The 57420-nt window shown below is 60.8% G+C and carries 51 protein-coding genes, 1 tRNA gene and 1 pseudogene (2 of these 53 only partly in view); 15 read left to right on the plus strand and 38 right to left on the minus strand.

From position 1 onward, the window contains the following. From AC4PS7_RS06815 to AC4PS7_RS06825, 3 genes are all read right to left on the minus strand, one after another. Positions 1–949, minus strand: the 5' portion of a protein-coding gene (locus tag AC4PS7_RS06815) for a methyl-accepting chemotaxis protein (RefSeq protein ID WP_042572287.1). 545 nt of this gene lie to the left of the window's left edge; the window shows 949 of its 1494 coding nt (coding positions 1–949); its start codon is at positions 947–949; its stop codon lies beyond the left edge, outside the window. Positions 950–1118: 169 nt separating this feature from the next. Continuing rightward, entirely contained in the window at positions 1119–3272 is a 2154-nt protein-coding gene (locus AC4PS7_RS06820; protein ID WP_045792058.1) for a TonB-dependent siderophore receptor, read from the minus strand. Positions 3273–3456: 184 nt separating this feature from the next. Beyond that, positions 3457–3948 (minus strand): Lrp/AsnC family transcriptional regulator, encoded by a 492-nt coding sequence (locus tag AC4PS7_RS06825; RefSeq protein ID WP_010210191.1) that lies wholly within the window; start codon positions 3946–3948, stop codon positions 3457–3459. A 121-nt stretch (positions 3949–4069) separates the two neighbouring features. Here AC4PS7_RS06825 and AC4PS7_RS06830 point away from each other — a divergent pair, with 121 nt between their 5' ends. Together AC4PS7_RS06830 and AC4PS7_RS06835 are read left to right on the plus strand one after the other, a co-directional pair. Beyond that, positions 4070–5104: a histone deacetylase family protein gene (locus AC4PS7_RS06830; protein ID WP_010210195.1), complete on the plus strand. Its 1035-nt coding sequence runs from the start codon at positions 4070–4072 to the stop codon at positions 5102–5104. A gap of 57 nt (positions 5105–5161) precedes the next feature. Then, positions 5162–6559, plus strand: coding sequence for an amino acid permease (locus AC4PS7_RS06835; RefSeq protein WP_021493036.1), 1398 nt, complete (start codon positions 5162–5164; stop codon positions 6557–6559). On the opposite strand, the gene AC4PS7_RS06840 is transcribed toward AC4PS7_RS06835, so the two are convergent. From AC4PS7_RS06840 to AC4PS7_RS06940, 21 genes and pseudogenes are all read right to left on the minus strand, one after another. Next, entirely contained in the window at positions 6532–7011 is a 480-nt protein-coding gene (locus AC4PS7_RS06840) for a cytochrome P460 family protein (protein ID WP_010210198.1), read from the minus strand. The two genes, AC4PS7_RS06835 and AC4PS7_RS06840, sit on opposite strands and share 28 nt — an antisense overlap. After that, a complete protein-coding gene (locus tag AC4PS7_RS06845; RefSeq protein ID WP_198729567.1) occupies positions 7011–8045 on the minus strand; it encodes an alpha/beta fold hydrolase in 1035 nt (344 codons plus the stop codon). The genes AC4PS7_RS06840 and AC4PS7_RS06845 overlap by 1 nt, the downstream gene beginning before the upstream one ends. Before the next feature lie 138 nt (positions 8046–8183). Continuing rightward, positions 8184–8945 (minus strand): PIG-L deacetylase family protein, encoded by a 762-nt coding sequence (locus AC4PS7_RS06850; protein WP_010210200.1) that lies wholly within the window; start codon positions 8943–8945, stop codon positions 8184–8186. Between the two features lie 178 nt (positions 8946–9123). Continuing rightward, the gene (locus tag AC4PS7_RS06855; RefSeq protein ID WP_042572290.1) at positions 9124–9783 is read right to left on the minus strand and encodes a glycosyltransferase family 2 protein; all 660 of its coding nucleotides are present in this window, start codon (positions 9781–9783) and stop codon (positions 9124–9126) included. Continuing rightward, entirely contained in the window at positions 9780–10379 is a 600-nt protein-coding gene (locus tag AC4PS7_RS06860) for an SAM-dependent methyltransferase (RefSeq protein WP_198832323.1), read from the minus strand. Before AC4PS7_RS06860 ends, AC4PS7_RS06855 begins: the two co-directional genes overlap by 4 nt. Then, positions 10376–11134 carry a PIG-L deacetylase family protein gene (locus tag AC4PS7_RS06865; protein WP_198832324.1) on the minus strand — a complete coding sequence of 253 codons (759 nt, stop codon included), beginning with the start codon at positions 11132–11134 and terminating at the stop codon, positions 10376–10378. The genes AC4PS7_RS06860 and AC4PS7_RS06865 overlap by 4 nt, the downstream gene beginning before the upstream one ends. Further along, on the minus strand, positions 11131–12129 hold the full coding sequence (locus tag AC4PS7_RS06870; protein ID WP_492179248.1) for an acyl-CoA dehydrogenase family protein: 999 nt from the start codon (positions 12127–12129) through the stop codon (positions 11131–11133). The genes AC4PS7_RS06865 and AC4PS7_RS06870 overlap by 4 nt, the downstream gene beginning before the upstream one ends. Position 12130: 1 nt before the next feature. After that, complete coding sequence (gene glgX / locus AC4PS7_RS06875; protein ID WP_010210210.1) at positions 12131–14290, minus strand: glycogen debranching protein GlgX; 2160 nt, start codon at positions 14288–14290, stop codon at positions 12131–12133. A gap of 119 nt (positions 14291–14409) precedes the next feature. Next, complete coding sequence (locus tag AC4PS7_RS06880) at positions 14410–14682, minus strand: DUF2934 domain-containing protein (protein WP_010210212.1); 273 nt, start codon at positions 14680–14682, stop codon at positions 14410–14412. Between the two features lie 24 nt (positions 14683–14706). Beyond that, complete coding sequence (locus tag AC4PS7_RS06885; protein WP_492179249.1) at positions 14707–17445, minus strand: malto-oligosyltrehalose synthase; 2739 nt, start codon at positions 17443–17445, stop codon at positions 14707–14709. Then, a complete protein-coding gene (gene malQ, locus AC4PS7_RS06890) occupies positions 17442–19526 on the minus strand; it encodes a 4-alpha-glucanotransferase (RefSeq protein WP_047541785.1) in 2085 nt (694 codons plus the stop codon). Before malQ ends, AC4PS7_RS06885 begins: the two co-directional genes overlap by 4 nt. After that, complete coding sequence (gene treZ / locus AC4PS7_RS06895) at positions 19523–21268, minus strand: malto-oligosyltrehalose trehalohydrolase (protein WP_305436076.1); 1746 nt, start codon at positions 21266–21268, stop codon at positions 19523–19525. The genes malQ and treZ overlap by 4 nt, the downstream gene beginning before the upstream one ends. Before the next feature lie 20 nt (positions 21269–21288). Continuing rightward, a complete protein-coding gene (glgA, locus tag AC4PS7_RS06900; RefSeq protein WP_010210217.1) occupies positions 21289–22842 on the minus strand; it encodes a glycogen synthase GlgA in 1554 nt (517 codons plus the stop codon). A 503-nt stretch (positions 22843–23345) separates the two neighbouring features. Further along, entirely contained in the window at positions 23346–24299 is a 954-nt protein-coding gene (locus AC4PS7_RS06905) for a D-2-hydroxyacid dehydrogenase family protein (protein ID WP_021493041.1), read from the minus strand. A gap of 26 nt (positions 24300–24325) precedes the next feature. Then, positions 24326–25327 carry an alpha/beta fold hydrolase gene (locus AC4PS7_RS06910; protein WP_021493042.1) on the minus strand — a complete coding sequence of 334 codons (1002 nt, stop codon included), beginning with the start codon at positions 25325–25327 and terminating at the stop codon, positions 24326–24328. 44 nt (positions 25328–25371) lie between these two features. Continuing rightward, positions 25372–25815 (minus strand): YqaA family protein, encoded by a 444-nt coding sequence (locus tag AC4PS7_RS06915; protein ID WP_183703657.1) that lies wholly within the window; start codon positions 25813–25815, stop codon positions 25372–25374. Continuing rightward, positions 25812–26258, minus strand: coding sequence for a DUF411 domain-containing protein (locus AC4PS7_RS06920; RefSeq protein ID WP_183703660.1), 447 nt, complete (start codon positions 26256–26258; stop codon positions 25812–25814). The genes AC4PS7_RS06915 and AC4PS7_RS06920 overlap by 4 nt, the downstream gene beginning before the upstream one ends. 97 nt (positions 26259–26355) lie before the next feature. Further along, a complete protein-coding gene (locus tag AC4PS7_RS06925) occupies positions 26356–26814 on the minus strand; it encodes an SRPBCC family protein (RefSeq protein WP_010210227.1) in 459 nt (152 codons plus the stop codon). An 81-nt stretch (positions 26815–26895) separates the two neighbouring features. Next, complete coding sequence (locus AC4PS7_RS06930; RefSeq protein WP_370737448.1) at positions 26896–27741, minus strand: methyl-accepting chemotaxis protein; 846 nt, start codon at positions 27739–27741, stop codon at positions 26896–26898. Positions 27742–27756: 15 nt separating this feature from the next. Beyond that, positions 27757–28890 (minus strand): annotated as a pseudogene (locus tag AC4PS7_RS06935) (cache domain-containing protein); the annotation flags it as partial. Between the two features lie 133 nt (positions 28891–29023). Continuing rightward, a complete protein-coding gene (locus tag AC4PS7_RS06940; protein ID WP_021493044.1) occupies positions 29024–30019 on the minus strand; it encodes an aldo/keto reductase in 996 nt (331 codons plus the stop codon). Between the two features lie 117 nt (positions 30020–30136). On the opposite strand from AC4PS7_RS06940, the gene AC4PS7_RS06945 reads away from it, so the two are divergent. Beyond that, positions 30137–31048, plus strand: a complete 912-nt coding sequence (locus AC4PS7_RS06945; RefSeq protein WP_010210239.1) for a LysR family transcriptional regulator — start codon at positions 30137–30139, stop codon at positions 31046–31048. Here AC4PS7_RS06945 and AC4PS7_RS06950 read toward each other — a convergent pair. Next, positions 31045–31950, minus strand: coding sequence for an AraC family transcriptional regulator (locus AC4PS7_RS06950; RefSeq protein ID WP_021493047.1), 906 nt, complete (start codon positions 31948–31950; stop codon positions 31045–31047). The two genes, AC4PS7_RS06945 and AC4PS7_RS06950, sit on opposite strands and share 4 nt — an antisense overlap. Positions 31951–32052: 102 nt before the next feature. Between AC4PS7_RS06950 and AC4PS7_RS06955 the strand changes: the two genes are divergently transcribed. From AC4PS7_RS06955 to AC4PS7_RS06980, 6 genes are all read left to right on the plus strand, one after another. Then, complete coding sequence (locus AC4PS7_RS06955; protein WP_042572298.1) at positions 32053–32613, plus strand: carboxymuconolactone decarboxylase family protein; 561 nt, start codon at positions 32053–32055, stop codon at positions 32611–32613. A gap of 34 nt (positions 32614–32647) precedes the next feature. Next, positions 32648–33709, plus strand: a complete 1062-nt coding sequence (locus tag AC4PS7_RS06960; RefSeq protein ID WP_198832328.1) for an acyl-CoA dehydrogenase family protein — start codon at positions 32648–32650, stop codon at positions 33707–33709. Next, the gene (locus tag AC4PS7_RS06965; RefSeq protein ID WP_465821525.1) at positions 33706–34509 is read left to right on the plus strand and encodes an ABC transporter ATP-binding protein; all 804 of its coding nucleotides are present in this window, start codon (positions 33706–33708) and stop codon (positions 34507–34509) included. The genes AC4PS7_RS06960 and AC4PS7_RS06965 overlap by 4 nt, the downstream gene beginning before the upstream one ends. After that, positions 34496–35695 (plus strand): ABC transporter substrate-binding protein, encoded by a 1200-nt coding sequence (locus AC4PS7_RS06970; RefSeq protein WP_010210248.1) that lies wholly within the window; start codon positions 34496–34498, stop codon positions 35693–35695. The genes AC4PS7_RS06965 and AC4PS7_RS06970 overlap by 14 nt, the downstream gene beginning before the upstream one ends. After that, on the plus strand, positions 35692–36453 hold the full coding sequence (locus tag AC4PS7_RS06975) for an ABC transporter permease (protein ID WP_010210249.1): 762 nt from the start codon (positions 35692–35694) through the stop codon (positions 36451–36453). Before AC4PS7_RS06970 ends, AC4PS7_RS06975 begins: the two co-directional genes overlap by 4 nt. A gap of 111 nt (positions 36454–36564) precedes the next feature. After that, positions 36565–36753: a hypothetical protein gene (locus AC4PS7_RS06980; protein ID WP_010210250.1), complete on the plus strand. Its 189-nt coding sequence runs from the start codon at positions 36565–36567 to the stop codon at positions 36751–36753. 6 nt (positions 36754–36759) lie between these two features. Here AC4PS7_RS06980 and AC4PS7_RS06985 read toward each other — a convergent pair whose 3' ends face one another. Then, complete coding sequence (locus AC4PS7_RS06985; protein ID WP_010210251.1) at positions 36760–37140, minus strand: hypothetical protein; 381 nt, start codon at positions 37138–37140, stop codon at positions 36760–36762. Positions 37141–37377: 237 nt separating this feature from the next. Here AC4PS7_RS06985 and pvdQ point away from each other — a divergent pair, with 237 nt between their 5' ends. Continuing rightward, positions 37378–39663 carry a bifunctional acylase PvdQ gene (pvdQ, locus tag AC4PS7_RS06990; RefSeq protein WP_044287243.1) on the plus strand — a complete coding sequence of 762 codons (2286 nt, stop codon included), beginning with the start codon at positions 37378–37380 and terminating at the stop codon, positions 39661–39663. 212 nt (positions 39664–39875) lie between these two features. Then, positions 39876–39949 (plus strand) — tRNA-Cys (locus AC4PS7_RS06995). A gap of 348 nt (positions 39950–40297) precedes the next feature. Here AC4PS7_RS06995 and AC4PS7_RS07000 read toward each other — a convergent pair. From AC4PS7_RS07000 to gcvA, 7 genes are all read right to left on the minus strand, one after another. Then, entirely contained in the window at positions 40298–42736 is a 2439-nt protein-coding gene (locus AC4PS7_RS07000) for an AAA family ATPase (RefSeq protein WP_010210254.1), read from the minus strand. Positions 42737–43259: 523 nt separating this feature from the next. After that, positions 43260–43493 carry a hypothetical protein gene (locus AC4PS7_RS07005; RefSeq protein WP_010210255.1) on the minus strand — a complete coding sequence of 78 codons (234 nt, stop codon included), beginning with the start codon at positions 43491–43493 and terminating at the stop codon, positions 43260–43262. 38 nt (positions 43494–43531) lie between these two features. Continuing rightward, positions 43532–43786, minus strand: coding sequence for a hypothetical protein (locus AC4PS7_RS07010; protein ID WP_010210256.1), 255 nt, complete (start codon positions 43784–43786; stop codon positions 43532–43534). Positions 43787–43820: 34 nt separating this feature from the next. Further along, positions 43821–44363: a hypothetical protein gene (locus tag AC4PS7_RS07015; RefSeq protein WP_010210259.1), complete on the minus strand. Its 543-nt coding sequence runs from the start codon at positions 44361–44363 to the stop codon at positions 43821–43823. 100 nt (positions 44364–44463) lie between these two features. Beyond that, a complete protein-coding gene (locus tag AC4PS7_RS07020) occupies positions 44464–45225 on the minus strand; it encodes an SDR family oxidoreductase (protein ID WP_010210261.1) in 762 nt (253 codons plus the stop codon). A gap of 30 nt (positions 45226–45255) precedes the next feature. Beyond that, positions 45256–46083 carry an EamA family transporter gene (locus tag AC4PS7_RS07025; RefSeq protein WP_021493077.1) on the minus strand — a complete coding sequence of 276 codons (828 nt, stop codon included), beginning with the start codon at positions 46081–46083 and terminating at the stop codon, positions 45256–45258. A gap of 75 nt (positions 46084–46158) precedes the next feature. Continuing rightward, the gene (gcvA, locus tag AC4PS7_RS07030; RefSeq protein WP_176332012.1) at positions 46159–47064 is read right to left on the minus strand and encodes a transcriptional regulator GcvA; all 906 of its coding nucleotides are present in this window, start codon (positions 47062–47064) and stop codon (positions 46159–46161) included. A 664-nt stretch (positions 47065–47728) separates the two neighbouring features. Here gcvA and AC4PS7_RS07035 point away from each other — a divergent pair. Together AC4PS7_RS07035 and AC4PS7_RS07040 are read left to right on the plus strand one after the other, a co-directional pair. Further along, entirely contained in the window at positions 47729–48337 is a 609-nt protein-coding gene (locus AC4PS7_RS07035; RefSeq protein WP_031291322.1) for a LysE family translocator, read from the plus strand. Between the two features lie 314 nt (positions 48338–48651). After that, positions 48652–49659 carry a GlxA family transcriptional regulator gene (locus tag AC4PS7_RS07040; RefSeq protein ID WP_021493081.1) on the plus strand — a complete coding sequence of 336 codons (1008 nt, stop codon included), beginning with the start codon at positions 48652–48654 and terminating at the stop codon, positions 49657–49659. 20 nt (positions 49660–49679) lie between these two features. Here the strand turns inward: AC4PS7_RS07040 and AC4PS7_RS07045 are convergent, their stop codons facing one another. From AC4PS7_RS07045 to AC4PS7_RS07065, 5 genes are all read right to left on the minus strand, one after another. Further along, positions 49680–50918 (minus strand): FAD-dependent oxidoreductase, encoded by a 1239-nt coding sequence (locus AC4PS7_RS07045; protein ID WP_183704060.1) that lies wholly within the window; start codon positions 50916–50918, stop codon positions 49680–49682. Between the two features lie 3 nt (positions 50919–50921). Continuing rightward, on the minus strand, positions 50922–52493 hold the full coding sequence (locus AC4PS7_RS07050; protein WP_492179250.1) for an aldehyde dehydrogenase (NADP(+)): 1572 nt from the start codon (positions 52491–52493) through the stop codon (positions 50922–50924). Positions 52494–52554: 61 nt separating this feature from the next. Continuing rightward, positions 52555–53502: a dihydrodipicolinate synthase family protein gene (locus AC4PS7_RS07055; protein WP_010210276.1), complete on the minus strand. Its 948-nt coding sequence runs from the start codon at positions 53500–53502 to the stop codon at positions 52555–52557. A 42-nt stretch (positions 53503–53544) separates the two neighbouring features. Continuing rightward, positions 53545–54471, minus strand: coding sequence for a 4-hydroxyproline epimerase (locus AC4PS7_RS07060; RefSeq protein ID WP_492179251.1), 927 nt, complete (start codon positions 54469–54471; stop codon positions 53545–53547). A gap of 14 nt (positions 54472–54485) precedes the next feature. Continuing rightward, complete coding sequence (locus tag AC4PS7_RS07065) at positions 54486–56105, minus strand: APC family permease (protein WP_010210280.1); 1620 nt, start codon at positions 56103–56105, stop codon at positions 54486–54488. Between the two features lie 188 nt (positions 56106–56293). On the opposite strand from AC4PS7_RS07065, the gene AC4PS7_RS07070 reads away from it, so the two are divergent. Together AC4PS7_RS07070 and treS are read left to right on the plus strand one after the other, a co-directional pair. Further along, entirely contained in the window at positions 56294–57052 is a 759-nt protein-coding gene (locus tag AC4PS7_RS07070; RefSeq protein ID WP_010210281.1) for an AraC family transcriptional regulator, read from the plus strand. A gap of 214 nt (positions 57053–57266) precedes the next feature. Continuing rightward, positions 57267–57420, plus strand: the 5' portion of a protein-coding gene (gene treS / locus AC4PS7_RS07075) for a maltose alpha-D-glucosyltransferase (protein WP_044287235.1). The gene runs 1910 nt beyond the window's last position; the window shows 154 of its 2064 coding nt (coding positions 1–154); the start codon lies at positions 57267–57269; its stop codon lies beyond the right edge, outside the window.

Consider the following 57420-nt stretch of genomic DNA (forward strand, 5'->3'; position numbering starts at 1 on the left):
CCGTTTCATGGGTGCCGTTGAGGCGTGAGGCCAACTGGGTGATTTCCTGCTGGGCGCGGCCGACACTTTCCTGGCCACGCAAAATCTGTTGGCTGGCCTTGCCAGCGTGATCCACCGCCTGTTCGACATGCACGGCGATGTGGCCCATGGCGTCTTCCATACGCTGCATGGAACCGGTCATCTGGGTGATTTCCGCCAATTGATGCCGCGCGCCTTTTTCCAGGGTGCCGCTGGCGCTGGCCAGTTCCTGGCCGAGTTGACCAAGGCCGTGGGAGTCGCGGGCAACGCCGTCTATCAGGTGGGTGATCTGTTGCAAGAAGTGATCGAAACGATTGGCCAGGGACATGTGCACCTTGCCTTCGCCCTGGGCGGTTTGCGCCGAGATCTGTGTGGTGACGGAGAGCATCTTCTCGAGCATTTCCTGGCTCTCGACCGCTTCGGCCTGGCTGTGCACGGCCAGGTACAGCAGGGCAACGGTCTCCATCACCACGTAGAAGGCATGCACGAACACCATGGTCCAGCCGCCGTGATGCTCCATCACAAACACCGGAAAGCCTTGATGTTGCAGGGCATGGAATACCACATGGTGCACGGCGATGGTGGCGGCGGCGACCAGGATCGGCAGCCAGTCGCGATAAAACGTCAGCACCGCCAGCAACGCGAAGATCCCGAAGTGCGATTCGATCACGCCCTGCGCCTGGTTAATGTGCAGCGCCGCCATGACCATCAAACCTGCGCCGAGGGCGCAACGCATCACGCGGCTGCCGCCTATCGCACGGTAGAGCAGTGTGAGCACCACGCTGGTACTGCCGCCAACAATGATGGCTTGCATCAAGGTGTCGTGCCAGAACGCCAGGCCCAGGGAGAACAGGAACATCAGCCAGACCAGCGCCAGCATGATGCGGTCGGCTTTGCGGTAGTGCTCGAAAAAACGCGTGCGAGTGGGCATTCACACTTACTCCATGTGGTCTGGCCGAATCAAAGTGAGGGGCAGGGTGGAGCGAATCAGATATTTTTTTGGTTTTTATTGGATTCAGTGATGCCAACCGTATATCGGCATCAGGAGGCGGGACTTTAGGCGCGGCTACCCGGACGGGTAGCCGCTTATCGGGCGATGGTCAGAAGCTGTATTTGGCCGTGACGCCAAAGCTGCGCGGGTTACCGTAGGTGTCGTTAGGACCCCAGATCGGGCTGTTGCCGATGGCCGAGTAGTAGGTGCGGTCGAAGATGTTGTTCACGTTCAGCTGCAGGTCCAGGTGCTTGTTCACCTGGTAACCGGCCATCACGTCTGCCACGGCATAGCTGCCTTGTTCCAGGCGATAGGTATTGCTGTTGGCGAGTACCACATCGTTGTACATGCGGCTCTGCCAGTAGACATTGCCTCCGACGCGCAGTTTTTCCAGTGGGCCCTGGAAGCGATAGGAAGTGGTCAGCTTGAACAAACGTTCCGGGGTGTCGGTGTCGAAACGCTGGTTGTTGTTGGACGCGTTAGTGTCCTTGATGTAATGCGCACGGGTGTACGTAAACCCGCCGCCGACTTGCCAGTTTTCGGTGAGTGCGCCTTGCAGTTCTAGGTCGATACCTTGGCTGCGTACCATACCGGACGCCTCATAGCACGTCATGATCGGGCAGCCCGCTTGGCTCTCGGGCAGGGTAGCGCGGTTTTTCTGGTCGATCTGGAACACGGCGAGGCTGGCGTTGAGTGCGCCGTTGAAGTACTCGCCCTTGATACCGACTTCGTAGTTTTCGCCGACGATAGGTTCAAGTGGTTTGTCCGAAAAGTCCCGGTCTGTCTGTGGTGTGAAGATGTCGGTGTAACTCGCGTAAACGGAGTATTGGTCGTTCAGGTCGTAGATCACGCCGGCGTAGCGCGTGAGGTTGCGGGTGACTTTGTAGTCGCCGTCGCCCTGGCGGTCATCGTAGTCGTACCAGTCCACGCGGGCACCCAGGATCACCTTGAGCGGGTCGGCCAGGTTCAGGCGGGTGGTCAGGTAAACGCCGTCCTGGGTGGTGATGTTGTGGCCTTTGCCGTTGCGCACGAAGTCCGGTTTTGCCCCATTGAACGGGTAATTGGTGTCGTAGGGGCTGTATTCCTTGGACGTGGCGTCATAGACGCGTTTGCTGGTGCCCACCACCACTTCATGGGTGCGGCCGAAGGCTTCGACCGGGCCACTGAGGAACGTGTCCAGGCCGTACTGTTTGTCGTCCTGGTGCGATTGGTAGGCGGTGCGCGCCAGCGTGGTCTGGTAGCGCGACTGGTAGGTGCCGGTGAACACGCCATCCAACTGTGACGACGAGCCGGCGATGTGGAGTTTCCAGTCATTGGCGAAGCGATGTTCGATATCACCGAATACAGTGTCGATGGTGAGCTTCTTGTTTTCCCAATCGGAGCCGGGGTTGGTGGAGCGGGGCAGGTTCAGGTGATGGCCGTCGGTGCCGATGGGCAAGCCGCCCCAGAAGAAGTTGGTCTGGTCTTCCTGGCGCGAAAAACCTAGGGTGGCAGTGGTGTTTTCGCTGAGGTCGGCTTCACCGATGGCGTAGAACAGGCCGTGGTCGCTTTCTTCTCCTTTGCGAAAGCTGTTGGCGTCGCGGTAGGAACCCACCACGCGGCCGCGCAGGGTGCCGCTGTCATTCAAGGCGCTGGAGGCGTCGAACTCGCCGCGATAATCGTCCCAGCTGCCGGCGGCACCGGTGATCGACACCTGCGGCGTGGCGGTTGGACGCTTGCGCACAAAGTTGATCGCCGCCGACGGGTTGCCGGCGCCGGTGACCAGGCCCGTGGCGCCGCGGATCACTTCCACACGGTCGAACATCGCCAGGTTGGGCTGCACACTGTTGGCGTAGCCGGAATAAGAGCTGGGAATGCCGTCGAACATCATGTTGTCGATGTCGAAGCCACGTGAGCTGTACGTATGCCGACCGGGGCCGCTGGACTGGCTGAGGAAAAGGCCTGGCGTGTTCTTGACCACGTCGTTGACGCTGGTCATGGCCTGGTCGTCCATGCGCTGGCGGGTGATCACCGTGACGGCTTGGGGCGTCTCGCGCATGGTCAGCGGGAGTTTGGTGGCGGTCGCCATTGCTCCGGTGGTGTAGGACTGGGTGCCTTCGGTGGTCTGGCCCAACTGTTCACTACTGATCTGGGTGGCGCCCAATTCCAGTGGGGCGGCTTTTTCCGCCTCAGCGGCAAACACCGCAGGTGAACTTGCAAGACAGACGGCCAACGCCATCAGACTGGGTGAAAAACCTTTGCCGCCGTGTTGTTGCACAGACATGAAACTGACTCTCCCCGAATGCCTTCCGTGGCGAATAATAAAAGTGTTGATAATTATTCGCATCAGTGTGACATGTTGATCTTTTGGGAAAAAGGCTTCAGAGAGAATTGGTTAACGAATTTTTCACCTCCGTGTGACGGCAAATCGCCATGCCGTCGCCCTGGAAATGCGACGTGCGCAGCGCTTATTCACGCAAGGGGATCGCCACTCGACTCGTCGCCTTGACCTCCCTCAGCGCCAGGCTCGATTGAATCGACGCAATCCCCAACTGCCGCCGTAACACGCTCTCGACAAACTCGCTGTAGCTGTCCAGATCTTCCGCCAGCACCTGCAACAGGTAATCCGCATCACCGGTGATCTTGTGGCAGGACAACACTTGCGGCAGTTCCTTCACCACGGCTTCAAACGCATCCGGCGCATGATCGGTATGGATCGCAAAACGCACATGCACGAACGCCATGATGTCCAGCCCGAGCATCTTGCGGTCGAGGTTGGCCTGGTAGTCCTTGATCACGCCTTCTTCTTCCAGGCGTTTGCGTCGCCGCCAGCAGGGCGTGAGGCTCAGGGATAGACGCTCACTCAACTGGGCGTTGGAAATACTCGCGTCTTGCTGGAGCAGGGCAAGAATGGCGAGATCGGTATCATCAAGCGTGACCTGCTTGGTTTTATTTTTCATAAGTTCGCGCCAGGTAGGAAAAAATTCCCGATAAACCTATCAGTGGCGCAAGTAAAAGCAAAGAAAGCCCACGCCAGCCAGAACAAAATAGACCCTGTCTTTTACTGGCGGATGCCCACCCATGTTGACTGTTTTTAGCGAAACCCACCGTTTGCACCACGGCACCGAACTCAAAGACGGCGTGCTGAAACCTTCATTCGAGCAACCGAGCCGCGCCGACACCGTGCGTGACCGCGTCAGGCAGGTTGGCCTGGGCGATATCATCACGCCGCGCCGCTTTGATCGGGCCTGTTATGTCAACGCCCACAGCGAGCGCTATGTGACCTTCCTGGAAACCGCTTGGGCCGAATGGACCGCCATCGGTCGCAGCCATGACGCATTGCCCCTGGTATGGCCGGTCCGTGACCTGGCCAACCAGCAGGTGCCGGAATTTATCGACGGCAAGCTCGGTTTCTTTGCCATGGACGCAGGCTCGCCGATTACCCGCACCACCTGGGATGCGGTCAAAACCAGCGCGGACATCGCCTTGACCGGCCTGGCGCTGATCGGCGAAGGCCATCAGAGTGCGTTCGCCCTGTGCCGCCCACCGGGCCACCACGCGGCCCGCGAATACATGGGCGGTTATTGCTACCTCAACAACGCAGCTATTGCCGCACAGCACGCCGTGACCCAAGGCGCCAAGCGCGTGGCGGTGCTGGATGTGGATTTCCACCACGGCAACGGCACGCAGAATATTTTCTACGATCGCCCGGACGTGCTGTTCATTTCCCTGCATGGCGACCCGGCGGTGTCTTATCCGTATTTCTCCGGCGCTGCCAACGAACGCGGCGCGGGCGCGGGCGAGGGTTTCAACCTGAATTACCCGCTGCCCAAAAACACCACCTGGGATCACTACCAGACCGCCCTGATCGATGCCTGCCGGCAACTGCGCGACTTTGCCCCCGACGTGCTGGTGATCTCTCTGGGGGTCGACACCTTCAAGGACGACCCCATCAGTCACTTCCTCCTCGACAGCCAGGACTTCCTCGGTATGGGTGAAATCATCGCCAGCGTCGGAGTGCCGACCCTGTTCGTGATGGAAGGCGGCTACATGGTCGATGAAATCGGCATCAACGCCGTCAACGTACTGCACGGTTTCGAAAGCAACACCCGATAACAACAATCCGTCGTCTTTTTTCTGCCAAAACTCAAAAACATAACAAGAGGTTTTGTGATGAAAACAACCACGTCCGGGCTTTATGAGAAGCCTGCGTTGCAACGCACCCTGAGCAACCGCCATATCCAGTTGATGGCCATGGGCGGTGCAATCGGCACCGGTCTGTTCATGGGCTCAGGCAAGATCATTGCGCTGTCCGGCACCTCGATCATCCTGATCTACATGATCATCGGGCTCTTTGTGTATTTCGTCATGCGCGCCATGGGCGAACTCCTGCTGTCGAACCTCAACTTCAAGAGCTTCGCCGACTTTGCCGGCGCCTACCTTGGGCCGCGCGCGGCGTTTTTCCTGGGCTGGTCGTATTGGTTGAGCTGGAGCGTGGCGGTGATCGGGGACGCGGTGGTGGTCGGTGGCTTCTTCCAGTACTGGTTCCCCCATGTGCCGGCCTGGATGCCGGCAGTGGGCATGCTGCTCACGTTGTTTGCGTTGAATGTATTGACGGTCAGGCTGTTTGGCGAAGTGGAGTTCTGGTTCGCGATCATCAAGCTCATTGCCGTGCTGACCTTGATCGGCGTGAGTGGGGTCCTGATCGCCAGTTCGTTTGTCTCGCCGACCGGCGTCACGGCTTCATTCACCCATTTATTGGACCCGCAGGCCGCGTTTCCCAATGGCCTGTTCGGCTTTTTTGCCGGGTTCCAGATGGCGATTTTCTCCTTTGCCGGCACCGAGCTGATCGGCACCGCCGCCGCCGAAACCCGTGCGCCGGAGAAGACGCTGCCCAAGGCAATCAACTCGATCCCGCTGCGCATCATCCTGTTCTACGTGCTGGCCCTGGCATGCATCATCGCGGTGACCTCATGGCAGCACGTCTCGCCGAGCAAGAGCCCGTTCGTGGAGTTGTTCCTGGTGGCGGGGTTTCCGGCAGCGGCGGGCATCGTCAATTTCGTCGTGCTGACCTCGGCGGCATCGTCGGCCAACAGTGGCGTGTTTTCCGCCAGCCGCATGTTGTTCGGCTTGGCAGACCTGGGGGATGCACCGGGGATCTTCCGGCGTTTGTCCAAGAGCAGCGTGCCGTTTATCAGCCTGGCGTTTACCACCTTGCTGATGTTGCTGGGGCTGGTGTTGCTGTTTGTCGTGCCGGAGGTGATGACCGCCTTTACCATCGTGTCCACCGTGTCGGCAATCCTGGTGATCTTTACCTGGTCGACGATCCTGGCGTCCTACATTGCCTACCGCAAAAAACGTCCGGACCTGCATGCCAAATCCCTCTACAAGATGCCTGGTGGGGTGCCGATGGCCTGGTTCTCGCTGGCGTTTCTCGCGTTTGTGCTGGGCCTGCTGGCGTTGCGGCCGGATACACGCCTGGCGCTGTGCGTGATGCCGGCCTGGTTTATCTGGCTGTGGATCGCCTACCCGTTCTCGCGTTTTCAGGGTGCCAGTTTGGTAAAGACATAATCCCGATCCTTCACCAATGCCTGGTGGCACGCAAAGCACGTCTGGTGCTGCGCTTCATCGGCCGGCTTGCCATTGATGAACCGGCCGAACCCCCAGCCTCCGGTGGACGCGTATTTCTTCGAGTCCTTGACCATGAACTGTACCGTGGTCGCCGCGCCGGGGATGGACGCAGTCTTGAACTCCGGCGACTGTTCATGCTTCCACGCCAATTTGGCCAGGACGGTGCCATCCGGGAAAGGCAGCTTGCCCTCTCGGTAAGCCTTGAGCGCGGCACTGTTGCCCAGCACCACGCGCAGCTCGTTCAACGGATCCGCCTCCTGGGCGGGCGCCACCAATTCCCATTGGCGGTAGCCGTCGGGAATGGTCACGCCGTAGATCGGTGACGGAGCGCTGTCGGCCAAGGCACAGGCCGAACTCGCCAGGGCCAATGCGGCTATACACAAGCGCTTCATCACAGGTGATCCGCGTCAATGATTGCCTTGGCAAACGCTTCGGGCGCTTCCTGAGGCAGGTTGTGGCCCACACCGCCGTTGATCAGGCGGAACGCGTACTTGCCGGTAAAACGCTTGGCGTAATCTTCAGGTTGAGGGTGCGGGGCGCCGTTGGCATCGCCTTCGAGGGTGATGGTCGGCACGCCAATCGACGGCGCCTGGGCGAGTTTCTGCTCCAAGGGCGCGTACTGCGTTTCCCCCTGCACCAGACCCAGGCGCCAGCGGTAGTTGAACACGGTGATCGCGACATGGTCCGGGTTCTCCAGGCCCTTGGCGCTGCGGTCGAAGGTGGCGTCATCGAACTTCCATTGCGGCGAAGCCAGTTGCCAGATCAGCTTGGCAAAATCGTGGGTGTTCTTCTGATAACCGGCGGCACCGCGCTCGGTCGCAAAGTAGAACTGATACCACCATTGCAGCTCGGCTTTAGGCGGCAAAGGATTCTTGCCCGCCGCCTGGTTGCCGATCAGGTAACCGCTGACCGACACCAGCGCCTTGACCCGCTCCGGCCACAGCGCTGAAACGATGTCCGCCGAACGCGCGCCCCAGTCGTAGCCGCCGAGTACGGCTTGTTTGATCTTCAGCGCGTCCATGAAGTCGATCACATCACTGGCCAGCGCCGCCGGTTGGCCGTTGCGCAGGGTCTTGTCCGAGAGGAAACGGGTGTCACCATAGCCCCGGGCGTAGGGGATCAACACGCGATAACCCTTGGCCGCCAGCAGCGGGGCGACCTGGGCGTAGCTGTCGATATCGTAGGGCCAGCCATGCAGCAAGATCACCGCCGGCCCCGTGGCCGGGCCAACTTCGGCGTAAGCCACATCCAGCAGACCGGCCTTGATGTGCTTGAGGGCACCGAAGGCCGTTTGCGCGCTGGCGACGGCGCGGATGGGCGCCTCGGGCATTTCGGCATGGGCCACGCCCAGCACACCGAATTGCGACAAGGCCAGGGCCAGGAAAAGGGATCGGTGTGTGAAGCGGCGAGTCAACTGAGCGTGCATGGCGAGCCTCCTGCGGCTGAATGTGTGCCTGCTGCTCAGTTGAACGCCGCGTTGTATCTGTGCTGTTTCAGGAAACCGCTTGAGTTAAAGACCGTGTATCGCAGTGGGCTCTGTACACAATGCGATACAAACCCTGCGCTATGACAGCACGATCTCATAAGGTTCGCGCATTCTCTCCAGCAGCACCTGGGCCAGCATGGGCGCCAGGCCGATCGCCGGATCACCGGCCAACTGGCTGGCATAGGCGTGGGCGGCGTGAAGCTTGCGCGCCACGCTCCAGGTGTCCAGGCGCACCTTGCGTGCGCGTTGCCAGGGGATGATCGCGCCTTCGCGAGCGGGCCAGTGCCAGGCCCAGATCGGCAGTTCATACAGCTGCGCGCCCACCAGGGCGCAGGCCTTGGCGCTGGCGCGGCCGACGCTGTCGTGGTCGTCATTGCCGTCGTTGCGCCAAGTACTGAACACCACATCGCCCGACTGCAGGTAGCGCGCAATGAACTGACTCAGTTGCGGCTCACGGGAGGCGAGGGCGTTGTCGCAGAAACCGCCGCGAATCCACTTCAGGCTGTGCAAGGGCATACCGAGGCGCCGCAAGGCTTCAGCACTTTCCTGAGGGCGCACCACACTGAGGCGGCTGGCCGGCCAGACGTTGGAGCCAGGATGGCTGGCACTGCCATCCGTGATGGAGATCAGTTGCAGCGGGTGTTCCAGCGTGCTGAGCAGTTGCAGCAGGCCGCCACAGGCCAGCACTTCGTCGCCGGGATGGGGCGCGACGATGACCACGCGTGCGCCGGGTGGCACCAATGAGGACGGGGAGATAGGAGGAATTTGCGCCAGCTGCGGGGCGCTGTTCCAGATTTGCTCAGGGCCGCGACGGCCGTCGCTTAAGGAAGCAAGCTTCATGGGGTGTCACATCCTTGTCGGTTGATGCTGGGTCGTGGCCCGTTGACGGGACGACGCTCTTTTTCCACCACAGGCTCTGCCGCAGTGGTTGCATGGCACTCCAACCCTGGAACGCTAGCAAGGCGTCATCAGCATAGACAAGGATTGGTCGGTTTTACATTTTGTAATGTCGCTTTTTTCAAGTGGCGAGCATCAGGCTCTTCAAGTAATCCCCGAAACCGCCCTGTGCGCGGGCATCCAGGCGCGCACTGGTGATCACTTGCGGGGAATGGCTCCAGGCGATGGAGGCGCCACACAGCTCCAGGTTACGCACCAACTGCACATCCTCATGGCACGGCAAGGGTTCGAAACCACCGGCGCGGACATAGGCACTGGCGCTCACCCCCAGGTTGGCACCGTGGATATGCCGGTGACCGTCCCGCGCCTCGTAACCCTGGTGATAACGAATCTGTGCGGCAGGGTCAAAATCCTCGCTCCAGGTGTCCACGGTGACCGTGCCACACACGGCATCGGCGCCCAGCGCCAATTGGGCCACCAGCCAATCTGGCGCCACGCGGCTGTCGGCGTCGGTGCACGAAATCCAGCGGGCGCCCTGATTGAGCAGATGCCGCGCACCCACGCCACGCACGTGACCCACATTGCGTGCCTGGACTTCCAGGCATTGCACCGGGTAGGCCTGGGCAATCGCGGTGCTGCCGTCGCTGCAACTGTCCAGCACCACCAGGACCAAGACGGTTTCACCCAGTAAACCCGGATGGCTGGCCGCGATCAGAGCCGCTTTCAGGCAGTCGCCCAGCAGCGCCTCTTCGTTGTGTACCGGGATCAGAATGCCGATCATCGCAAGCCCTCAAGGGTAGCGACCGAAGTGCCGTCGCGGCTCCACAGGTCGAGAAGGAAGTCGTGTTCGTGATGAGTGGCCACGCGGGGCATGTCCAAACGCTCGTGGAGCAGGGCGTGCACCTGTTCGCCAGTGTGCGGGCAGCCTTCGATGACGGGGCGCCAATGGCAGGCCAGTAGCTGACCGTCGACGGTCAACGACGCGCGGGCACGATCAATGAGTGCGCACAGGTCATCGGCGTCGAGGTAGTAACACAACTCGCTCAATACGATCAGCTCGAACTGGCCCGTGGGCCACTGTTCGGGCAAACGGCTTTGTTGCACCTGGGCATGCGAAAAGCCCAACAAACGACCGCGCGCCAACGCAACGGCCGCCGATGCCGTGTCGCAACACAGCAAGCGGTCACAGCGGGCTGCCAGCTCGAAGCTCAGTTCGCCATTGGCGCAACCGGGCTCGAACACCGAGGTGTAGCGCGCACGCGTGAGCAGTGCCAGGGTCAACGCGCGTTTGCGGCGCTCGTACCAGCGTTGACGGAAGGCCCAGGGGTCATCGTTCCCGGCGAACAGTTGGTCGAAATACGGGGTAGCCACACTCATACGAATACCACTTCAAAAGGTTGCAGCAGGCGCTCCACCACGTAGGGCGCCAACACGGGCCCCAGACCGATCTGCGGATCGCCCTCCAACTGGCTGGCGAAGGCATGGATGGCGTGGCGTTTGCGAGCTACCGCTTCACAGCTCAACGGGATTTTGCGGGCGCGGTGCCAGGGCACCTGGCTGTCTTCGGGGGTTGCCCAATGCCAGGTCCACACCGGCAGTTCATACAGGGTGGCGCCTGCCGCAAGGGAGGCCTTGGCGCTGGCACGGCCGACGGCCTCATGGTCGCAATGACCGTCTTCGCGCCAGGTGGTGAATACCACGTCGGTGGGTTTGAGATAACGCTGAATGAAGGCCGCCAGTTCTTCTTCCCGCGCTGCCACCTTGCTGTCGGTAAACCCTGCGCGCAGCCATTGCAGACTGTGCAGCGGCAAGCCGAGACGATGCAGGGCCTGCGCCGATTCCTGGGGGCGCACGACACTCAAACGCTCAACCGGCCAACGCCGCGAGCCCGGATGACTGGCACTGCCATCGGTGACCGAAATCAGTTGGATCGCTCGGCCCAGCGCCGCTAGACCCTGCATCAGGCCACCACAACCCAGCACCTCGTCATCCGGGTGGGGGGCAACGATCACCGCCCGATGGCCTTCGGGCACCAACTGCTCAACACTGATCCACTGCAGTTCGGCCAGCTTTGACGACGCCTGCCAGCGATGCAGCGGCGTGCCTTGGCCGACGATCGGATTGGGTTTCATAATTGCCACCTCCCTGGGGATTCACCGGCGACGCATTCGCCGAGGCTGGCCAAGTCGCGTTCGGCGTGACTCTGGCGCACATACACCGGCAAGTCCGCCATCAACTGGGCGAAGTGCGGATCCTTGCAATAAGGCCCGGCTCCGACGGCCCGGCCGACGTGGCGCATGACTTGCTCGACCGTGTCTTCGATGCAGGCCCGCGTCTGTTGGGCCCACATCCTGGCATTGGCCTTTGGGGCGTGGTCGACCCGTTCCGCGCTGGCGCGCAGTACACACGCGGCACTGTTCAGCGCGCTGTCGACCGCGCCAAGGTGGGCGAGGGCATGGGGCTCAGGGCGCTTGCTGCACTGGTCACGCAGGACTTCCGCCAGGCGTTGCGCCGCGCCGTACCAGCAGGCGGCAATGCCAATGCCGCCTTGCCAGAAACCCGGGCGGGCGAGGTAATCCCCCGGTCCGCCCACGGCGATCCCCCAGGCTTCGTCAAACACGACGTCCACACTGCCGGTGGCGGCCATGCCCACGGCGTTCCAACCTTCGTCCGACACGATGATGCCCGGTTGATCCATGGCAACCGCCACCAACTGCTGGCGGTCTTCTTCGTCCCAGGCCGTCAACAACCCATGGCTGACCACCGCCGCGCCGGAGCACCAGGCCTTACGCCCTTGTACCTTAAGGCGATGGCCGTCTTTGAACACGCGCACCTTGGCGGTGGGGGGCTCGGCTGCCCACATGCCCCAGGTGCTACCCAAGGGCGGTGACGGGCTATTGAGTTCAGCCATGATTGCCAGCGCATCGGTGTGGCCTTCGAACAGCTTGCACAAGCGCAGGTCATGGCCTGCCACCTGCGCCAGGCGACTGAACCGTTCGAGCGTCTGACCGCTGCCCGGCAAGGGCAGTTGGTCCAGGCCTTCTTCCTGAAGTGCCTTCAGGGCCGCGCCCAGGGCGTGCGTGTCCGCATAGCCCCGGTAGCCTTGAAGGATTCCATGCGGAGCCATGTCACACCTCGTCTTCACGCTGCAATTCAAACAGGAGCAACGAACGGCCGGTCACCGCGTACTCATGATCGAAATCAAAGCGCTCCTGGCCCCGCACTGCTGGGGAATTGGTATCAAGCATGCAGGTCCAGAACTCGCCTTCGGGCACCGGTGGCAGACGGAAATTGACCATGTCGTGATGGGCGTTGACCACCAGCAGCAAGGTGGCATCCGCGCCGGCACGGCGGATCCCGGTTTCCTGCGCACGGCCATCCATCAGCATCCCCAGGCAACGGCCGTGGCTGTCTTCCCACTGTTCGGTGGTCATTTCATTGCCATCCGGCGCGAGCCAGGTGACGTCCTTCACGCCGATATCTTCGTTGTAGTCGCCTACCAGGAAGCGTCCACGCCGCAGAATCGGGTAGGCCAGGCGCAGTTTGATCAGGCGTTTCACAAACTTGAGCAGGGCCTTGCCGTCGTCGTCCAAGTCCCAGTTGACCCAGCCGATCTCGCTGTCCTGGCAGTAGGCGTTGTTGTTGCCGTGCTGGGTACGGGCGAACTCATCACCCGCCACGATCATCGGTGTACCTTGGGCCAGCAGCAGGGTTGCGAAAAAATTGCGCATCTGGCGCAGGCGCAGTTCGTTGATTTCCGGGTCATCGGTCGGTCCTTCGACGCCGTGGTTCCAGGACAGGTTGTTGTTGCTGCCGTCCTGGTTGTTTTCGTCGTTGGCTTCGTTGTGCTTGTCGTTGTAGGACACCAGGTCGTGCAGGGTGAAACCATCATGTGCGGTGATGAAGTTCACCGAGCTGTAGGGGCGGCGGCCCCGATGGTTGAACATCTCGCCCGAAGCGGTCATGCGCCCGGCAAAATCCGCCAACTGGCCGTCATCGCCTTTCCAGAACGCGCGCACGGTGTCGCGGAAACGGTCGTTCCATTCGACCCAGCCCGGTGGGAAGTTACCCACCTGATAGCCGCCTGGGCCGCAGTCCCAGGGCTCGGCGATCAGTTTGAGCTGGCGCAATACCGGGTCCTGGCGACAGGCGACCAGGAAACTGTGGCGCTCATCGAAACCATCGCGGTAACGGCCAAGAATAGTCGCCAGGTCGAAGCGGAAACCGTCGACGTGCATCTCATTGGCCCAGTAACGCAAGGAGTCGGTGACCATCTGCAACACGCACGGATGGCTCAGGTCCAGGGTATTGCCGGTGCCGGAATCGTTGATATAGAAGCGCTTGTCATCGGGCATCAGACGGTAGTACGACGCGTTGTCGATACCGCGCATGGACAGGGTCGGGCCGCGCTCGTTGCCTTCGGCGGTGTGGTTGTAGACCACGTCGAGAATCACTTCCAGCTTCTGCTCATGCAGGTGCGCGACCATTTCCTTGAACTCGGCGATCTTGCCGCTGGCCAGGTAACGCGGGTCAGGGGCGAAAAACGCGATGCTGTTGTAACCCCAATAGTTCGTCATGCCTTTTTGCAGCAGGTGCTGGTCATTGACGAAGGCATGCACGGGCAGCAATTCGACCGACGATACGCCCAACTGGCGAATGTGCTTGAGTACGTCGTCTTCCATCAGCCCGGCGCAGGTGCCGCGCACGGATTCGCCCACGGAAGGGTGGCGCATGCTGATGCCGCGCAGGTGGGTCTCGTAGATGATCGTGCGATCCCATGGCACACGCACGGGTTGGTCATTGCCCCAGGTGTGTGCCGGGTCGATGACCTTGCACTTGGGCACGAAGGGCGCACTGTCGCGTTCGTCGAAACTGAGGTCGTCGTCCGGGTGGCCGATGGTGTAGCCAAACAGTGCTTCGGACCACTTCAGTTCGCCCACCAGTTGCTTGGCATAGGGGTCGATCAGCAATTTGTTGTGGTTGAAACGATGGCCATTGGCCGGGTCATACGCGCCGTACACGCGGTAGCCGTAAATCAGCCCGGGGTGGGCGTCGGGCAGGTAACCGTGGAAGGTTTCGTCGGTGTATTCCGGCAGTTCGATTCGCTCCAGTTCCACTTCGCCGGAATCATCGAAGAGGCACAGCTCGACCTTGGTCGCGTTGGCCGAGAACAAGGCAAAGTTGACGCCCAGGCCGTCCCAAGTGGCGCCAAGGGGGAAGGGCAAACCTTCACGAATTCGCGACGGCTCGTTGCCCGGCGTCGAAGGGGTTTTATCGGGTTTGCGCATTGAGTTGCTCCTGCAAGGGTCTTTTTTCAGGCCGAACGCGGCCTTGCTGACGACATTTCAGCTGAGAGTCTGGTAGTTGAAATCACCTCTTGCCGACAGCGTCGGCAAGAGGTGAGGGGTCAAGGCTTGGGCTTTTTCGGCGCGGCTGGCTTTTTAGCGGCCGGTGGCGCCGGCTTGCTGGCCGCGGCCGTCGCGGGCTTGGCTTTTGCCGGCGGCTTGGGGGCGCCAGCCTTGGGTTTGACGGCTGCCTTGGGCTTGCTCGGCGTCAGCGCTTCGGCCTCCGCCAGTTTGCGCGCCATCTCCCAGTGCCGCGCATCTTCACCATGGGGTTTGCCTTCGGACTCCCAGATCTGATGCGCCAGTTCGCGTATGCGTTTGTCTTCAGTACTCATCACAATGCTCCTCACAGAAAATTTTCAGCTTTCTTGATCATCAGGATTGATAAAGACATTGACCGGGAAATCCCCCAGGGCAGCGCTAACCAACAGCTCCTTGTCTGGTGTGACTGCGCCTGTATGAAAAAGTCCCTTCCAGTTTTGAGTTGTCGCGGCGAACGGTAATTTCACCCGTGTATCGCCCCAAACCTGCGCATTGATCTGGGGATGCACACCGTTTTCAAGCAGGTCATGGGGCCAACGTGGCACCACCACCAGCAAGCGTTTGCCCTGGTGTTCGCGACAAAAGGCGACCACCCGCTCGGCGTGTTTGCCGACCACTTCCAGCGGTGTGTAGGTGGCGCTGCGGAACAGCTCGGGATGGGCCATGCGCACGGCCAACACCTGAGCAATCAGCGCCTGTTTGATACGCCCGTCACGCCAGTTGAACAACAGTTCGCCGATATCCGCAGGGGTAGCCAGCGCCTCTTGCCGTGCACTGAAATCCACCGGGCGACGGTTGTCCGGGTCTACCAGGCTGAAATCCCAGAACTCAACGCCCTGGTACAGGTCCGGTACACCTGGCACGGTGAGACGAAGCAAGGATTGCGCCAGGCCATTCAGCGCACCGGCAGGGGCGATCGCTTGAGCGGCATTGCCGATGGCGGTCCGTAGAGCGCGGCCGTCCTCGCTTAGCAGCAGCCGTGAAAGGAACGCTTCGACGCCTTGTTCATAGGCCTCGTTGGGCGCGCTCCAGCTGCTTTGCAACTTGGCTTCGCGCAGGGCTTTTTGTTGCCACTGCCACAGGCGCTGCTGGTAGGCTGCAAAGTCAGCGCCCTGATCCAGCGGCCAACTGCCCAGCAGGACCTGATAGAGGATCAATTCGTCGCCGGCCGACGGCGTGCTTGCATCGGTACGCAACGGCGCGGCGAGGGTGCGCCAATGCTCCACCTGTTCGACGTACCACGGCGCGCACTCACTCAACACCGCCAGGCGTGCGCGAGTGTCTTCGCCGCGCTTGTGGTCATGGGTGGCAGTGGCCAGCAGGTTGTGGGGAAAAGTCTGCAGGCGCTGCTGGTTGACCGCATGAAAGTCGCTCAATGGCGCGCTGAACTGTTCCGTGCTGAAGCCCACGTCGTTGCGCGACAGCAGTACCGCCGAGCGATAGAACGCGGTGTCTTCCACGGCCTTGGCGGCGGCGGGGGAAGTCAATTGCTGGAAGCGCACACAAGCATGCTTGAGGATCTTGCGTTCACGGCCCACCGGGCGATTTCGCCAGGGCTCACCGCCCAGCCATTTTTCCAGGTGGTCGAGCACCGGCCAGTCGCCTTCGCCCAGGGTTGTGCGTGCGCCGTCCATGGCTTGCTTGAATAGCGTGTCGTCAGCAGCGCTGCGCCCACGCGCGCTGATGTAGGTGCGGTACACCGGGAAATGCACAATCAGTTCCTGCAAGGCACGGCGGATGGCACCTAGTGTCAGGTCGCGGGTCATCACATCGTCGCGGGCCACTTGCAGCAGGGCTTGTGCCACGCTTTCAAAGTCGCCGCCGAGGGAGCCGTTGAGGATTTGCTGGCGCGCCAGCCGCGCTTCTTCGATGAACGCCGCAGGCCGTTCACTGTGACGGGTCCACAATTGGGCCAAAGGCTCGAAGCCGTCCGGGTGATGTTGCAGCAGGGACAGCTGGTTCATGAACTCGTAGCCGGTAGTGCCGTCCACTTGCCAATCGGTGCGCAGGGTTTCGCCTTCGCCGAGGATCTTCTCCACGAAGATCGGCAAATGCCGGTCCGGCGCCAGCGAATCCACCCGGCGGCGCAGTTTGCGGCAATACCCGCGCGGGTCGGCGAGGCCGTCGATATGGTCGATGCGCAGGCCATCCACCAGGCCTTCGCTGATCAGTTCGAAGATCTTGCCATGGGTGGCTTCAAATACCGCGGTGCGCTCTACGCGCAAGCCGCCCAATTCGTTGACATCGAAGAAGCGTCGCCAGTTGATATCGTCGGCTGCGGTGCGCCAGCTGGCGAGGCGATAGGCCTGTTGTTCGAGCAGATTATGCAGGCGGTCGAAGTCGAACGTCGCCAGCTGCGCCTCGATGGCCTGGCGTACGGGTTCTTCAGTGGCCCGTTCGACCAGTGCCTGTTTGAGCCAGGCGGCTTCGTGGTAAGCATCGTCCTGGTAGGCCAGGGCGCTGAAGCGGTCGGACAACGGCCTGAGTAATTCATCGTTACCCAGGATCGTCGCGTAATCCCGTGGGCATATCGGAAAACGATGTTCGTAATGCTCAACGTAGAACGCGCCGTGGGTCGCATCAAACTGCAGGCTCACGGTGCCGTTCTGCAAGGCTTCGCCGTAATCGCTGCCAAGGAACGGCATCAGTAACTGGCCTTTGAGCAGCGGGTCGGGCGAGTGCCACTGAATATCGAAGAACTCGCTGTAGGGGCTCATGCGCCCCCATTCCAGCAGGTCCAGCCACCAAGGATTATCCGCACCACCCACCGCCATATGGTTGGAGACGATATCGAGGATCAGGCCCATCCCGTGTTCACGCAACGCGGCGACCAGACGACGCAAGGCGGCTTCGCCTCCCAATTCCGGGTTTACGCGGGTGGGGTCGACCACGTCGTAGCCGTGCATGGAACCGGCGCGTGCGCTGAGCAGCGGTGAAGCGTACAGGTGGCTGATGCCGAGACGGGCGAAGTAGGGCACCAGCGGCACTGCGTCGTCCAGGGTGAAACCTTTATGGAATTGCAGGCGCTGGGTAGCGCGCAGGGGCAGTGCTTTCATCGGTCACGCTCGTAGGCTTGGTTGCGCGCGACGGCCAACAGTTCGAGGCGGCGTGCTGCGCCGGCATTGTCGAGCAGGCTTGACGCCTCGCCCGGCAGGCGGCGGCGCCAATTAGGGTGGGTGTCGGTGGTGCCAGGGAGGTTGGCCTGTTCCTCCACGCCGAGGGCGTCCTCCAGTGGCAATAGCACCAGCGGGGCGCGGGTATGGCCGAGGTAACGCACGCTGGCGTCGATCATATGGTCGGTTTCATTGCGGATTTCTTCGACGAAGTTCTGCGGGTCCTGGCTCAAGGCCTGGCGCAGCGCCTGGCGTTCGCGCAGGCGGTGTTCGCTCCATTGCTCCACGGTGGGCGCATCGATCAGGCCAAGCTGGACGTTCCAGTCGATATCACGGCTGTGCCACCAACCGTTGAGGGTCGGCAGGTCATGGGTGCTGGTGGTGGCCAGGGCATTGTCCGGCCAGTCGAGGATCGGCTTGAACTGGCCGTCGTGGTTTTGCTCGAACAACAACACGCGCATACCCAGGATCGAGCGCGCGATAAGCTTTTCGCGCAGGCCGTCCGGTACCGTGCCCAAGTCTTCTCCGAGCACGATCGCGTGGTGGCGGTGGGATTCCAAGGCCAGCAGGCGCAGCAGGTCGTCCACTGGGTAATACAGGTAGGCGCCTTCACGCGGCGAGGCACCCATGGGGATCACCCATAGGCGTTGCAGGCCCATCACATGGTCGATGCGCAAGCCACCGGCATGGGCGAAGTTGGCGCGCAGCATTTCGATAAATGCACGGAAACCATGGCGCTTAAGCCCTTCTGGGGAGAACGCGGAGATGCCCCAGCCTTGGCCGGCACGGTTGAGGATATCGGGTGGCGCGCCCACGGTCAGATTCGCAAGCAATTCGTCCTGGCGACTCCAGGCCTGGCTGCCACCGCCGTCAGCGCCCACGGCCAGGTCTGCAATCAAGCCGACGCCCATGCCACTGCCGCGGGCAGCTTGTTGCGCACGTTCCAGGCAGCGGGCAATCAGCCACTGGCTGAAGGCGAAATAGCCGATCTCATCCGCGTTTGCTGCGGCGAAAGCGGCCAGCGCCGGGCTTTGCGGGTTGCGCCAGTCTTCGGGCCAGTGGCGCCAGTCGAGGTCTTCACCTTTGGCGGCACGCGCCGCTTGCACGGCTTCGAAGCGACAGTGGTTTTCCAGCGCTTCACCACCGGCCTGGCGGAAACTCAAGAAGTCGGCGTGTTGTGGATGCTGGCCGTGGCGGAAGTCCTCATACAGCGCCCGAAGCAGGCGTTGCTTGGCCTTGGCGGCCGTGGGCCAATCGATGAGGGTGTGTTGTTCCAGGTCGTGCAGCTCATCCGTCAGGCCTAAAGCGTCGATGGCATTGCGCACTTCGCGCTCACCCAGGATGCAGCCCGGCGAGGCGTACAAACTGTTGAGGAACAAACGACTCGACGGCGAATACGGGCTGTAGCGCTCGGTGTCGGCGCTGAACATTGCGTGCATTGGGCTGATCGCCAGGGCATCGGCACCGCGCTCGGCGGCCGAACGGGCCAGGTGTTCCAGGGCCAGGGTGTCGCCAAACCCGCCATCGCCCAGGCGGCGCAAGCTATACAGTTGCGCGCTGAGGCCCCAGGCGCGGGCCGGGCGGCTGTCGACGGCCTCGGCCACGCTGTAGCAATGGGTAGGCGCGACGGCCAAGGTGAAGGTCTGTTCGGCGATATGCACCTGGTGATAACCGAGTGCGATGACGCCCGGCAGCACCGCGTCGCCATCGAGGCGCAGATCCAGGGTTTCGCCGTCTTCGAGGCTGACTCGACACAGGGTGTCGGGTTCAAAGTAGCGGGCCAGGTCCAGGCCTTCGCCGCTGTCGATGGTCATCAGCGGCGGCAGGTGTGTGTCTTGTTGCGCTCGTTCCAGTTCGAGCAGGCTGGCGTCGACCTCGGCATCGCTGTCGGCCGGGTGGCCCAGACCTTTGAGAACGGCGCGCAGGGCGTCGGGTTTTACACGTTGCGGGCGGCCGTTTGCGTCGATCCAATCGACGGCCAGTCCCGCTCGGCTGGCGAGGATTTCCAGGTTCGCTTCGCTCAAGGGTGCTCTCCAACAGGGGATAGGGTAACGCGTGCGCTGTACGGCGGCAGGTGGGCGCCGAGGTTGGCAGGCGTTTCGAAAAGGACAGGCCCCGCGGCCGGATGATCCAGCGGCGTGGCACTCAGGTTGAGGTCGATCTGCAGCAGACTGCCATTACCCAGGCGCCAGCGCGCGCTGACGGCACCGTCGGCCAGCACCTGCGCGCCCAGCGCGAGGCTGCCCGGCACGTGCGGCACGATGTGGTGGTGGCGCAGGTTCAGCAGTTGGCGGTAGAGCTGGGCGTGTGGATGGTCTGCAAAGGTCGGGGCCGACTGCTGGAAAGTCGCCAGCGCATTGGGATCAGGGATGCGTTCACGTCGGTGCGGGTCATGGAACGCGGCGAAGTCGGCGAACTCGTTACGACGGCCTTCGCGTACGGCTTCCGCCAGTTCGCCATGGTGGTCGGTAAAAAACAGGAAGGGCTCGCTGGCCTTGACTTCGTCGCCCATGAACATCAGCGGGATCATGGGTGAGAGCAGCAGCAGGGCCGTCGCCGCCTCTAACGCCTGGGGCGAGCACAGTTGATGCAGGCGCTCGCCCATGGCACGGTTGCCGATCTGGTCATGATTCTGCAAAAACGCCACAAACGCGCTCGGCGGCAGGTGCCCGCTGGGTTCGCCGCGTTCATGGCCATGGCGAGTGGTATGGCCCTGGTAGATAAAGCCTTCACTCAGGCAGCGCGCCAGTTTGGCGGTAGGCGCCTGGGCAAAGTCGCTGTAATAGGCGTCGGTTTCGCCGGTCAGCAGTACGTGTAGGACGTTATGAAAGTCATCATTCCATTGCGCGTCAAAATCGTGCTGCAGGAGGCTGGCTTGATTAAGTTCGTTTTCCAGCATCAGCCAGACGTGTCGGCCCGTGTCGACTTGCTCACGAACGCGGTGAGCCAGTTGTTTGAGAAAGTCCGGGTTATCGATGGCGTGTACGGCGTCCAGGCGCAGGCCGTCGAAGCGATATTCGAGCAGCCACATCAAGGCGTTATCCAGGAAGAAGTCCCGTACTTCACGCCGATCGAAGTCGATACCCGCGCCCCAGGGCGTGTGCACGTCTTCCTGGAAGAAGCCTTTGGCGTATTGGCCAAGGTAGTTACCGTCGGGGCCGAAGTGGTTGTAAACGACGTCGAGGATTACCGCCAGGCCATGTTCGTGGGCACTGTCGATCAGGTGCTTGAGTTGGTCGGGCGTGCCGTAGGAGGCTTGGGGCGCGTAGGGCAGGACGCCGTCGTAACCCCAATTGCGTTCACCGGGAAATTGCGCCAGCGGCATCAATTCAATGGCAGTCACGCCCAGCTCGGCCAGGCGTGGCAGATGTTTCTCGACGCCGGCATAGCCGCCCATCGCGCCGACGTGCAGCTCATAAATGACGGCCTCGTGCCAGGGGCGGCCTTGCCACTGGCTGTGACGCCATTGATAGGCGAGGGGATCGACCACCACGCTCCAACCGTGTACATCCGAGGCCTGGGCTCTGGAGGCAGGGTCGGGTACATCCATTTCCCCATCGATATTGAAGCGGTAGCGCGTGCCCGCCGGGCACGCTATTTCAGTTTCAAACCAGCCTTCTGCCTGGGGCAGCATGGCGACGGACTTGCCGTTTTCCAATTCAACGCTGACATAAAACGCGTCTGGCGCCCACAAGGCAAAACGCGTGTGTTGCGCGTCCAGCATGATTGCGCCGTGGGGCCAGGTTTCCAGAGTCCGTAACGGCATCTATAGAGACCTCCCGTTGGTTATTTAGCGGATTTCCCCAGTGCTTTAGCCACCAGTTGCTCATACAGTTCGGCGTAGGGTTCCACCGCCTGGCTCCAATTGAACGGTTGTGTCATCGCCCGGCAGCGCATGGCATTGAGCAGGCCAGGGTAGGCAAACACCTTGAACGCGCGGCTCAAGGCTTCTTTGTAGCTGTCGACCGTGGATTCATTGAACAGAAAACCGGTCACGCCATTTTCGATGGTGTCAGCCAAGCCGCCGGTATTGCGCGCGACCGGCAGCGAGCCGAAGCGCTGGGCATACATTTGGCTCAGGCCGCACGGCTCATAGCGCGACGGCATCAGCAGGAAGTCACTGCCGGCGAACATGCGCCGGGCATCGGTCTCGTTGAAGCCGATGCGCACACCGATCTGGCCGGGAAAGCGCAGCGCCAGTTCACGCATGGCATTCTCTTCTTCCGGTTCGCCGCGACCGATGATCGCGATCTGCCCACCTTGCTCGACAATAAAGCTGGCAACGGCTTCAGTCAGGTCCAGGCCTTTCTGGAACACCAGGCGTGAGACCACGGCGAACAGTGGGCCGGTGGATTCACTCAGGCCAAACAGCTCGCGCACTTGAGCGGCGTTGACCGCTTTGCCCTCCCAGTCGCCTATGTTGAAGTTGTGGGTCAGGTGCGGGTCGGTGGAGGTTTCCCAGCTGTCTTCAATGCCGTTGGGAATGCCGCTGAGCAAGCCTTGCTGGGTCTTGCTGGCCAGAAAGCCATCCAGGCCGCAGCCAAATTCAGGGGTGGTGATTTCCCGGGCGTAGGTGGCGCTCACCGTGGTGATGTGGCTGGAGTACGCCATGCCGGCCTTGAGGTACGACATCTTGCCGTAGAACTCCATGCCCTCCTGCTGCAGGGCGTGGGGCGGAATGCCCAGTTCCGGCGTGGAGGCCAGGCTGATCACGCCTTGGTAGGCCAGGTTATGAATGGTGAACAGCGTCGGCGTGCGTGACCCACGCCAGTGCATATACGCCGGCGCCAGGCCAGCGGGCCAGTCATGGGCGTGCACCAGGTCCGGGCACCAGTGGATCTGCGCAAGGTTAGCGGCCATGTCGGCGGCGGCCAGGCCCAGGCGGGCGAAACGAATGTGGTTGTCCGGCCAGTCGCGGCCGTTGTTGGCGCCGTAGGGCGTGCCTTCGCGCTCATACAACTCGGGGCAGATCAGTACATAGATGACCAGGCCGTCCTTGAGGTCCATTCGCCCGATCTTGCAGGGTGGCAGCGCGGCGTGGCCACCCAGCTCACCGATGATATGGATCGGGTTATCGCTTTCCATCACCTGCGGGTAACCCGGAATCAACACCCGCACATCGTGCAGGTGGGCCATGGCGCGGGGCAGGGCCGCGGACACATCGCCCAGGCCGCCGGTCTTTACCAGGTCGGCGAATTCGGAGGTCACGAACAGGACTTTCTTGCGATTAGGATTCTGACTCACGATCGGCCGCACAGTGGTGGGCAGGTCGACCAGCGAAGGTCCCCCTACCGGCTGACTGACACGCTCTCCCTGAATATTTACAGCGGCACTGATCATAGTTCTCTCCCACATGTTGGTCGGCTAATGGCCCGCTGCCACTAGCTCCGATGACCGCATCCTGCGGCCAGGCGCGCAAGCACTGTACAAACTGGCAAGGCGTATGCCAGTTGCACGGTTAGCCAAAAAAGATTGGATGGACGGGCATTTCGCGTGAATCACGCGTGCTCGCCTACCTTAAAACTGGACCTACGGCAGAGTTGGAAAGTTTCGATTTTTTGCGGGGTTTTTGTTTTGGAACGGACCCATCGGTCATCAGTCTAGGACATATCCTAGAGCCCGTAGGGTTTCTACGAAGATTTTGTAGGACAAAATACTTGTAACGATATGCTGCTTTGAATTCGGCCTTTAAGCCGCAGGCGCGAGCGTGCTCGCGAAAACCATCGCGGCGCCACTGCGCATCAGGTAGAACGCGGTGCTCTCGGGCTTTCCGCGAGCACGCTCGCTCCTACAGGGGGCGTTATGGCAATCACACCATGGGGCGCACGCTCCTGATTGGTGCGTCAGCCCAGCACGCGAATGGGCGCGCCGTTCGCCCACGCTTGAATGTCTTCGATCATCTGCGCGTAGAACTGCCGATAATTCTGTTCGCTCACATACCCCACATGGGGCGTGGCCAGTACGTTTGGCAGGCGACGGAACGGGTGGTCCACCGGCAAGGGTTCCTCGGTATACACATCCAGCGCCGCTCCTGCCAGGCGACCGCTTTCCAAGGCCTGCACCAGCGCCGACTCATCCACAATCGGCCCACGGGCGGTGTTAACCAGGCGAGCGCTCGGTTTCATCCACCCCAGCGCCTCGGCATCCACCAGCCCCCGGCTGCGGTCACTGAGCACGAGGTGCACGGTAAGAATATCTGCCTGTTCAAACAGGGCTTGCTTGCTGACCCAGGTCACGCCCGATTCCGCCGCACGTTCTGGCGTAAGGTTTTCGCTCCAGGCAATTACCCGCATGCCGAACACCTGGGCAAACTTCGCCACTTTCTGGCCAATGCTGCCCAGGCCGAGAACCCCCAGGGTTTTGCCGTACAGATCGCCACCCAGGCCAACCTGCCAGTGGCCTGCACGCAAGGCGTTGGCCTCGGCCAGCAGGTTGCGCGTAGAGGCCATGATCAGCGCCCAGGTCAACTCCGGTGCTGCGTGTTTATAGCTGTCGGTGCCGCATACCGTGATGCCCAGCGCCCTGGCAGCCGGTAGGTCAATGGCTGCGTTGCGCATGCCGCCGGTCACCAGCAGCTTGAGCTTCGGCAAACCTTGCAGCAGGGCCTTGTCGAAGGTCGAGCGTTCGCGCATCACGCAAATCACCTCGAAACCCTTCAAACGCTCGATCATGGTGGCGGTGTCCGTCGGGTAGTCGTGCAGGAAATGCACCTGGCCCACGGCCTCTAGCACCGACCAATTCACCACGTCACTGGCCACATGCTGCCAATCATCAATGACTGCGATCTGTACCGACATTCACGAGTGCCTCGTTAAAGGTTGGATTAAAGCGCGTTCAAGCCCTGCAACAGCGCCGTGTGAAACCGGGCCGGTTCCTCCATCTGCGGTGCATGCCCCAGGCCCGGGAATTCCACCAGGGTTGCATGAGGAATCAATTGGGCCACTTGTTTGCCCAGCACGGCATAGTCACCAAGCTTGGCCTTGACCGCCGGCGGCGCGACGTCTTTGCCAATGGCAGTGTTGTCCGACGTGCCGATCAGCAGCAGCGTGGGCATCTGCAGGTTCTTGAACTCGTAGTACACCGGCTGGGTGAAGATCATGTCGTAAATCAACGCTGAGTTCCATGCGACCCGCGTATGCCCCGGACCGTTGCTCAGACCGGCGTACATGTCCACCCAACGCTCGTACTCGGGCTTCCAGCGCCCGACGTAGTAGGTGTTGAGCTGGTAGTTTCGAATGCCGTCGGCATTGACTTTCAGCTCACGCGCATACCATTGGTCGACGGTGAGGGAGGGCACCCCCAGCGCCTTCCAGTCTTCCAGGCCGATGGGGTTTACCAGGCCAAGCTGCTCGGTCTGCTCGGGAAACATCAGCGCGTAACGCGTGGCGAGCATCCCACCGGTTGAATGGCCGATGACGGTGGCCTTTTGAATGCCGAGCTTTTCCAGCAGTTGATGGGTGTTGGTCGCCAACTGTTGGAAGCTGTATTGATAATGGTCGGGCTTGCTGGAACTGCAGAAGCCGATCTGGTCCGGCGCGATCACCCGGTAACCGGCGTCGCTGAGGGCCTTGATCGAGCTTTCCCAGGTGGCGCCGCAGAAGTTCTTGCCATGCATCAGCACCACGCTGCGGCCGTTGGCCTGCCCTTTGGCGGGCACATCCATATAACCCATCTGCAGGGACGTGCCTTGGGATTGAAATTCGAAATGCTGAAGCGGGTAGGGGTATTCAAAGCCTTGCAGCTCGGGACCGTACGTAGCGGCGAATGCCGGGGCGGCGGTGGCGGCGAGCAGGCTGGCGATGCAAAAAGCGCGGGTCAGGGGCATTGGCAGGGCTCCGAGAAGGGTGCTCGGATGCTGTTGCGAGACGATTAAGTGGGGATTAACACCCATTGCAACGTCACGGCAGCCAGGACGCCATAACGCACGCTTTTGGCCAGGGTCACCAGCAATAGGAATCGCCATAACGGCTCGCGCATCACCCCAGCCACCAGGGTCAGCGGGTCGCCAATGATCGGCACCCAACTGAGCAACAGCGTCCAATGCCCCCAGCGCTCGTAATGATTGCGAGCCTTGTCCAACTGTTTGTCGCTGACGGGAAACCAGCGTCGTGTCTTGAAGTGCTCAACCCAGCGCCCCAGCCACCAGTTCACCACCGAGCCCAGCACATTGCCCAGCGTGGCAACGCCCAGCAACAGCCACAGGCTGTAATGCCCGCTGAGCAGCAAGCCCACCAGCACGGCTTCCGATTGCAGTGGCAGCAGTGTCGCGGCGCCAAAGGCGGCGAAGAATAACCCCAGATAGCCCGCGATCATTGCGCCGGGTATTCAGCCACCACCACGTCTTTGCCCTCACGGGTCAGGCCAATGACTTGATAGGCCTCGCTGCGGCCTTCGACTTCCATGCCGGGTGAGCCCATGGGCATGCCCGGCGCGGCGACGCCCAGCAGGTCGTCACGTTTGCGCAAGGCCAGCACCTGTTCGGCAGGCACATGGCCCTCGACGAACTTGCCGTCGATCACGGCCGTGTGGCACGAACCCAGGCGCGGCGCCACACCCAGGCGTTGCTTGACGGCGCTCATGTCGGCTTCGACATGGTCATTGACCTTAAAACCATTGCTTTGCAGGTGGCTGATCCATTTTTTGCAGCAACCGCAGTTGGCGTCGCGGTGCACGTCGATGGGGATCAGCTCGGCAGCTTGGGCCAGGGTAGTGGTGAAGAGGGCTGACTGCAGGGCCAGGCGCAATGTGGTTTTCATAGAAACTCGCGTGTAGGAGATGGCCGTTGGGATGGCGGCGATCATGACGCTGTCATCGCAGGCAAGCCAGCGCCTGGCCGGTGGGAATGTTTCCAAATTATACGAAGGGTGGGTTTTCCAACCGGTGTTTGAGCTGATCGAGGGCGACGGCCGACAACTCGATCATGCGCTCATGCAAGGTGGCCAACTGCAGCTCGGTCTCGTAGGTCAGCACCCGCTTGAACAGCGTGCCGCCCTGATGGGGCAGCAGGAAGTAGTGGATGGAACCATCAACGGCCAGGGAGGTGAACACCGTCTTGAATTCGCCAGGGCGCCGGGCGATCTGCACGCGGTAACTCATGGGGACGCGGACCCCCAGCAAGTCGATGAACTCGGTGAAGCGCGCACCGGCAGGCAGTGAGCCGGTGGTGCCGGTATCGGCACTGAGGGACGTGGGATGCCATTCGTGCCAGCGATCCGGTTGGGTCACATAGTCATAGACAGCATCGATGGGGGCCTTGATAAAGCGTTCCTGACTGATCCGCTCCAAACGGACCGCCTGCTCGGCAGCTCGCATGGCACACCTCCTGTGTTGCGACTAGGAGCTGTCAGAATAGTCCCACTCCCGCACATTGCACGGGAGTGTTTCAGCCGTTTATCAGCGCACTTTGAATCGACCCATCAGCGCGATTACCCGACCATTCGCATCCAACAGGCTTTGCGTGTTGGTTTCGGTGGCATGGCCGCTCTGCACCAGCTCTTCGACCATTTGTCGGATCTGCACCATGCTTCGGTTGATCTCCTCGGTTACCGCGCTTTGCTGCTCGGCCGCCGTGGCGATCTGGGTGCTGAGGTTGTTGATGTGGCTGACAGAGCCGGCCATTTCATCCAGGCCGGTGTTCACCCGCGCCGTGGCATCCGCCGCCGACTGGCAGCTGGCCTGGGTGTTTTCCATGGCCGCTACCGAGGAGCTGACGCCGGCAGTCAGGCGCGTGAGCATTTCGTTGATCTGCGAGGTGCTGGCCTGAGTGCGTGCGGCGAGCGCGCGGACCTCGTCGGCCACTACTGCAAATCCACGACCCTGCTCGCCTGCGCGCGCAGCCTCGATGGCGGCGTTAAGGGCGAGCAGGTTGGTCTGGCCGGCGATCGCACCGATTACGCCAAGGGTTTCGGTAATGCGCGCCGCGTCCTGGCGCATGTTTTCCACGCTGTGGGTGGCGCTGGACACTTCGCCAATCAAGGCGCTGACGCTGTTGGACGCTTCACCCACGACGACGCGGGAACGGTCGGCATGCTCATTGGCACGCTGGGTGAACGCGGCGGTTTCGGCGGCGTTTTGCGCGACGGTGTCAGCGGTGGAGCTCATCTCGGTGATGGCGGTGACCGTCTGGTCGGTTTCCGAGGCATGCCGCACCAGGATCTGGTTGGTGTGCGCCGAGGTCCGCTGCAGTTGCTCAAGGCTCGACGACATGGCGCCGGTTGCTTGGGTGACTTCGCCAATCATGTTCTGCAGGTAGACGATAAAGCGGTTTACCGAGTGGCCGATGGCACCCAGTTCGTCTTCAGCGCGAATGGTGATGCGTCGCGTAAGGTCGGCATCGCCGGTGGACAGTGCGTCGATATTGGTTTTCAGCGACTTCATGCGCTGCACCAGTTGACGGATCGCATACACGGCGAGCAGCACCAGCAACAGCACCATGGGGATTTGCAACAGGGCCAGGGTGCCGAGAACGTCATCGCGCTGGGCGGTAATCAACGCGGTAGGCAGGGCGGTGGCAAGGAACCACGGTGTGCCTGCGATCGGGCGCATGTAAAAGGTGCTGGCCACGCCCTGGTTGTCGAACTCGCTGCGTTGCAGCGCCTGGTCGCGTTGGGCCAGGGCTTTGCTGACCTGGGCGGCGAACGCGGAGGTGCCGGTGAGTTCGCTGATGTTCTTGAGCACCACCGGGCTGCTGATACGCGTGCTGTTGCTGATGATCTTGCCGTCGCCTTCGACGATCAGCATTTGCCCGCCGATGTCTTTCTCTTTGCTGGCCACCAGGTCATTGAAGAAGCCCAGGGTCACGTCGATGGTGGCGACGCCATAGGGCACGCCGTCGCGCTGGATGGCCATGGCGCAGTTGGTGCGCGGCTCCTGGCTGGCGTCGTCCTTGTAGGCGGCGGCCCAGGCGCACTGGCCGCGTGGCGAGGCCAGGCCGCCTTTGTACCAGCTCTGGTCGTAGTAGTTGGGGGCGGGGTCGCTGTTCCAGAAGTTATTCACCGCCAACTTGCCCGAGGCGTCGCGGTGCCAGAAGGTGCTGTGTTTGTTGCGCCCCGGTGTGCGCTGGTTAGGCAGCGGCCAGATCCCGCCACCGAAGACTTTCAGCTCGCCATACTGGTCGACCAGGCCAGGCAGGACCTTGTCGATGGCATCGCTGTCGAGCAAAGGAACGGTCTGGGTAATGCTGCGTTGCTGGGACTGAACCTTGTTCAGCTCGCCCTGGATCTGTTCAGCCACCTCGGCGATGCGGTTGAGCACCACCTGCTCTTCGGTGTGACGCAGCGTGGGGGCGACCAACTGGCCGATGCCCACGACGGTCAACACAAATAACACCAGGACGAACAGCACCAGGAACAGGGTATAGCGGGCTTGGATGGAGCGCAGTGGGGGCATGGGGTCGTCCTTACGAAGCGTTTATTATCGACGCGGCTTTGTTAGAGCTTCGTAGGGCTATCGGCCTGGGTGGAAAGAGCTTGAGGTACGATCGTGCAAGAAAAGCGAGCGCCTGTTGAGGGCGCTCCTTCGTTCAGATATCCAGCATGGCCATCACCGCTTCCGGGTAGCGCAGGCCGGCGGTCGCTTCAACGGGGAAGATCGCCTCCAGCGTTGCCAATTCGGCCGGGCTGAGGCTGATCGCGAGGGCTGCCACATTCTCTTCCAGATACTTACGCTGCTTGGTGCCGGGAATCGGAATGATGAAGTCACCCTGGGCCAATACCCAGGCCAGCGCGAGTTGCCCGGCGCTCACACCTTTGTCGGCTGCCAAGGCCTGTACCTGCTTCACCAACTGCAGGTTTCTGCCGAAGTTTTCGCCCTGGAAGCGCGGGCTGAAGCGACGGTAGTCATCGGCGCCGAAGTCGTCCGGGCTTTGCAGTGCGCCGGTCAGAAAACCACGGCCCAGCGGGCTGTAGGGCACAAACGCAATGCCTAAGCGTTGGCAGGCGGCGAGGCAGCCGTTGTGTTCCTGGTCGCGGCTCCACAGCGAATACTCGCTTTGCAGGGCGCTGATCGGGTGCACCTTGTGGGCGCGCTCCAGGGTGGCGGCCGAGGCTTCGCTCAAGCCCAGGTAGCGCACTTTGCCCTGTTGCACCAGCTCGGCCATGGCACCAACGGTTTCTTCGATAGCAACCTGTGGGTCGATACGGTGTTGGTAGTACAAATCCAGCGTCTCCACACCGAGCCGCTGCAGGGTGCCGTTGATGGCTTCGCGGATGTACTCCGGCCGGCCATCCACGCCACGCGCTGCCGGGTGTGCCGGGTCGCGCACGATGCCGAACTTGCTGGCCAGGAACACTTGGTCACGCTTGCCGGCGATGGCTTTGCCGATTAATTGTTCATTGGTGTGAGGGCCGTACATATCGGCGGTATCGAGAAAGCTGACGCCCAGTTCCAAGGCGCGGTGCAGCGTTGCAGTGGCTTCCCGCGTGTCGCTGCCGGGGGTATAGAAATCGCTCATGCCCATGCAGCCGAGGCCGATGGCGGAGACGAGGGGACCGTTGTTACCGAGTTGGCGAGTGTGCATGGGGGAACTCCTTGTTGAGAAGGCCTGCATTGTCACGCTGGACAAAATCGGGATAAACCGGCTAAAAGCGCTAACACTGTTCGTAATTTCTAAATAATCAGCTCAAGGAGCCGGCGTTTGGACCGTTTCAACGCGATGCGCGTGTTCACCCGGATCGTCGAACTGCGTGGCTTTGCCAAGGCTGCCGACAGCCTGCAACTGCCCCGCGCCTCGGTGACGGTGCTGATCAAGCAATTGGAGGCGCACCTTGGCGTACAGCTGTTGCAACGCACCACGCGGCAGGTCAGCCCTACACTGGATGGCGCCGCGTATTACCAGCGCTGCGTGCAATTGCTGTCGGACCTTGAGGAAACTGAAGCGGTGTTTTCCGCCAGCCGCCAGAGTCCACGTGGGACTTTGAGCGTGGATATGCCCTCGGGCATCGGCCGTTTGATCGTGATCCCGGCGTTGCCGGACTTCACCGCGCGGTATCCGCAGATCGAGTTGGAGATTGGCCTCAATGACCGCCCCGTGGACCTGATCCGCGAGGGTGTGGACTGCGTGCTGCGCGGTGGCCTGGCCCTGGATGAATCGCTGGTGGCGCGGCCTCTGGCAATGATGGATCAACTGACCCTGGCAAGTCCCTGCTACCTGCAGCGCAGGGGTGTTCCCACGTCTTTTGAAGACCTGGCCAACCATCAGATGGTCGAGTACGTCTCCAGCGCCAGTGGCAAACGGTTTGGCCTGGAGTTCGAGGTGGGTGGCGAATGGCAGACCGTCAACCTGCCAAAGGGCCTGGCGGTGAACAGTTCCGATGGCTACTTCGCGGCCTGCGAGGCTGGGTTCGGCTTGATCCAGGCGCCGCATTATCACGCCATGCGCCAACTGGCCGCGGGGACGTTAGTGGAGGTGTTGCCACGGTTGGCGGTACCGAAAATGGCGCTCTCGGCCCTCTACCCGCCGCATCGTCAACTGTCCCTGCGCGTACGGGTGTTCGTGGACTGGCTGGTCGAACTCTGCGCCACGCCCGGCACCGGGTTGCGGCGCTAAGCCTGTGCCTTGCGATAAGCGCCAGGCTGTTGCCCAGTCACTTTGTGAAACGCCCGGGTAAACGCCGCCACCGACTGATAACCCACCGCCACTGCAACATCCGCCACCGTCTGGTTCTGCTTGAACAACTGGCAGGCATGGCGCATGCGCATCATCAACAGCACCTGCCCCGGCGATTGTCCGCACAGTTCATTGAAGCGCTTGAAAAACGCCGAGCGCGACAACCCGGTGCAGGCGGCCATGCTTTCCAGGGTCCAGGCATCGGCCGGGCGGGCGATCAACTGTTCCAGCAGGTCGGCAAACGCCGGCTGCCGCGCCAGCGCGGCCAGGCCACCCAGTGCGCTGTTGTCCAGCACCTGTTGGCGCAGGACGTACAGAAACAGCAGGTGGCAAAGCCGTTCAAGCAACGCGGAAGAGGGCGCAGGCAAGCGCTCGCATTCTTGCAGGATCAGTTCGAACAGGTTGCGTGCGGCGGTCAGTGAGGGATCGCCCGCACGCAAGATGATCCACGCGGGCAGGGTGTCGACGATCATCGCTGACAAACCGGACTGGAAGTGAAAAAAACCACACACCAGGCCGACGCCATCGCTGGCGGCGCTGTCCAGGGGCACCATTGGCACGCGGGGACATTCCTGCGCGCCCGCCGCCGTGGGTTCGCCGGAGAGGCGATATTCCAAGTCGCGCAACAGGAACACCGCATCGCCGTTGTCCAGCCGATGGGCTGTGGTGTCGCCGTCGATATGCAGCCAGCACCGGCCCTGTACGATCAGGTGGAAACTCGCGCTCGCCAGACCATGGGTGCTCGCATGCCAATCGCCGCAGTAGCGACCCACATGGAACAGGCTGGTGTCGAGTTCAAGGCTGTCTAATAACCAATCGACAAGTGCACTGGACGAATTCATCTAAGGGAAAGACTCAAGAGCAAGTAATCGCTACTTTAGACTATTGAGGCGATTTTTTATAACCAACAGACTTAGTACACGAACCCATCAGGAGACACCTCCATGTCCCGTGTACCCTTGCTCACCCTTGAAACTGCGCCTGAAGCGGCCAAGCCTTTTCTGGAAAATGCACTGAAGGGCTCCGGCTTCATTCCTAATCTGCTTGCGGTGTTGGCCAATGCCCCGGCTGCATTGGAAACCTACATTACCGTTTCCGGCTTGAACGCCAAGGCCGAACTGAGCCTGGCCGATCGCGAAGTGGTGCAACTGATTGCCGCCACCACCCACGGCTGCGATTTCTGCGTGGCCGGCCACACTGCGGTGGCGCGTAACAAAGCCAAACTGCCTGAAGAGGTCATCGACGCCCTGCGCCAGCGCGGCGAACTGCCTAACGCCCGCTATGAGACACTTGCCGCGTTCACCCGTGAAGTGATCGCCACCCGTGGCGATGTCAGTGACGCAGGCTTCGAAGCGTTCCGCGCCGCCGGTTACACCGAAGGCCAGGCCCTGGAGGTTATCCTGGGTGTGAGCCTGGCCACCCTGTGCAACTTCGCTAACGTGTTTGCGCGTACCCCGTTGAACCCGGAGCTGGCGCAATACCGTTGGGAAAAACCGGCAAGCTGAAGTGGGTCCACCTGCTGCAAAAGGAGAAACAGGAATGCTTGACCCAATCTTGAGCCGTTGGCTCGATGTCCAGGCGCAAGCCTTGGACGTGGGCAGTTGCGATCCACAGGAAGTGCTGCCACGGCTGGCAGAGGCCAACGTATTGCGCATCGGCGTACCGACTCAACTGGGCGGCCTGGGCGGCGATGTGGCGGGGGCGGTGGAAGCCATTGCCAACGTTGCCAGTCATTCCCTGGCGGCGGCATTCGTGTGCTGGGGCCAGCGCTCGTTTATCGAATATTTGCTCCACAGTCCGAATGCGCGGCTGCGTGAACAGCTGCTGCCGGATTTGCTCAGCGGCAAGCTGGCGGGGGCGACGGGGCTATCCAATGCGATGAAGTTCTTGTCGGGCATCGAGACCTTGCAGATCAGCGCCGAACCGTCCAACGATGGCTGGACCCTCAACGGCCGCCTGCATTGGGTGACCAACCTGCGCAGGAGCGGTTTTGTCGCGGCGGCCGCCGTCGAGCTGGCGGAGGGTGGCGCGCCGTTTATCCTGGCGATCCCTGACTCGGTGGCGGGCTTGCAGCGTTCTGGCGACCTGGATCTGCTCGGCTTGCAGTCAAGCAACACGGCCGCACTGGATCTGGAAGGCGTGGAGCTGAGCCGCGACTGGTTGCTGCATGAAGACGCACGCAAATTCCTGCCAGCGGTGCGTCCGGCGTTTCTGGGCTTGCAGTGCGGGATGTCCATCGGATTGACGCGTCGTTCCCTGGCGGAAGTCGCCAACCATTTGGGCGCGACTCGCACGGTGCTTCGCGAAGAGCTGGAAACCCTGCGCGCGACCCTGGATCAGTTGGTCAGCGATTTGAAAAGCGGTCTGCGCGCCGGACGTTTTGCCGCCGAACCGGTGCCGTTGTTCAAGCTGCGCATCGCCCTGGCGGAGACCGCCGCCAGCGCCGTGCAATTGGAGTTGCAAGCCAGCGGCGGCAAGGCCTACCTCACGGCGCACGGCAGTGGTTTTGCGCGGCGGTGGCGCGAGTCGGCGTTTGTGCCGATCGTGACCCCAAGCCTGGTGCAATTGCGTACTGAGCTGCAGCGTCAGGCCAACCTATGACACATGCCGTATTAAGCGCCCAGGGGATTTGCCTGGGGTATGCCAGTGGGCCGGTGTTGCAGGGCTTTGACCTGCACTTGCAGCCAGGCGAAGTGGTGTCGATCCTCGGCCCCAGCGGTGTGGGCAAGTCCAGCCTGTTGCGGGTGCTTGCCGGTCTGCAGGCACCCCAGGGCGGCAGTGTGCGCGTGTTGGGCGAGCCCTTGAATGGCCCTCATCCGCGCGTAACGGTAGCGTTCCAGGACCCGAGCCTGCTGCCCTGGCTGAACCTGGAAAAGAACGTCGCCTTCGGCCTGGATTTCGCCCGTCAGCCGCATCTGGATCATGACGAGCGCCGCCGCCGAATCGACCATGCCATCGCGGCTGTTGGCCTGGAACACGCGCGCCAGCAGTTCCCGGCGCAACTGTCCGGCGGCATGGCCCAACGCACTGCATTGGCCCGTTGCCTGGCGCGCCAGCCCCAGGTGCTGTTGCTGGATGAGCCCTTTGGCGCCCTGGATGAAGTGACCCGCGCCGACATGCAGCATCTGTTGCTCAAGGTCAACCGCGAGCAAGGCTCGGCGGCCGTGCTGATCACCCATGACATTGACGAAGCGCTGCTGCTGTCCGATCGCATCCTGCTACTGGGTAACCGCCCGGCGCGGACGTTAGGCGAGTGGCTGATCGACCTGCCGCAACCACGGGAAGAACAGGTGGAGGCCATTGGCGCGCTGCGTATCGACATCCTTAAAACCTTACGGCAGGCGAGCCGCCCTCAATCCAACCCCCTTGATCTGCTGGAGCCTGCCCATGTGCCTGGATGACCTGACTCACTCGCGCCGCGATTTTCTCAAACTCTCCGCCGTGCTCAGCGCAGCCGGCGCCTTACCGCTGCTCAGCAGCTTGCAAGCCCGCGCAGCCAGTGAGCCGGACGCGCCGGTACGCATCGGCTACCTGCCGATCACCGACGCCACGCCGCTGCTGGTGGCTCACAACAACGGCCTGTTCGAAGCCGAGGGCATCAAGGCCGAGCGCCCGGTGCTGCTGCGCAGTTGGGCGCAGGTGATCGAGGCGTTCATCTCGGGCCAGGTCAATGTGATTCACCTGCTGTCGCCGATGACCGTGTGGGCGCGCTACGGCAGCAAGGTTCCGGCCAAGGTCGTGGCGTGGAATCACGTGGGTGGTTCGGGTTTGACCGTGGCGCCGGGCATTACCGACGTGAAACAACTGGGCGGCAAATCGGTGGCGATTCCGTTCTGGTATTCGATCCATAACGTGGTGGTGCAGCAGCTGTTCCGCGACAACGGCCTCACGCCCGTGGCGCGGGCAGCGGGCAGTGTGATTGCGGCCAATGAGGTCAACCTGATTGTGTTGCCCCCTTCGGACATGCCCCCGGCCCTGGCCAGCCAGCGTATCGACGGCTATATCGTCGCCGAGCCGTTCAATGCCCTGGCGGAAAACCTCAAGGTCGGCCGCGTGCAGCGCTTTACCGGCGATGTGTGGCGTAACCATGCGTGCTGCGTGGTGTTCATGCACGAACACGACTTGGCCAATCGTCCGCAGTGGTCGCAGAAAGTCGTGAACGCCATCGTCAAGGCGCAGGTCTGGACCCGCGACAACCGCGAAGAGGCGGTGAAGCTGCTGTCCAAGGACGGCCCGAACCGCTACACCCCGCATGCCGAGCCGGTATTGAGCAAGGTGCTGGCGCCGGCCGCCGGCGACCGCGCAGCTTACCTGGCCGACGGTGCTATCCAGCACGGGAATTGGGATGAACACCGCATCGATTTCCAACCTTACCCATTCCCCAGCTACACCGAGGAGCTGGTACGTCGCCTGAAGGACACGCTGATCGAGGGCGACAAGAAATTCCTCGCCGACCTGGACCCGGCGTTCGTCGCCAAGGACTTGGTGGACGACCGCTTTGTGCGTAACGCTATCGAGGCTGTGGGCGGCATGAAGACCTTTGGTTTGCCGGACGGCTACGAGCGGCATGAGGAGATCGGCGTTTGAACAACCGTGAACTCCCGGGCTGGTTGCTCGGGCTGAGTGGCCTGGCGGGGTTGTTGTTGCTCTGGTGGCTGGGGGTGAAGGTGTTTGGCGCGACTGACGGGTTGTCTGCGCGTTTTTCCGTGGCCGCGACCTTCACGAGCTTGTGGGAATTGCTGGGGCGCGGTGAGCTGTATCTGCACATAGCGGTGAGCCTCAAGCGTATCTTCGTCGGGCTGTTCCTGGCGTTGCTGGTGGGTGTTCCGCTGGGGTTGGTGGTCGGCAGTTCGCGCAAGCTGGAAGCGGCGACCACGCCGGCCTTTCAATTCCTGCGCATGATTTCGCCGCTGTCATGGATGCCCATCGTGGTGATGCTGATGGGGGTAGGGGACCAGCCGATCTATTTCCTGCTGGCGTTTGCCGCCGTCTGGCCGATCATGCTCAACACCGCTGCCGGCGTGCGCCAGTTGGACCCGCGTTGGCTGCAACTGAGCAGCAGCTTGAGTGCGACGCGCTGGGAAACCTTGCGCCGGGTGATCATTCCCGGTGTGGTCGGGCACGTGCTGACCGGCGTACGCCTGGCCATCGGCATTTTGTGGATCGTGCTGGTGCCCTGCGAAATGCTTGGGGTCAGTGCCGGGCTGGGCTATTACATTCTCGATACCCGTGATCGGCTGGCTTACTCGGAGCTGATGGCAATGGTGTTGCTGATCGGGCTGTTGGGTTTTGCGCTGGATGCCTTGGCGCGCTGGCTGCACCAGCGTTGGGTGCACACTGGCTGATTGGCCGAGCCAAAGTTTTTCATCGCCTGTAACATGAGCGCCTGTCGGACCTGTTTACCCTGGGGTGCAGGGCAGGTTCGGCGCTTCATTTTTCAGGTTCAGGAACCCGTCATGACACAAAAGCAACGTTTGAAATATTCGATTCTGATTGCCCTGGCCGTATTGGCGACGATGTTTGGCCTGTCCTATTTGCAGAACACCGGGGTCATCAGTGAGAAGACGTTCCAGACTATCGCCATTGCCGTTGCAGTGGTCGTGGTGGTGATCAACGGCATCATGCGCCGCAAGGTCAAGCTCTAAAGGGGGTCAGGCCCGGCCTTCGAGCACCTTGGCAGCCTCTTCATGGAGCGTGTAGGTTTTATCCGCATTGAGGGTGATCACGCCCTCGCTGCACAGGCGCTTGAGCACCTCGCGCACGCTGAGAAACGACAATGGGATGCCCAGCTCAAGCAGATGGCTGTGCACACCGCGTACCCCAAGGGTGCGCTGGTTGTCGGCGGCGGTGAGCAGGGCGTCGATGACCTTCAGCCGGATCAGGCTGGTGCGCAAGCCAAAACACTTGAGCAGGTGGCGGATACGCTGGTTGCCTTGCTGTTCGGGCGATTTGTCGAATGCTTGTGCGCCGTTGCCAAAACGGGTCTCGGCAGCCGGTGAATGTCCATCCGTGGGCACTTGCGGGTTATACATGCAAAAACTCCTTATCAGAGCCTGATCAGGAAAAAATGAGCGCTCTTGGTTAATAAGACGAACGAGCGAGCAAAATCATGAAGTCCCGAATGTAGAAATTTTGTCGGTATCGGTTTTGTCACATTCGCGCCGCCTTAAATAAACGCCCCCTCGCGCTAAATTATCCCCGCTGGTTTGCGTTCTTACGGTGGGGTTATTACCCCTTGTGAGACGGTTAAATCTGACGGTGGAGTCTGCGTGATTATTTCCAATGGGTTGTCCAGGGTAGGTATGGTCGGAGTGTTGCTGGGGTTGAGCCTGGCTGCTTCGGCGCGGGAACAGGTGACGCAAGCCTCGGCGGATATCCGTCGCACCAGTTACGGCGTGCCGCATATCCGCGCCAACGATGAGCGTGGCCTGGGCTTCGGCATTGGCTACGCCTACGCCCAGGACAACCTGTGCCTGCTGGCCAATGAAGTGGTCACGGTAAATGGCGAGCGCGCCACGTTCTTCGGCGCCGAGCAGGTGACCCTCGAAGCGCGCAACAACCTGGCCAGTGACGTCTTCTTCACGTGGCTGAATACGCCGGAATCGGTCGCCGCGTTCTGGAAGGCGCAGAGCCCGCAGATCCAGCAGCGCATCGAAGGTTACGTGGCCGGCTACAACCGCTACCTGAAAGAGCAGGGCGCTCCGGCACAGTGCCAGGCCGCGTGGGTGCGGCCACTGGTGCCTGAAGACTTGGTCAAGCTGACCCGTAGGCTATTGGTGGAAGGTGGTGTCGGCCAATTCGCTGAAGCCCTGGTCGGCGCGACGCCGCCCCAAACCACCACCGGTGTAGCGACCAACGCCCAGGCCTTTGAACTGGCCGCCGCCAATCAGCAACGCTTCGCCTTCGATCGCGGCAGTAACGCGGTGGCGGTGGGCCGTGATCGCTCGTTCAATGGACGCGGCATGCTGCTGGCCAACCCGCACTTCCCGTGGGTGGGCGGCATGCGCTTTTATGAAATGCACCTGACCATCCCCGGCCAACTGGATGTCATGGGCGCCGCGCTGCCGGGGTTGCCGGTGATCAATATCGGCTTCAACCAGCATGTGGCGTGGACCCACACCGTGGACACGTCCAAACACTTCACCCTGTATCGCCTGACCCTGGACCCGAAGGATTCCACGCGCTATATGCTCGATGGCAAATCCGTTGCCATGGATAAAACCACGGTGACGGTGCAGGTCAAACAAGCTGATGGCAGCCTCAAGGGGCAGTCGCACACCGTCTATAGCTCGCAATTCGGCCCGGTGGTGCAATGGCCGGGCAAACTCGACTGGGACAACCGCTACGCCTTCAGCTTGCGTGACGCCAACCTCGGCAACGACCGCGTGCTGCAACAGTGGTACGCGATGAACCGCGCCGGCAGCCTCGACCAATTGAAAACCTCGGTGCACACCCTGCAAGGCATACCATGGGTCAACACCGTGGCCGCCGACGACCAGGGCCAGAGCCTGTACATGAACCAGTCGGTGGTGCCCAACGTCAGCGCGGCCAAGCTCGCGCAATGCAGCGACCCACGCGCCGGCCTGCAGATGATCATGCTCGACGGCGCCCACAGCGCCTGCGCCTGGGACGTCGACCCGCGCGCCGCGCAGGCCGGCATCTTCCCGGCCGATCAGTTGCCGCAGCTGCAACGTACCGACTTCGTGCAGCACTCCAACGACTCGGCCTGGCTGGCCAACCCCAAGGCGCCGCTCACCGGGTTCTCCCCAGTGATCAGCCAGGACCACATCGGTCTCGGTCCGCGTGCGCGTTTTGCCTTGCAGCGCCTGCAATCCCTGGATAAACCGATCAGCGTCACCGACCTGCAAAACATGGTGATGGACAACGAGGTGTACCTGGCCGGCCAAGTCATGCCGGACCTGCTCGCCTTCTGCGCCACACACCTCGATGCCGACGCCACCACCCTGCAGCCCTTGTGCGCCCGCCTGAAAAGCTGGGACCAACGCGCCAACCTCGACAGCGGCATCGGCCTGGTGCACTTCATTAACCTGGTGGAGCATCTGCAGCAGATCCCCGACGCCTGGCGTGTCGCCTTCGACCCGGCTCAGCCCCTCACCACCCCACGCGGCCTCGCCATCGACCGCACGGATGTCGCCAAAGCCCTGCGCGAAGCCATGCTGGCGTCCACCGCCGACGTCGCCAAACTCGGCCTGACTGCCAACAGCACTTGGGGCGACCTCCAAGTCTCCGGCCAAACCCCGATCCACGGCGGGCCGCAGGAACTGGGGATCTACAACGCCATGCAAACCGTACCCCGCGACGACGGCAAGCGCGAAGTCGTCAGCGGCACCAGCTACCTGCAAATCGTCACCTTCGACGACCAGGGGCCCCATGCCCAAGGCGTACTCGCGTTCTCCGAGTCGAGCAACCCAGCGTCCAAACACGCCAAGGACCAGACCCAAGCCTTTTCCCAGAAAAAACTCAGCCCGCTGCCCTTCACCGAAGCCCAAATCAAGGCCGACCCGCAGTACCAACACCTGCACATCAAAGAGTAGGGCAGCCACGCAACCCCTTGATGCCAATACGAAATATTTTTGAAATCAAGGGGTTGCACGCATTGGCAAATACGTACATAATGGCGCCCATCGAACGCATCGAAGCATTAAAAACTTCAATGTATTCAATGAGTTAGAGTAGAGACAGGGCTTTACCGCCCACTCAAGTTTTTACGCGGTGAGTGTCAGCAGTCAGGACATTGATCGTTTGAGGCCGAGTAGCAAAATGGTTATGCAGCGGATTGCAAATCCGCCTACGCCGGTTCGATTCCGACCTCGGCCTCCACTCTTAGAAACCCCGTAGATTAACGTCTACGGGGTTTTTTATTGGCTGCGATTTGGGCATCGCTTCCGCAATTTTTCGGATCGCTTCCGTAGCCCTACCTTTTTGTCGGGAAATCTGAGACGCGCTATCGGTATGCCTCTCCTCGATTGGACGTGGGATTGTGCTTGAGACTAAAGAACCTGAGCGTCCACTAACGGCCAGAAGCGGACGTTCACCAAGGCTCTATTTTGAGATTTAGAGGCGCCTACAGAGCCGGGGATAACTCATATAGATATGGCGATTATCAGACCGAGGCAGAAGCTCTTGAACCGGCGTACCACCAAGCACGCCAGCTCATGATCAAGCGACTCAGAATGGGATATCAGTATCCGAACCATCGGCCCCAGCTGAGAATGGCTTAGGAGACTGCGCTACAATGGGGATCACCAAGGACGCAGCAGTGCGCAATGGCTCGACAGCGCCTACGTTACCAGACTCCCCGGAAACAACGATAAGTGCATCCTCCCCAACTGCAGTGCCGCCAGTAATTCCGAACAACTTCTCATCTTCTGGCTCATCCTCTACAGGATCTAAATCAACAAAGTCTCGTCCCATCATCATTTTATAATGAGGCATATGTTCCATAGCCTTAAAGACCTTGAAGAAGATCTTCATATAGCTGTGTGCCATACCATCGCTTATTGCCACGTATAGATCATCTGGCGAATAGTGGGATCCGTCGTTAACCCAACTAATTAATGATTGACACTGAACCTTCTCCTGGCCTTCGAACTTGTCGATGATGATATGCGTATCTATGTTTCCTAAAATTTTGAAGTAGTTCTCCAAAATCCTACGCATGGTATTTTGAATGGTAAGCGCCGGCAATGGTTTTTTCGTCAACTCTGCCCATAGCAACTGATAGGACGTCTTAATCGGATTGTTCTCAAAGCCTTCAATCTTCGAGAAATGATCGGGCTTGCGTACTACCCAAAACGTCTCATCCTTAATAGAAGCATCTCCAGCCCTCTGGGGGTTAAAGGTAATTTCTTTATGAAAGTGGACGTTATGGGTCAGGACAAAGACCTGTTTTAGGTTGTTCCCCTTCTGGCGAACCTCGTGAAAGAGCTTTTTGATCAAGCTGCTCACGATGAACAACACATCGCTATCCAAGCTTGAAACCGGGTCATCAATGACGACTATTCGATCAGTACTGATACCTGAGGTCGAGATACTTCCCCTAAGCAAATGATAGAAGTACAGGAAAGTAACGAAGGTCTTTTCGCCTTCGCTGAGCGTTGCTTTAGCATCAGTTCCATCGCTTCTGATCAGGCGATATGAATTATCGGCACACGCAGGATCTAGGGAGAAGCTCCGAAACCCAAAGTCTTTCAGGATTTTATTGATCGCAATGACAGTAGGTCTCACACTTGTCAGCAAAGTTTCAATCTTTGCAATTTCTGCGTCAACTGTGGATATATCTACCGTTGCCTTATCAACGCTTGCAGTGATGCCATCAATTGCTTTGCCCACGCGACCCACATCTTTAGTGTAATCAGCAAGAGTGTCCTTAAGCTCAACATCCAGAAGATACCGCCACACCGCATCTGTTAACTTATGCTGCTCAACGGAGAACCCGGAAACAAGACGATTATGTTCAGATACCTTGAGGTTAGCTGAATTGATCAGCTCAGAAACTCTAAGCGGAATTTCTGCAAGACCTTCCAACTCCACGTCAATACTAGGGCTAGCCACCTTGTGTTCGATGCGTTGCCTGTTCAGCAACATGATTGCATTCAGGGCCTGCAATTCAAGATCAAGTTTCTCTTTATCTAGATGCGAACAATCCGTGGCCAGGACTGATTGAGCCTGGGCTAACAGACCATCTGCTATTGCGTTATAAGTATCCCGAAACTGCGAAAGAGCTCTAGTTTCAGCTTCGAATGTTTCGTCGAAATAATCCTCAAGGCTTTTTTCGAACTCATGCGGCAATTTCTGTTGACAGAAAGGACAGTCATCGTCGGTATGGCCCAAGTACTTCATACCTTGTCTAATCCAGTCACTGTTCCCCAAGTGCTGGATCATCGCAGATACATTGACATCTTCTTTGCCGACGATTTTCTTACCTAGGACAGGGTTTTGCTCAAGCGCGACCAAGCGAGACAGGTCAAGATCGGAGACAGCATTCATGGGTAATGGTGCGTCACCATAAAGTACGTTTGCGCGTTTGCGCAGGTCTTCGATATCAACCAACGGGGAGGTGTTGCTTTTGCTCTCCTGCAGAACCCTATTTTTGAAGGCCTCCCTGTTATTTCTTAGGCCTTTAAAAGCCCCGTGAAACTCATCATCGTGCTTCTGCTTTTGTTCCCAACACCGTCCTACCAGTTTTTCTTCCAGGGCATTTTTTTCGGCGATCTTCCCGCTCTTACCGTCTGGACCATTCAGGTTTTCTTGCGCTCTGGTTTTGAATAGCGCGTGGCGGTCTCTTTCCTTCTTGAGCTCTTCCAGGTGATCAAGTTGCGACTGCTCGGCCTGGCCCAGCGTGAACACACCTTTGAACTGCTTCGAGTCAGTGAAATTCGAAGCGATGAAATCGTTGTTGTAGACCATTGCCGGAATCGGATCGCCCTTCGCCCACGTGACCCTGGAGGTAGCTGATAGCGCTGGGTTGTTTATCAGCCTGCTGATCGTTGTCTTGCCTGCTCCGTTTGCACCGTAGAAGTAGTTCACAGCCTTCAGGTTTTGAATCGTTTCGGAGGTTACAGGGCTGTAGGTTGCTATGCCGGAAAGGGTGATCGATTCAATCATGTCTCGCATCCGTGGAGAGGAAACGTTAGGGAACAAGCCAAGGGGCGGCCTTAGATATGGCGCACGTCATCCTTGAACTCTGAGTAGGTAGTGGCCTTTTGCTTCCTCAACGTAGACCAATACACCAGCTTGTGAAGACGGTAGCAATCGAAAACTACCATCGCGAACCCAACTGTAGTGATCTACTCCTGTTTTTTGGCAATCTGGGGAGTGGTCAAGCGCGTCCTACGCAACTCGACAACAGCTAGCCACTCTGCATCTTCAACATGCGCATCATCTAAAAGAAACCAGCTCAGATTTATTTTTCTATCGTTGTCCGCTTTTGGCCGATTCCTGCCCGTCACAAACGGCAAAAGTCGGCCGACTGCAGCTATTCGCGACAGGCAGCAGTCGGCCAGAGGCAGACACTTGCGATGAGTCTAGGAATCCTAGGGCGATTCAGCTCGTCGGAACCCGCTCATCAAGTCCCGCGTTAACAATAAGCACTGCACTCTCCGCTATCTGCGCCACGCCGAACGTGCTCTCACGACTTTTTCGCTAGCTCCACCGCCGACGTTATCGCCGCTCGCGCCTGCGGACTGTTTTTCCAACATGTCGACCCTGATGCCGCCGATGCCTGCGCCAGGATGTCACTGACATCCGCTTTCCCCAGGACATCCATCGAATCGATTCCCATCTGCTCCAAACGAGTCACAACGGTGGGGCCTACGCCCTTGAGGGCAAGCAGCGCTGTTCTTTCTTCCAATGAAAATGGCATTCGCACATTCCTTTTTTTAACGCTGTTAATCAGCGTATTTAACCGACCTCGGCCCTGACGATCCTCTGGTCTTTAACCTCTGCTGCATACGCCCCAATTTTCTCCTGCTGCGCCGCCAGCAACGCGCAGACTTTCATCAATGCTGCCGCCTCATCCGGCGTCTTGCCGCTGGCGGCCAAGGTGGTCAGCTCAACCACCGACCACCCAATCACCGCCGCTGCATCCTCCAGGTCGTAAAACAATTCCTGCTGAGCAGTCCTGGGCCCGTCGAGGCCTTTTATCAATTCATCCATTTATGCTGCCTGCCGTTTCAGTTCAAGCGCCCGCTTACGGAACGAGATTGTCGTCGAAGTCTTCACGCTCTAGGGTTGTGTAAGCCTGCTGGCGAATCCCGCCTTCGGAAGAGGTACAGAGTCGACGTGTGGCTTTCTTTCCCTGCGGACGCACGACTATTCCCTCGCTCATCTCGGGGTCGTTGGGTTCTCCGGGGGTAAAGTTTGTGCGCACCATACGGTCGAAAACCGCGTAGGTTACCCCATGATTGGTAAAGCGCAGATGTGCCTCGCCGCCACCTGAGTAGCTCGTGGAGCTGAGCCAGAAGTGACCCTTCGGTGGGCTGGGTGTTTCGGGGTAGGTCAATTCGATTTTGCCGGGCGTGCCAAAGCGGTATTGCACATAGCCGGTTGTCGCTGAGAACCCTTGCGATGCGCAAATCGAGATCATCTTCGGCCCGGAGTCGCATCCGAATAATAGTGTTTCTTGCGCCTTACACAGATAGCGCTGTTCCGACGTTCCGGCAAGCGCGTCGAATCCTGTGGCTGCCATCGTCAGCAAGCAAATTCCCTTTAGCGTCGCGACTTTAATTCCCATCAGGGTTCCCGTTTTTTTACTTGGAAAATTGATCAGCAGTTATTCTGGCTGGCGGCTTGGCGAGGCAGTGTGGCTTCCCGGTCACGCGTGTGTAAATGCCTTACTTGCCCCCAGTTACATCCAGAAAAGTCCCGGTAATAAACGACGCCTCCGCGCCCGCCAACCACAGCACAGCCCGCGCGACTTCTTCGGGCTCGCCGCCGCGGCCCATTGGGATGCTGTCCTTGACGCGGTCCACGCGACCCGGTTCTCCGCCGCTGGCGTGCATTTCGGTGTAGATATGCCCTGGGCGAACGCAATTGACGCGGATGCCTTCGCGCGCGACTTCCTTGGACAGCCCGATGGTGAAGGTTTCCAGTGCTCCCTTCGACGCTGCATAGTCGACGTACTCGTTGGGGCTGCCCAACCGCGCGGCGCCCGAGGAGACGTTAATCACGCTGCCGCCGTTGCCGCTGTGTCGAAACGACATGCGCTTCACGGCTTGTTGCGCGCAGAGCATCGGGCCGATGGCATTGATCGCGAAGATGCGTTGCATGCGCGCAACGTCGAGGTCTTCAAAACGCGATTGAAGCGCGATGATTGCGGCGTTGTTGACCAGAACGTCGATGCGGCCGAACGTCTCGTCGATGGCTCGGAACAGATGCGCGACCTGTTCCGGGTCGGCACTGTCGGCGCGTATGGCCAAGGCGCGTCGTCCGAGCGCTTGCACGTCAGCCACCACGCCGAGTGCGGCGGCCTCATTGTTGATGTAGCTGATGGCGACGTCGTAGCCTTGCGCCGCCGCGAGCCGCGCCGTTGCCGCGCCTACACCCCGGCTTCCGCCGGTGATCAGAATCAGGGGAGCTGAAGAGCCGGTAGCCATGTCTTGAACCTTTTTGTGAGGGAGGTGAATCTAGCCGATGAGCATCGTGCCGGCGGCAATTACCGCGCACGCCAGGACTTTGCGGACAGTCAGTGCCTCGCCCAGGAAGAAATAACCGATTAATGCCGCAAACAGTACGCTGGTCTCGCGCAAGGCGGAAACCGAGCCCATCGGCGATTCAGACATGGCGTAGATCACAATGCCGTAGGCCAGCAGTGAGACCAGCCCACCCATCAAGGCGGGGATGAGCCCCGGGCGCGGGGCAAACAGGCTGCGGGCACCGCGCAGGCCCATGTAAACCAGTGGCATCAGTACGCCCCAGAGGGCGCACATCCACGCGGTATAGGCCATCGGTGCACCGGAGAGTCGTGCGCCTACGCCGTCGGTCACGCTGTAGGCTGCGATGAAAAATCCCGTGCCCAAGGCGTAAGGCAAGCTGGGGACCGCGAGCCTGCGTTGCCTGAAGGCCAGTGAAATAATGCCGCCCGACACCAGCGCAATGCCGAACAGGGCGCTGGTGCTGAGGGTTTCGCCAGCAAATGCCAAGGCGAACAATGTGATCAAAATGGGCGAGGAGCCGCGGGCGATCGGGTAGGTTTGCCCGAGATCACCCACTTTGTAGCTGCGCACCAGGAACAGGTTATAACCGACGTGCAAGACACCCGAGAGTGCGGCGTAAGGCCAACTGGCGGCGGCGGGCGCTGGAAGGTACAGCGCAACGCCAATGCTGACGAGGGCAACCGACAGACACATCACGGTCATCGACCAAAGCCTGTCGGCGCCGACACGCAGCAGCGCGTTCCAGCTGGCGTGCAAGAGGGCGGCGAAGAGGACGAGTATTACGATAGGAAAGGGCATGCGTCATGTTAAGCAAGCTGGCGATTGGACAACAGCGAAGTCCCTTCATCCTGGCATGAGTCATTGCTCATGCTGTCAACGATAGTGTTGTTGGGCCTGAGTCGACTCCGCCAGCAGCCAGTTGCGAAAGCTGACGATGTGAGGCTGGGTTTCGATCCCTTTGGGGCAGACAAAGAAATAGGCGACCGGTGAGGCAAACGGCACATCGAACAACCTCACGAGGCTGCCATCGTTGATTTCGGCCTCCACGTGGCCGCTACGCGCCAAGGCGATGCCCTGACCCAGCAAGGCCGCTTCTATGGTCATGTTGGTGTCAGCAAACCTGACGCTTTCCTTGAGTGCCGCAACGCCCACGCCGACGTGCTCGAACCAGGCTTCCCACTTGGGCACCAGGTCTGCGCCGTCACGCATCAGTAGCGGGTAACGCAACAATTCGGCGGGCTCGTGCGGGGCGCCAAAACGGTTAAGCAGGTCAGGGCTGGCCACCGGGAAAATTTGCTCCCTGAGCATGAACTCCGAATGCAAGGCCGGGTAATGACCGTTGCCCAGACGAATTGCCACATCTGAATCCGCGCTGGAAAAGTTGATCGCTTTGTCACTGGTTTCCAGCGTGATCAGAATTTCCGGGTGCTGCTGCGACAGGCCTGGCAACCGGGGCAGCAACCATTTCAGGGCGAAAGAATAGGTGGTGCTGACCTTGAGCCGAACCCGGCCTTTTTGTTCTCTAAGGTCCGTCAATGTGGTTTCCAGGTTCACGAAAAACTCGCGCACGATGGGCGCCAGTGCGGCGCCGGCTGGGGTCAACCGCAAAGATTTGCCGCGCTGGAAGAGTTGTAACCCCCAGAGGTCCTCAAGGTGCTTGAGTTGATGGCTGACGGCGCTCTGGGTCACATGCAACTCTTCTGAGGCTGAAGTGAACGTCGCATGTCGGGTCGCGACTTCGAACGCGCGAAGCGTGGCAGTGGGGGGGAGATCTCTCATTGGTGGGTCCCGGCGAGCCTTCTGGCAATCAGTTTTTCCATGAGTAGACGCTCATGCTAATCGAAAGGTGTGCGCTCGTTAAAGCCGGACAGCCTGGCAGCGGCCGCAGAACTGACGGCACCTTGTACCGCCGGGCTTACAAACCCTACCATCAGGTTACACGATAGCCATGACGCACTTGAGTTGGCGCTGTCTTACCCAGCGAGAAGTCAATCTCGTCACGTAAGAGAGTGTGGTCATGAAGTTGAGTTATCTAACCAAAGCGGCGGTCGTGGTCGCGCTATTGTCGACCCTGTCAGGCTGCTGGATATTCATGCCACCGGGGGGGGGCGGCGGGCATGGTGGCGGACATGGTCAGGGCGGTGGCCCTGGCCCAGGAGGCGGTCCGCGCTAAGGAACCGAAGCCGGAGGCAAGCCATGCGCAATGGCTTGCCTCTTTTTTTTGCCGTGAGAAATCCCAGGCAAAGAAAAGCCCGCGTGGGGAGCGCGGGCTAAAAGGATGTTTGTTAGGAGCTGGGTTCACCATAGGCCCCCGTCTGTGAAAGGTTTGTGAAAGCTTTGGCAAAAAAAAGTGTATGCCTCAATCGTGAGGTGGCTGTACGGGGCAGGGCAGGCCATAACCCTCTACTGTCGCTGGCATACCCCTGCGTTTGGATGCCGCGTTATGTTCATGTCTACCAGCCTGTTATCAGCCTTTGTGCTGTTTGCCTTCGTGTCCTCGATCACACCGGGGCCCAATAACACCATGTTACTTGCCTCGGGCGTGAACTTTGGGTTTCGCCGATCGATGCCCCATGCCCTGGGGATCAGCATTGGTTTCATGCTGCTGGTGATTTCGGTGGGCCTGGGGCTGGGCGAAGTGTTCAAGGTATTTCCGTGGGCCTACAGTGTGTTGCGCTACGTGGGCGCGGCCTATCTGTTGTACCTGGCGTGGAAGATTGCGACGGCGGGCGGCATGTCCGACAGTTCTGATGAGCAGGGCAAGCCGATGACGTTCCTCGGTGCAGCGGCGTTCCAGTGGGTGAACCCCAAGGCCTGGATCATGGCGCTGGGGGCAATCACGACCTATACGCCGGCCGAAGGTTATGTGACCAATGTGCTGGTGATCGCCCTGGTGTTCGCCGTCGTCAACCTACCCAGCGTCTGTGTGTGGGTCGGATGCGGCAGCGGCTTGCGCAATGTGTTGCGTGAGCCGCGCTGGTTGCGGGTGTTCAATGGGGCGATGGCGGGGTTGCTGGTGCTGTCGTTGTACCCGATGCTGTTTGCCGGCTGAATGTCAGACCGGCGAGATGGTTGCCAGCAGGCCGATGCCGATGGTCAACACCAAAAAGCCGAACAGGAAAAGTGCCATCTTGGTCATAAGGCCTCCAGAGGGAAGGGAGTTGGGATGGCGCTATTGTCCGCCCAAGTGGCGTTTCGATACAGATGCAGATAGTAAAGAAAAAACCGTATCAGATACCTCTGGCCCCGTTAAGCCGGGGGCTTTGATCGCTTAGGTTTTTTTCAAGATCAGTGCCTGAGACAGCCAACGCATTTGCCCCTAAGATGGCGCCCATTGCATCAACAATAAGAGTGGGCCAACCCTCGATGGAAAGACGTCAATTCAGCGGTGGCATGAAAGGCAAGAACCTGCGCTACCTCAACGAAACCTCACAGCCGGCGTCGGTTACCCGCGTTGGCTTCCTGTTGCTCGAACATTTTTCCCTGCCCGCATTCACCCAGACCCTCGACACCTTTGTCACCGCAAACCTGCTGCGTCCCGACCTGTTTGCCTCGCGTACTTTCGGCTGTGACGATGGCGAAGTCATCAGCGACCTTGGCCTGGTGATCCGCCCCGATGCGCGTATCGACGTGGCGGCCCTGCAAGACCTTGAGTTGCTGGTGATCTGCGGCGGCTTTCGCACGGAACTCAAGGCCAGCGAAGACTTCATCCATCTGCTGCGCGGCGCCGCCGAGCAGGGCATCAGCCTCGCCGGCCTGTGGAACGGTGCCTGGTTCCTCGGGCGTGCCGGGTTGTTGCAAGGCTACCGCTGCGCCATCCACCCGGAACACCGCCCGGCGCTGGCTGAAGTGTCCAAGGCGACCCACGTCACCAGCGAACCCTACGTGATTGACCGCGACCGCCTCACCGCCTCAAGCCCGTCCGGTGCCTTCCATATGGCGCTGGATTGGATCAAAGGTTTGCATGGCAAGGCATTGGTCGAAGGCATCGAAGACATCCTGGCCTTTGAAGAATCCCGCTACCGGCGCATCAAACCCACGGAAAACGTCAGCGTCAGCGCGCCCCTGCGTGAAGTGGTGAAACTGATGGACGCCAACCTGGAAGAACCCCTGGAACTGGATCAGCTCGCCGTCTACGCGGGCCGGTCCCGGCGCCAGTTGGAGCGGTTGTTCAAGGAACAACTGGGCACCACGCCGCAGCGCTACTACATGGAACTGCGCGTGACCGAAGCGCGTCGCCTGTTGCAGCACACCGAGCTGTCACAGGTTGAAGTGCTGGTGGCCTGTGGATTTGTCTCGCCGAGTCATTTCAGCAAGTGCTATAGCTCATACTTCGGCTATCGCCCCTCGAAGGAGAAACGGTTGGTCAAGTAGCCTGCTCGCTACAAGCGATGTCAGAACCGATCCAGGCGATAGGGCGCCACTGACGGTGCTTGGCCCGTCCTCGCCAACGCCCCAACCCACTCGGCCGTCACCGCCGCCTGGGTCAAACCCAAATGCTGATGCCCAAACGCAAGCAGCACCTTGCCGTCACACACCCGGTCAATCACCGGCAGTGAATCCGGCAGCGACGGCCGAAACCCCATCCATGGTGTTGCACCTTCTGCACTCAACTCCTCGCGAAACAATCCCTTGCTCAACCGATGCAACTGCCAGGCGCGCGCCATATTCGCCGGGCGATCAAGGCCGGCGAATTCCACCGTGCCAGCCAGGCGCAGGCCGTCGGCCATGGGCGTCATGATGAATTTGCGCTCCAGGGAGGTGACGGCAAACGGCAGGCGATTGTGTTCATGGGGCAGCATCAGGTGGTAGCCGCGCTCGGTGTCCAGCGGGACTTTTTTGCCGGTCAGGGCGGCGGTCAGTCTGGCCGAGTGGGCGCCACAGGCGATCAGCACCTGGCGCGCGCTCAGCGGTCCCTGGTCGGTGGTGAGTGAGACGCCGTGCGCGTCGACGCGGCCATCCAGCACCTGGCGTTTAAGAAATTGCACACCACTGGCCTTGGCCGCGTGCACCAGTTCGCAGACCACGTGGTAGGGATCTAGAAAGTGCCCGGTACCTGGGAAAAACAGCCCGCCCTGGAGGTTGTCGCTCAACTGCGGTGCGGCTTGGCGAATGGCGTCGCCAGACCAGAAATCCACCGGCACCTGCTGCTGTTGCATGCGCTGCTGCAAGGCATTAAGGGCGTCCCGTGAACCCGCGCGCTCAAACACCAGCAGCGAGCCGTCCTCACGCAGCAACTGCGGATGCCCGATGCTGTGCAGCAGGCGCTGCCACGCCCCCAGGCTGCCTTCATTGAGCGTGCGGATACCCGCCACGGTGCGCTGATAGCTCGCCGGGCGCAGGTTCAACAGCAGGCGCAAGAACCAGGGCAGGGCGTGCGGCAGGTATTTCCAATCCAGGCGCAGCGGGCCCATGGGGTCCAGCAGCATGCCGGGCAACCGCTTGAGGATCGACAGGTCGGCGATGGGGAACACCTGTTCGGTCGCCAGGTGCCCGGCGTTGCCATACGACGCGCCCATGCCGGGTTCCTGTTGGTCGACCACCCACACTTGCTGGCCTTGGCGCGCCAGTTGCAGGGCGCAGGCGACGCCGATGATACCGGCGCCGACCACTACGATATCGGGATCGGACATGGCCTACGCCTCCCTCTGGCCATCAAGCAGGCGCCGCAGCAGCAAAGGGTTAGCGTGCTGGAGCGCGTCAGGCAGCAGTGCATCGGGGAAGTCCTGATAACACACCGGTCGCAAAAACCGCTGGATCGCCGCCGTGCCCACCGACGTGCTACGTGAGTCCGACGTGGCAGGGAAGGGGCCGCTATGAACCATGGCATCACAGACTTCCACACCCGTCGGCCAGCCATTGACCAACAGGCGGCCGGCCTTGCGCTCAAGCACCGGCAGCAGGGCTTTGGCGCTTGGCAAATCGTCGTCGTCCAGATGCAGGGTGGCGGTGAGTTGACCTTCCAGGTGTTCGGAAACCTGATGCATCTCTTCGTTGCTGGCGCAAACGACTATCAATGAGGCTGCGCCGAACACTTCAGCCTGCAACTGTTCATTGGCTAAAAAATCCTTCGCCGGGGTCACGAAAAGGTGAGCCTGGCCCTGGTTGGGACCTTCTGCTGCCAACCCCTTCGCCGCCACCCTGGCGTGTTCAGTCAGTGCTGTCACGCCTGAATCGAAGGCCTTGAAAATACCGGGGGTCAGCATGGTCTGCGCCGCACAGGTGGGCAGCAGCTCACTGGCCGTGCTGATGAAGCGATCCAGCGCAGGCCCTTGTACGCCAATCACCAGGCCTGGGTTGGTGCAGAACTGCCCGGCACCCTGGGTCAACGACCCCACGAAGCCTTTCGCCAACCCTTCGCCGCGCGCCGCCAACGCGGCTGGAAACAGATAAACCGGGTTGATCGAGCTCATTTCTGCATACACCGGAATTGGTTCGGGCCGTGCCTGCGCCGCCTGTGTCAACGCCATGCCACCGCTGCGCGAGCCGGTAAAGCCAACCGCCTTGATCCGCGGATTGGTGACCAGTGCAATCCCCACTTCGCGGCCCGAACCGTAAAGCAACGAAAACACACCCTCGGGTAAACCACAGGCCTGGATGGCCTGCGCCACCGCCCGGCCCACCAGTTCACTGGTGCCCGGATGCGCGCCATGGGCCTTGACCACCACCGGGCAACCGGCGGCGAGTGCGGAGGCGGTATCGCCCCCCGCTACGGAAAAGGCCAGGGGGAAGTTGCTCGCACCAAACACGGCCACCGGGCCCAGTGCAATATGGCGCTGGCGCAGGTCTGGACGAGGCAGAGGCTGGCGCTGCGGCTGTGCAGGATCCACCCGCACATCCAGCCATTCCCCGGCGCGTACGGTGCGGGCGAAGGTGCGCAGTTGGCCGCAAGTGCGCCCGCGCTCGCCTTGGATACGCGCACGTGGCAGGCCGGTTTCGGCGACGGCGCGCTCGATCAGTTCATCACCCAGGGCTTCAATGTGCGCGGCGATGGCTTCAAGGAAGGCGGCCCGAGCTTCCAGCGAGGTTTCGCGGTACCCATCAAACGCCGCCCACGCCAAGGCGCAAGCCTGGGCGACATGTTCGCGGTCGCCGCCCGGATAGGCCGGTTCAATGGGGGTATCGGTTGCGGGGTTAACCGCCCGGATCGCCTCGCGATTGCCGGTAGTGGCGTGCTGACCGATCAGCATCTTGCCCGTCAGAGTCATGGGATCGTCCTGGTAGAAATGAGGGTGGCCGCTGCGAGAACCGCAGCGGCGCGCAAGGGCATCAGGCGACGTTCTGTTCCGCCGACCAGTTGGCGTACCACTGGCGGAACAGCGCGTACTGGTGTTCGGCGTACCGGCGTTGCGCCTCGCTGAGTACGTCGGTCTCGTTGAAGTGCAGGGCATAGCCCTGGTCGCCGTTCAGCACCATCAAATGCTTGTAATACAGCACCAGGTCGCAGCCTTCATCGAAGGACGACAGCACCGCCAGCGCAGCCTCCAGCTCACGGGCCTGGCGACGGGCCTTGGCATCGCCCTTGGCGGCCTTTTTGCTCAATGCCACCAGTTGCAGCACTTCCCGTGGCAAGGCGTTACCGATGCCGGTGATGGCGCCGGTGGCGTTGCAGTTGACGAAACCGTGTACCACCTGGGTGTCTACGCCGACCATCAAGGTCACATTATCGTCCTGGGAGGTGATGTGTTCGGCGGCGTAGCGCAGGTCGGCACCGCCGCCGAACTCCTTGAAACCGATCAGGTTCGGGTGTTCGCGGCGCAGTTCGAAGAACAGGTCGGCGCGGGTGGCGAAGCCGTAGTAGGGGCTGTTGTAGATCACTGCCGGCAGGTCTGGCGCGGCCTTGAGGATCGCCGAGAAGTGCGCCTTTTGTGCGGTGGCGGATGCACCACGGGACAGCACGCGAGGAATCACCATCAGGCCATGGGCGCCGACCTTGGCGGCGTGGGCGGCATGGGCCACGGCTTCGCGGCTGTTGACTGCACCGGTGCCGACGATGGTCGGTACACCGGCGGCCACCAGACGTGCCACGCCTTCCTGACGTTCGGCCTCGGTGAGCAACGGCCAGTCGCCCATGGAACCGCAGTACACCACGGCGCTCATGCCGATATCGATCAACTCGCGGCCCTTGGCGACCAGGGCGTCGAAGTCCGGCTTGCGCTCAGCGGTGCACGGGGTCATCAGGGCGGGGATGCAGCCGGTGAAGATGTTGTCGCTCATTGTTCTAGCTCCTTGGAACGTTCAGTACAAACAGGGGAGGGCTCAGATGCCCCAGGCAAAAGGGTCGCGCTCGTCGATCAGCAAGGTGCTGTCGGCGGTCATGTACGCGTTGCCAGTGATGAAGGGGCGTACGCGCTCGCCGTCCCATTCATAGTGGCCGTCGAATTGGCTGCCGGTGATGCTGGCTTGGGTCCAGGTTTCGCCGGGCTTGAGTGTGCCATCGGCGGCCAGGCAGGCCAGTTTGGCGCTGGTACCGGTGCCACAGGGCGAGCGGTCGTAGGCCTTGCCGGGGCACATGACGAAGTTGCGGCTGTCGGCCCGGTCGTCATCGGCGAACAACTCGATGTGGTCGATCAGTGCGCCGTCTGCACCGTGAATGCCTTGATCTTCCAGGGCCTTGAGCATCGCCCAGGTGTAGTCGGTGAGCGCATCCACGTTGTCCATCTGCAGGCGTTGACCATGGTCCGACACCAGGAAAAACCAGTTGCCGCCCCAGGCGATATCGCCGTAGACCACGCCGTGGCCGGGCACCTCCACCGGCACCTGTTGGTGCAAGCGATAGGCGGGCACATTGCGCAGGGTCACGGCGCCGTCTTCGTGCAGCGTTGCGGCAACCGGGCCGACGGGTGTGTCGATGGTGTGCACGCCGGGCTGGATGCATCCCAAGTGGTGCAGCGACGCGACCAGGCCGATGGTGCCGTGGCCGCACATGCCGAGGTAACCGGCGTTGTTGAAGAAGATCACACCGCAGATCGCGCCCGGCGTGACGGGTTCGCAATACAGCGCGCCGACCAGTACGTCATTGCCACGCGGCTCAAGCAGGCAGGCGCGGCGCCATTGATCATGCTCGGTGCGCAGGCTGTGCAATTGATCGGCAATCGTGGCGCCGCTCAGCGCCGGGAAACCGCTCATGACCAGGCGCGTCGGTTCGCCGCCGGTGTGGGAGTCGATCACATGCAGTCGCTTCATAAAATGCTCCTGAATCAGTAGGTCGCGGGCGTCAGCGGGGCGTGAGGCTCGTCAACCGCTTCGCTTTCATCGGCTTCGTGTTCCAGCCGTACCAGGTGAGCCGGTACGCCCGTCGCGGCGCCCCAGTAGTAAATGCCCAGTGCGCAAGCCGCGACGACTATTGTGTCGAGCGGATGGCCGATCACGCCGATGCCGCCGAAACTGCCGAGCTTGGAGAGCAGGATGGTCACCGCGTAGAAGCCGATCAGCCAGGCAGACGAGCGCACTTGTTGCTTGATGTTGAGGTGTGCGGTTGGCACCCAGCGGGCACACAGCAGGTACACCACGAACATCAGGATCTGCAGGCCGAGCAGCCAGGAAACCGTGTTCCAGCCGGACCAGTACACAATCAGCGCGGCGATGATGAACGACAGCGGACCCAGCACCGCCATGCCCTTGACCCGGAACGGCCGCGCCATCTGTGGCGCATTGCGACGCAGTGCAGCGACGGTGACCGGCGCCACGGCGTAGCTGAGGATCAAGGCTGCGGACACCACGTTGATCAGCGCTTCCCAGGACGGAAACGGCAGGGTCCAGAACACTGACAAGGCGAAGGTGAGCCATAGCGCCGGGCGGGGAATGCCGGATTTCTCATCGATACGCGTGAAAATCTTGAAGAACGTCCCGGTCTGCGCCCAGCCATACACCACACGGGGCGTCGCGTTCATGTAGATATTGCCGCAGCCGCTGGGGGAGATCACCGCGTCGGCCACCACCAGGTAGGCCAGCCAACCGACGCCCAACGCCAGGGCAATGTCCCGATAAGGCAGCGCCAGTTCCTTGCTGATCCCGGCCCAGCCGTTGGCGAGCATTTCCGTGGGCACGCCACCAAGGAAGGCGGTTTGCAACAACACGTAGATCGCTGTCGACAGCAGCACGGAAAGGATCAAAGCAATCGGAATCGTGCGTTGTGGGTTCTTCACTTCACTGGCCACCGAGATGATCGGCGTCAGCCCCAAGTAGGCAAAAATCACCCCGCCGGCCGACACCGCCATCTCGATGCCCGACAGCCCAAACGGCGCGAAACCCTGGACCTGGAAGTTCGCCGGTTTGAAGAAGGTGAACAGCACACCAATCACCAGCAACGGCACGATGAATTTGAATACGCTTACCAGATTGTTGGCGATGGCGAAGGTCTTCACGCTGCGGTAGTTGAGCACGAAGAACAGGCACAGCAGGGCGAATTGCACCAGCCAGCCAAGGGTCGTCGGGTCGCTGGAACCGGCCTTGGTCAGTTCTGGAAACCACGCCGCGGCGTATTGGCGCGAGGCGACGACTTCGATGGCCACCAGGCTGGAAAACGCGATCAGGGTGATGAAGCCCATCAAATAGCCCAGCAGCGGGCCGTGTGAGTAAACCGGGTAGCGCACAACGCCGCCGGCGCGCGGTAATGCCGCGCCCAACTCACAGTACACAATGCCCAGCAGCAGCACCGCGAACCCGCCGATGAGCCAGGAAATGATGCCCGCAGGACCCGCAATTGCAGACACGTGACTGGCTGCGAACAACCAGCCCGAACCAAAGATGGCACCCAACCCGATAAAGGTCAGGTCCATCAGGGAAAGCTGTTTCTTGAACTTGCCTTGAGCTGACATAGCGTCGCCTTCTTGTGAGTTATTGGATAGGCATGCAGTGGCCATACAGTGAACTTCCAGACGGCGGCGCGATTGATGTTTTTTGCCGGCATCGATGACGAAATCAGCACAGTTTTGCTTTCTCGACAGGGGGGGCGAGCATCGGGCAATCTGCTACCCGTGAAGGCAACCAGTGGGGATCAACCGTCATGATGCAGAGCGCGTTTGCGACCCTTTGCCAAGGGAGCAGCCCCCAAGACATCGAACAGTTATTGGGCAGTGTCGCGCAGCTATTGCCGATGCTGGACGTGATCCCCAATGCCGCGATTTTCATCAAGGACACCCACGCCCGATACGTGCTCGCCAACCGCACCCTGGTGCAGCGCTGTGGCCTCAAGCAGTTGCAACCGCTGTTGGGCAAGACCAGTGCCGAAGTCTTCCCCGCGCAATTGGGACCGGGCTACACCGAGCAGGACCGACGCGTGCTGGAGCAGGGTTTTGTGCTGGAAGATCAGCTGGAACTGCACCTGTACGGCACCCGCGAACCCGGCTGGTGCCTGACCCACAAGTGGCCGCTGTACAACCACACGGGCGCGATCATTGGCCTGGCCGGTATCTCGGTCGACCTGCAAACCGCCAGCGAAAGTCACCCGGCGTACCAGCGGCTGGCCGCCGTGGACGCGCACATCCGCGCGCACTTCAACCGTCGCGTGACCCTGGGTGAATTGACGCGGATCGCCGGCATTTCAGTGGCGCAGTTGGAGCGCTACTGCAAGCGCGTGTTCCACCTCACGCCTCGGCAGATGATCCAGAAAGTGCGGCTCGAACATGCGCACCGGCTGTTGCACACCGACCTGCCGATCACGGAAGTCGCGTTGCAGTGCGGGTATACCGACCACAGCGCCTTTACCCGCCAGTTCAAGGCGTCGACGGGGTTTACGCCGAGGCAGTATCGGGATACCCGTTAAGTATCCGGTGGGCGCTTTGCTGTGGGAGCTGGCTTGCCTGCGATGCAGACGCCCAGAGGGATCAGGTACATCCGGTAGATGCCTTCGCAGGCAAGCCAGCGCCCACATTTGATTGCGCCCAGTCTGTGAAGGGGGCTCATTCCAATGCAACGAATGGCCCACACCACCCTCATATGTTCACGAGCAATGCTTTACGACAACAGGTACCAGACTTATGACGGCGGCTGAAAAGAACCATGTGAACTGGCTGGTGGAACAATCGATGCTGCACGCGGCACGCCAGCGCGCCAGGCTCTATTCGGGCCAGGGCCGGTTGTGGCAGCAGCCATACGCGCAGACTCGGCCCCGTGATGCCACGGCCCTGTCGT

The organism is Pseudomonas sp. DW-iso3 (assembly GCF_058725305.1).

Coding starts and splice junctions, on each gene's coding strand:
- AC4PS7_RS06820 (WP_045792058.1), bottom strand. CDS start 3,272: ATGTCTGTGCAACAACACGGCGGCAAAGGTTTTTCACCCAGTCTGATG.
- AC4PS7_RS06825 (WP_010210191.1), bottom strand. CDS start 3,948: ATGAAAAATAAAACCAAGCAGGTCACGCTTGATGATACCGATCTCGCC.
- AC4PS7_RS06830 (WP_010210195.1), top strand. CDS start 4,070: ATGTTGACTGTTTTTAGCGAAACCCACCGTTTGCACCACGGCACCGAA.
- AC4PS7_RS06835 (WP_021493036.1), top strand. CDS start 5,162: ATGAAAACAACCACGTCCGGGCTTTATGAGAAGCCTGCGTTGCAACGC.
- AC4PS7_RS06840 (WP_010210198.1), bottom strand. CDS start 7,011: ATGAAGCGCTTGTGTATAGCCGCATTGGCCCTGGCGAGTTCGGCCTGT.
- AC4PS7_RS06845 (WP_198729567.1), bottom strand. CDS start 8,045: ATGCACGCTCAGTTGACTCGCCGCTTCACACACCGATCCCTTTTCCTG.
- AC4PS7_RS06850 (WP_010210200.1), bottom strand. CDS start 8,945: ATGAAGCTTGCTTCCTTAAGCGACGGCCGTCGCGGCCCTGAGCAAATC.
- AC4PS7_RS06855 (WP_042572290.1), bottom strand. CDS start 9,783: ATGATCGGCATTCTGATCCCGGTACACAACGAAGAGGCGCTGCTGGGC.
- AC4PS7_RS06860 (WP_198832323.1), bottom strand. CDS start 10,379: ATGAGTGTGGCTACCCCGTATTTCGACCAACTGTTCGCCGGGAACGAT.
- AC4PS7_RS06865 (WP_198832324.1), bottom strand. CDS start 11,134: ATGAAACCCAATCCGATCGTCGGCCAAGGCACGCCGCTGCATCGCTGG.
- AC4PS7_RS06870 (WP_492179248.1), bottom strand. CDS start 12,129: ATGGCTCCGCATGGAATCCTTCAAGGCTACCGGGGCTATGCGGACACG.
- glgX (WP_010210210.1), bottom strand. CDS start 14,290: ATGCGCAAACCCGATAAAACCCCTTCGACGCCGGGCAACGAGCCGTCG.
- AC4PS7_RS06880 (WP_010210212.1), bottom strand. CDS start 14,682: ATGAGTACTGAAGACAAACGCATACGCGAACTGGCGCATCAGATCTGG.
- AC4PS7_RS06885 (WP_492179249.1), bottom strand. CDS start 17,445: ATGAAAGCACTGCCCCTGCGCGCTACCCAGCGCCTGCAATTCCATAAA.
- treZ (WP_305436076.1), bottom strand. CDS start 21,268: ATGCCGTTACGGACTCTGGAAACCTGGCCCCACGGCGCAATCATGCTG.
- glgA (WP_010210217.1), bottom strand. CDS start 22,842: ATGATCAGTGCCGCTGTAAATATTCAGGGAGAGCGTGTCAGTCAGCCG.
- AC4PS7_RS06905 (WP_021493041.1), bottom strand. CDS start 24,299: ATGTCGGTACAGATCGCAGTCATTGATGATTGGCAGCATGTGGCCAGT.
- AC4PS7_RS06910 (WP_021493042.1), bottom strand. CDS start 25,327: ATGCCCCTGACCCGCGCTTTTTGCATCGCCAGCCTGCTCGCCGCCACC.
- AC4PS7_RS06915 (WP_183703657.1), bottom strand. CDS start 25,815: ATGATCGCGGGCTATCTGGGGTTATTCTTCGCCGCCTTTGGCGCCGCG.
- AC4PS7_RS06920 (WP_183703660.1), bottom strand. CDS start 26,258: ATGAAAACCACATTGCGCCTGGCCCTGCAGTCAGCCCTCTTCACCACT.
- AC4PS7_RS06925 (WP_010210227.1), bottom strand. CDS start 26,814: ATGCGAGCTGCCGAGCAGGCGGTCCGTTTGGAGCGGATCAGTCAGGAA.
- AC4PS7_RS06930 (WP_370737448.1), bottom strand. CDS start 27,741: ATGATTGGCGAAGTCACCCAAGCAACCGGCGCCATGTCGTCGAGCCTT.
- AC4PS7_RS06940 (WP_021493044.1), bottom strand. CDS start 30,019: ATGCACACTCGCCAACTCGGTAACAACGGTCCCCTCGTCTCCGCCATC.
- AC4PS7_RS06950 (WP_021493047.1), bottom strand. CDS start 31,950: ATGAATTCGTCCAGTGCACTTGTCGATTGGTTATTAGACAGCCTTGAA.
- AC4PS7_RS06955 (WP_042572298.1), top strand. CDS start 32,053: ATGTCCCGTGTACCCTTGCTCACCCTTGAAACTGCGCCTGAAGCGGCC.
- AC4PS7_RS06960 (WP_198832328.1), top strand. CDS start 32,648: ATGCTTGACCCAATCTTGAGCCGTTGGCTCGATGTCCAGGCGCAAGCC.
- AC4PS7_RS06965 (WP_465821525.1), top strand. CDS start 33,706: ATGACACATGCCGTATTAAGCGCCCAGGGGATTTGCCTGGGGTATGCC.
- AC4PS7_RS06970 (WP_010210248.1), top strand. CDS start 34,496: ATGTGCCTGGATGACCTGACTCACTCGCGCCGCGATTTTCTCAAACTC.
- AC4PS7_RS06980 (WP_010210250.1), top strand. CDS start 36,565: ATGACACAAAAGCAACGTTTGAAATATTCGATTCTGATTGCCCTGGCC.
- AC4PS7_RS06985 (WP_010210251.1), bottom strand. CDS start 37,140: ATGTATAACCCGCAAGTGCCCACGGATGGACATTCACCGGCTGCCGAG.
- AC4PS7_RS07000 (WP_010210254.1), bottom strand. CDS start 42,736: ATGATTGAATCGATCACCCTTTCCGGCATAGCAACCTACAGCCCTGTA.
- AC4PS7_RS07005 (WP_010210255.1), bottom strand. CDS start 43,493: ATGCCATTTTCATTGGAAGAAAGAACAGCGCTGCTTGCCCTCAAGGGC.
- AC4PS7_RS07010 (WP_010210256.1), bottom strand. CDS start 43,786: ATGGATGAATTGATAAAAGGCCTCGACGGGCCCAGGACTGCTCAGCAG.
- AC4PS7_RS07015 (WP_010210259.1), bottom strand. CDS start 44,363: ATGGGAATTAAAGTCGCGACGCTAAAGGGAATTTGCTTGCTGACGATG.
- AC4PS7_RS07020 (WP_010210261.1), bottom strand. CDS start 45,225: ATGGCTACCGGCTCTTCAGCTCCCCTGATTCTGATCACCGGCGGAAGC.
- AC4PS7_RS07025 (WP_021493077.1), bottom strand. CDS start 46,083: ATGCCCTTTCCTATCGTAATACTCGTCCTCTTCGCCGCCCTCTTGCAC.
- gcvA (WP_176332012.1), bottom strand. CDS start 47,064: ATGAGAGATCTCCCCCCCACTGCCACGCTTCGCGCGTTCGAAGTCGCG.
- AC4PS7_RS07035 (WP_031291322.1), top strand. CDS start 47,729: ATGTTCATGTCTACCAGCCTGTTATCAGCCTTTGTGCTGTTTGCCTTC.
- AC4PS7_RS07040 (WP_021493081.1), top strand. CDS start 48,652: ATGGAAAGACGTCAATTCAGCGGTGGCATGAAAGGCAAGAACCTGCGC.
- AC4PS7_RS07045 (WP_183704060.1), bottom strand. CDS start 50,918: ATGTCCGATCCCGATATCGTAGTGGTCGGCGCCGGTATCATCGGCGTC.
- AC4PS7_RS07050 (WP_492179250.1), bottom strand. CDS start 52,493: ATGACTCTGACGGGCAAGATGCTGATCGGTCAGCACGCCACTACCGGC.
- AC4PS7_RS07055 (WP_010210276.1), bottom strand. CDS start 53,502: ATGAGCGACAACATCTTCACCGGCTGCATCCCCGCCCTGATGACCCCG.
- AC4PS7_RS07060 (WP_492179251.1), bottom strand. CDS start 54,471: ATGAAGCGACTGCATGTGATCGACTCCCACACCGGCGGCGAACCGACG.
- AC4PS7_RS07065 (WP_010210280.1), bottom strand. CDS start 56,105: ATGTCAGCTCAAGGCAAGTTCAAGAAACAGCTTTCCCTGATGGACCTG.
- AC4PS7_RS07070 (WP_010210281.1), top strand. CDS start 56,294: ATGATGCAGAGCGCGTTTGCGACCCTTTGCCAAGGGAGCAGCCCCCAA.